This is a genomic window from Pseudomonas sp. SWRI51 (assembly GCF_014268825.1).
Taxonomy (GTDB): Bacteria; Pseudomonadota; Gammaproteobacteria; order Pseudomonadales; family Pseudomonadaceae; genus Aquipseudomonas; species Aquipseudomonas farsensis.
Window position 1 is genome coordinate 1 of the sequence record NZ_JABWRG010000016.1, and the last position, 56,014, is coordinate 56,014.

A 56,014-nucleotide genomic window follows, 5' to 3' on the forward strand; every position below is an offset into this window, starting at 1 on the left:
CCTGGGGCTGCTTCGCAGCCCTTTCGCGACACAAGGCCGCTCCTACACTGACCGCGTAGACGGCATCGATATGGGGTGGGCGAGCTCTGTGGGAGCTGGCGCCAGCCTGCGATGAGGCCGGCGCAGGTTTGTACAAAACCCTGGTTACTTGTCGAATACCTTCTTCACCCGCCCGGCAATCTCTCCCTTGTCGCCTTGCCCGGAAGCCTTGGCCTGGGGCCCGCCGCCGACGTTCAGGTCGAGCTTGCCGCCGGTGTTGATCACGCCGTTCTCGCCCGCATGGATATTGAAGTTCTTGCAGCTGATGTTGATATTGCCGTCGGCCAGCAGCTCGATCACGCTGTCGCCACACACCAGGCGGATCTTGTCGCCGGCGTCCATCACATAGCTGGCGCTGACGCTGTCGCGCTTGTTGCCGCCCACCTGCAGGGTGTCGTGCTGGCGCACTGAGCGGATGCGGTCCTGGCCAATGGTGGCAATTTCGATCATGCCGACGGTCTTGACCCGGCTGATACCCACCGCCAACGTCTGGTTCTGCTCCACCACCGTGTCCATGTTGCGCTCGGCATGCACGTACAACTGCTCGGCGCCCTTCTTGTCTTCCATGCGGATTTCGTTGAAGTTGGCCGGCGTGCCGCCCTTGCTCGAACGGCTCTTCATGCCGCTTTGCGTCGCGTTGCCGGGCAGGTCGTAGGGCACCGCCTGTTCGGCGTTGTACACCCGCCCGGTAATGATCGGCCGGTCGGGGTCGCCTTCAAGGAAGCTCACGATCACTTCCTGGCCGATACGCGGCACCTGGATCGAACCCCAGTTCTTGCCGGCGGTGGCCTGCGACACACGAATCCAGCACGAGCTGTTCTCGTTGGACTGGTCGTGCCGGTCCCAGTGGAAGTGCACCTTCACCCGCCCGTATTGGTCGGTCCAGATTTCCTCGCCAGCCGGGCCTACCACCACCGCGGTCTGCGGGCCTTTGACGAGAGGCCGCAGGGTGCTGCTGACCTGCCGGTAGCTTTGCTGCGCGTCGATGCAGCTGAGGTTGCTCTCGAACTGCGCCGCGCCGCTGCCCGCGCCGCTTTCAAGGCGCTCCTGGTGCACGTAGTAGCGCGCCGCGACGATCAGGTATTCGCGGTTCTGGTCAGGGCGGCTGAAGCCTTCGAGGCTGAACAGATGGCCACTGCCCAGGCCCCGCGCGTTACCGCGCAGTTCGACGCGCTCGTGCAGGCTTTGCAGCGATTCCAGGCGGGTGCGGGCGTAATGCTCGCCGTCCTGGGTCTGCTCGTAGGCGCCGGGGTAGTCGTACAGCGGATAGTCGCCGGCCTGGTGCGGGCGCGGCATGGCCGAGCGCACGTCGATACGCGCGCTGGGCCGCTGGAAGTCGTAGTCGTTGAGCTCAAGCGACCCCGGCTGGACTTCCTGGGCCAGGTGCCAGTCGTTGATATGGTCGCGTTCGCGGTGCTGGCCGTCGGGCGGGTAATACGGCACGGTCTCGTAGCCCGGCGCCTTCTGGTGCGCGCCGTAGGCGTCGGCCAGCACCAGCACGTGGCGCTCCTGTTCATGGCGGAAGAAGTAGTAGATGCCTTCTTCCTCCATCAGCCGGCTGACGAAATCGAAGCTGGTTTCGCGGTACTGCACGCAGTATTCGCGCTCGCGGTAGCTGTGGCTCAGGGCGTCTTCGAAGTCCGAGAAGCCCAGGTCACGGAACACCTGCTTGATGATCTGCGGCACGCTCAGGTGCTGGAAGATGCGGCAGTCGCTGGTGCGGCTGAGCAGCCACAGCCACGGCCGCAGGGTCACCCGGTAGCTGGCGAATTGGCCTTGGTCGACCGACTGGCTGCAGCGCGCGACGATACCGTGAAAGTGCCGCGAACTGCCGGCGCTTACCTGCACGCTGAGGCTCATCGGCTTGCCCAGCAACTGGTTGAGGTCGATGGACGGGTCGTCGCTGGTCAACTGCAACTCGTAGTCGAACAGGCGGCCGAGCTCTTCGCTGCCGCCCATTTCGGCGAGGATCAGTTTGTCCGGCCCCAGCGGGCTGTTGATCTGCGCAAGGCGCGTGAACTGCTTGAACAGCATCGTCGGTCTCGTCAGTCGGCAGCGCCGAAGTCATAGTGCAGGTCATTGTCGCGGCGGCTGATACTCACGCTCGCCAGTGGCTTGCCTTCGAGCAGGCGGGTCAGGAACTCGCGGCTCATGTCCGGCAGCAGGCCGTTGGTCAGGATGGTGTCGATCATGCGGCCACCGCTTTCGGTTTCGGTGCAGCGCGAGACTATCAGGTCTACCACGCCGTCATCGTAGGCAAAGCCGACCTTGTGCGTGCCCTCGACGCGCTTGCGGATACGCTCCAGCTGCAGGCGAGTGATGGCCTTGAGCATGGCGTCGCTGAGCGGGTAGTAAGGGATGGTCACCAGGCGCCCGAGCAGTGCCGGCGGGAAAATCTCCAGCAGCGGCTGGCGCAGCGAAGTGGCCACCGCCTCAGGGTCGGGCAGTGCCTGCGGGTTGTTGCAGGTGCGGGCGATCAGCTCGGTGCCGGCATTGGTGGTCAGCAGGATCAGCGTGTTGCGGAAATCGATCTGGCGGCCTTCGCCGTCTTCCATGACGCCCTTGTCGAACACCTGGAAGAAGATTTCGTGCACGTCGGGGTGGGCTTTTTCCACCTCATCCAGCAGCACCACGCTGTATGGCCGGCGGCGCACGGCCTCGGTCAGCACGCCGCCCTCGCCGTAACCGACATAGCCAGGTGGGGCGCCCTTGAGGGTCGAGACGGTGTGGGCTTCCTGGAACTCGCTCATGTTGATGGTGATCAGGTTCTGCTCACCACCGTACATGGCCTCGGCCAGGGCCAGCGCGGTCTCGGTCTTGCCCACGCCGGAGGTGCCGGCGAGCATGAACACGCCGACCGGCTTGTTCGGGTTGTCCAGGCCTGCGCGGGAGGTCTGGATGCGCTTGGCGATCATTTTCAGCGCGTGGTCCTGGCCAATGATGCGCTTGGCCAGGTGGCTGTCGAGGTTGAGCACCGTTTCGATTTCGTTGCGCGCCATGCGCCCGACCGGGATGCCGGTCCAGTCGGCGACCACCGAGGCCACCGCCTGGTAGTCCACGGTCGGCAGAATCAACGGGCTTTCGCCTTGCAGCGCGGTCAGGCGCTGTTGCAGGTCGATGAGTTTTTCGCGCAGCTCATGGCTGCCTTGCACCTCGACTTCCTGGTCGACCACACCCACCTGCTCGCGCAGTTGCGCACGGGTGGCCAGCAGTTCGTCGACCAGCGTTTTTTCCTCGGCCCAGCGGCTTTCAAGCCCCGCCAGGCGCTCACGTTCTTCAATCAGCAGGGTTTCGGCCAGGCGCTGGCGCTGTTCGGTGGCAACGCCAATGGCCGCTTCGCGGGCGATGATCGCAAGCTCCACCTCAAGCGCTTCGATGCGCCGGCGGCTGTCGTCGACCTCGGCCGGCACCGCGTGCAGGCTGATGGCCACGCGGGCGCAGGCGGTGTCGAGCAGGCTGACCGACTTGTCGGGCAACTGGCGCGCCGGAATGTACCGGTGCGACAGTTTCACCGAGGCTTCCAGGGCTTCGTCGAGGATCTGCACCTGGTGGTGTTTTTCCATGGTCGAGGCCACGCCGCGCATCATCAGCAGGGCCTTGGGCTCGCTCGGCTCGTCCACTTGCACCACCTGGAAGCGGCGGGTCAAGGCCGGGTCTTTCTCGATGTGCTTCTTGTACTCGGCCCAGGTGGTGGCGGCCACGGTGCGCAGGCTGCCGCGCGCCAGTGCCGGCTTGAGCAGGTTGGCGGCATCACCGGTACCGGCTGCGCCACCTGCACCTACCAAGGTGTGGGCTTCGTCGATGAACAGGATGATGGGTTTGGGCGAGGCCTGGACGTCTTCGATGACCTGGCGCAGGCGCTGTTCGAACTCGCCTTTCATGCTGGCACCGGCTTGCAACAGGCCGACGTCCAGGCTGCGCAGCTCGACGTCCTTGAGCGCTGGCGGCACGTCGCCGGCCACGATGCGCAGGGCAAAACCTTCCACCACGGCGGTTTTGCCGACGCCGGCCTCACCGGTAAGAATCGGGTTGTTCTGCCGGCGGCGCATGAGGATGTCGACCAGTTGGCGGATCTCTTCATCGCGGCCGACGATAGGGTCGAGCTTGCCGCTACGGGCCTGTTCGGTCAGGTCCACGGTGAAGCGCTTGAGCGCTTCCTGCTTGCCCATGGCCGCAGGGGCCACGGCGCCGCTGGCTTCGCCGGGTGCACCGGCGCTGAAGCCGTCGCTTGCGGCCAGGCCGTTTTCGGGCGAATCGCCGACGTATTCGTCGAAACGCTCGGTGAGGCTGTCGATCTTCAGCTTGGCGAACTCGCTCGACAGGCCCAGCAGCGCGTTGCGCAGGCTCGGCGTCTTGAGGATGCCCACCACCAGGTAGCCGGTGCGCACCTGGCTTTCGCCGAACAGCAGGCTGCCGTACACCCAGCCACGCTCGACCGCTTCTTCAACCTGCGAAGACAGGTCGGTGATCGAGGTCGAGCCACGCGGCAGGCGGTCCAGGGCATCGGTCAGGTCACGGGCCAGGCGCGCCGGCTCGACGTTGAACTGGCGGATGATGCGGTGCAGGTCGCTGTCTTGCAGTTGCAGCAACTGGTGCAGCCAGTGCGCCAGCTCCACATACGGGTTGCCGCGCAGTTTGCAGAAGACGGTCGCGGCCTCGATGGCCTTGTAGGCGACGCTGTTGAGCTTGCCGAACAGCGCGGCGCGGCTGATTTCACCCATGATCCTGGCTCCTTGTGTGGGGGGCGGCGACCGGCTGCTCGGCGTAGTACCGGGCAAGCTTCAGGTCGCGTGCATCGTGCGAGGGGCGGCCGACCCAGGTATCGAACCCGAGGCGCTGGCCTGCGTTGAGTTGCAACGCAGGCACGTGTGCCTGCGCAAGAATCAGATTGAGGTCCCAGTCCAGTTCCTGGCCCAGGTACTCGGACACCCACGCTGCCAGCTCGACGAACGCCTGCCCGCCGGGCAACAGCGCGTGATACTGGTCCAGGGTCAGCGGGCCAAGGCACAGGCGGAACTTGTGCTGGCGGTCCCAGACGTAGCGGCCCAGGCACAGGTCCATGCCCAGGCGGTTGGCGCGCACGCCGAGCTGGCTGCGTTCGGGCAGCTCCAGCCATTGGCCGACGTACTCTTCAAGCTTGACCGGCACGCCGAAGTATTCGCCCAGGATGCTGCACAAACCGTCCGGGTAGCGGGTCTGTGCGCCGAGGTGCCCCGACCAGTGCAGCTTGGCAGTGTCAGCCAGCGGGCCTTGGCCTTGCAGCTCCGGCTGGCCACGGCCGCTCAGCGCTGCCAGGCGCGCAGCCCAGTAGTCATCGCCTGGGCGGTCATGGCTGACGGTGGGCCGGGCTTCGGCCCAGGCGCGGTAGAACAGGCTCAGCAGGCGGTGGTGGAAGATATCCAGAAAACGCTTGCTGGTGGGGTCGGCGTGGTTGCGCTGGCGCTCGCGCATGTACTCGGTCAGGTGCAGCGGCAGCGGGCCGTTGGGGCCGCCCAGGCCGAAGAAGAACTGCTCCAGGCGCGGCGGGCCGGCTTCGCCTGCGCTGACCGAGGCCAGTGTGGCTGGGGCGAAGCTGCAATCCAGGCGCTGGCCCAGGCGCACCGGCTCATCTGCCAGGCGCAACGAATGGCCGAAGCGCGGCAGCTCCGGGTTTTCTGCCTCAAGGCGGCGCAGTGCCTGGAAGAAGTCGTACTCCCAGGGCTCGGCCTGCATGGCCTGGAGCGTATTCACAGGGTAGGCCTGCGCCCGGGCTTGGCTTTCCAGCGCATGATCTCGCCTCGTTCGCTGGTGCGCAGCACGGTTTCGGTAAAGCTGTTGATCGACACGTAGCGGGTCAGGAAACGCTCGAACACCGCCCCGAGCAGAAACACCCCGGTGCCGCGGAAGGCGTTTTCATCGAAGGTCAGGGTGATTTCCAGGCCACGGCCAAAGACGATCGGCCCCGGCATCGGCAAGCGCCGCGTGCACGGCTTGCTGCTGACCTCGCGCAGGCCGTCGATCTGCAATTGCAGGGCGCTATCGTGATGGTCGCCATACAGGCGCAGCAGTTCGCGCAGGGCGGCAGCGCCCTGGCCTTGCTCGGCCAGCGACAGGTAGTTCAGCGACAGCTGGCTGATCAGGCGCCAGGCGCGGTTGTCGTGGGCGTGGCTGGCCTTTGGCCGGCTTGGCCCGGCCAGGCAGCGCACGGCGGCCACGGGGGCACTGTCGGCCAGGCTGAAATCGCTGCGCCCGTCGCCAACGTTCATGAACAGCGGCAGGTCGCGGTTGCTGCACAGCGCGCTGATGCCCAGCTGGCGCAGGTCGTGGCGGTACGGCGCCTGTTGGCCATCGACCAGGCTGACGAAGGTCTCGCTGCCCATGTAGCTGGAGCGCGTGCCGTTGCGTCGTTGCTCGCTGGACAGCACGCGCGGCTCGCGGCGCACGATGTAGTAGGCCTGGTCGCGTCCATAGCGCGACGGGTCGCGCACGGCATAGAAGGGCAGGAACGGCTGGTCGGGGCCGGTGCCGTGGCCGGTCACCTGTTGCAGCGAGTGAATCTCGAAATCGGTGGGCCGGGTGCGGTCGGCGATCACATGGTGCTCGTTGACCCGGTCGGTCAGGTGCAGGCGGTCGACCCGGCGCGGGAACAGGTTGATCGCCGGGGTGCAGAACGGCACGAACTGCGCCGCACTCACGCTGCTTTCAAGGCTCTGGTCGAAGCGCTCGAACAGCACCAGGATTTCCAGCTCCTGGCCGTCGCAGCGTTGCACCGCCCGTTGCAGCCCGGCCACATCAATGAACAGAAAACGCTGCGGCAGGGCGAAGTATTCCTGCAACAGCCGGTAACCCTGGAACGCCTGGGGCACCACCGGCAACGCCGCTTCGGCGTCATCGAAGCCGCACGGCAGCAGGGCTTGCTCGACCGGGATGCGCTCGACCCAGTCGGCACCTGGCTGGCGCACGAACACCGCGCAGGCGCTGCCGAGCAGTTGCTCGTAGAGGCGATACGGGGTTTCGTCGGCGCCGTTGAGGTACAGCGGCAGGTGCGTCAACGGCAGGCTGGAAAACGGGATTTCCGCCCCGCTGCGCAGGGTCAGGCGCAGGCCGGCACGGGCCTTGGGTTCGCTGGTGGCCAGGCGCCCAAGCACCGCGCCGGGGTTGCCGAAATACTCGGCGCGGGCCACTTGCAGTGGCCACAAGGTGACGTCCTGGGTGCTGCGAAACTCGCACGGGGTTTGCGAGTTGCGGCCCAGGTTGGCTCGCAGCACGCTGCCGCGCGGCAGCGGGAAACCTGCCGCCAACGAGCCTTCGTCGGGGTCGGTCTGCAGCTGCACCACGGTCATCGACGGGGTCGGCGCCAGGTAGTGCGGGTAGGCGATTTCGAGCAAATTGTGGGTGAAGGTCGGGTACTCGGCGTCGAGTTTCAGCTGAACGCGCGCGGTCAGGTAGGCGAAACCTTCAAGCAGGCGCTCGACGTACGGGTCGGCGCATTCGATGCCCGACAGCGTCAGGCGCCCGGCAATCTTCGGGTATTCCTTGGCGAACTCGGCAGCGCCTTCGCGGATGTGCTGCAGTTCCTGGTTGTACAGTTCGAGCAGGCGCGGGTTCATGTGCGCCTCCTGCGGTCGGCGGGCGCTACGCGCACATGGCCCGATTCGAGGTCGACGTCGGTCTGCAGCAGCAACGGCAGCGCCGCTGGCTGCGCCCACAGGTCGCCTTCGATTTCGAAGCTCAGGGCGTTGGCGTTCATCTCGCCGGGTGCAGCCTGCGCCCGTACCTTGAGGGTGTGGGCAAGGATGCGGGGTTCGTAGGTAGCGATGGCCTGATGGATGATGCGCTCCAAGGCGGTCAGGTCGATGTTCGAGGCACTGTTGCCGGCCAACGCAGGCAGGCCGTAGTTGATCACCGAGGCACCGGCTGGGGTGTTCAGGGTGGCGGCGCTGTCGAGCAGGGAGGTGGTGTTGAGCAGCCAGGCCAGGTCACGCAGCACCGAGGCCTTGAGTTGCTGCAGGCTGAGCACGCGCTTGTCGGGGGCTTCCTGCGGGTTGCCCGGTTCATCGTCGGTGAGACGATCGAGCAGCGAGGGTTGCAGGCGGTCGCGGGTGGCGAGTTCGGCTACCACTTCAAAGACACTCTCTCAGTGAGCGTTGATACCGTGGGAGCGGGCTTGCCCCGCGATGGCGACGGCACGGACAGTACGGTCTGCCGGGCCGGCGCATCGCGGGGCAAGCCCGCTCCCACGAAGGGCTGTCAGATCTTGACGTTGGAGCGGATGTTCCAGCCGTACTTGATCGGGCCGCCTTCTTTGGAGCCGTCGGCTTTCTGCGGCTGGTAGTCAACGGTGACCTTGGCGAAGTTCAGGCTGACGTTTTCGGTCAGGCGGTCATCGCTGCCCGAGCCACCGGTGCTCAGCGAGCTGATGATGACTTCTTCGAGGTTGATGATGAAGTACTCGACTTGGCTCTCGCCGCCGGCTTTTCGCACGGTCAGCTTGACCTTGTCGATGTGCTTGCCGCTGGAGCAGTGCGCCATCAGGTTAGGGCTGGATTTGTCGACGTACTTGGTGATCGACAGGTCCTGGATGTTGACCTTGCCCGAACCGCCGCCGCTGCCCATGTGCATGTTGCCGGACTGGGACATGCCCCAGCTCCAGTTCAGCACGTCGATTTCGTCCTTGTGGCCTTTGTCATGGGACTCGCCCTTGATGTCGCCGATCTTGATGAAAATATCTACAGCCATGATGTCCTCGGAGTTTCGCGTCGATTAACAATCTGGTGTTTGGGGGCTGCTTTGCAGCCCTTTCGCGACACAAGGCCGCTCCTACATAGAGCGCCTTGGTGCCGCAAAGGGCGGCAAAACGATCAGGGGGCTATCAGGCCCCTTTGGCCGAAGGCAGCTTCGATACCAGGCGCAGCGACACGGTCAGCCCTTCGAGCTGGTAGTGCGGGCGCAGGTAGAAGCGCGAGTTGTAATAACCCGGGTTGCCTTCGACTTCCTCGACCACCACCTCGGCAGCCGCGAGCGGATGCTGGGCCTTGGTGGTCTCGGTGGAGTGCGCCGGATCGCCGTCGACGTAGTTGAGGATCCAGTCCTGCAGCCAGCGCTGCATCTCGTCCTTTTCCTTGAACGAGCCGATCTTGTCGCGAACGATGCACTTCAGGTAATGCGCAAAGCGGCAGGTGGCGAACAGGTACGGCAGGCGCGCAGCCAGGTTGGCGTTTGCGGTGGCGTCCGGGTCGTCGTATTCGGCCGGCTTTTGCAGCGACTGGGCGCCAATGAAGGCAGCAAAGTCGGTGTTCTTTTTATGCAGCAGGGGCATGAAGCCGTTTTTCGCCAGCTCCGCCTCGCGGCGGTCGGAAATGGCGATTTCGGTCGGGCACTTCATATCCACGCCACCGTCGTCGGTGGGGAAGGTGTGCGCCGGCAGGCCTTCCACTTCACCGCCCGACTCGACGCCACGGATGCGCGAGCACCAGCCGTAGTGTTTGAACGAACGGTTGATGTTCACCGCCATCGCGTAGGCGGCGTTGGCCCAGGTGTACTTGCTGCTGTCGGCGCCGTCGGTGTCTTCTTCGAAGGCGAAGGCCTCGACCGGGTCGGTCTTGGCACCGTATGGCAGGCGCGCCAGGAAGCGCGGCATGGTCAGGCCGATGTAGCGCGAGTCTTCCGATTCACGCAGCGAGCGCCAGCCGGCGTATTCCGGGGTGGTGAAGATCTTGGTCAGGTCGCGCGGGTTGGACAGCTCCTGCCACGAGCCCATGCCCATCACCGTTGGCGAGGCTGCCGAGATGAACGGGGCGTGCATCGAGGCGCAGACCTTGGACATTTCGCCCAGCAGCTCGACATCCGGTGGCGACTGGTCGAAGTAGTAGTCGCCCACCAGGCAGCCGTAAGGCTCGCCGCCGAACTGGCCGTACTCTTCCTCGTAGAGCTTCTTGAACACCGGGCTCTGGTCCCACGCGGTGCCTTTGAATTTCTTCAGGGTCTTGTGCAGGTCGTTCTTCGAGATGTTGAGCACGCGAATCTTCAGCTGCTCGTCGCTCTCGGTGTTGTTGACCAGGTAGTGCAGGCCACGCCACGCGCTTTCCAACTGCTGGAAATCGTTGTGGTGGATGATCTGGTTGACCTGCGCGGTGAGCTTCTGGTCGATGGCCGCGATGATCTGCTCGATCGAGCCGATGGCGTCGTTGGACACCAGGTTGGTCTGCGCCAGGGCCTGTTCCGCCAGGGTGCGCACCGCGCTCTCGACGGCTTCCTTGGCGCGCTCGGTCTTGGGCTTGAACTCCTGCAGCAGCAGGCTTGCGAACTCGCTTGGGTCCTGGGTGGCCGTCTGCTGGGCCTGGGTGTCGCGCAATGTGTCGGTCATGGGCTGGCTCCTCAGGCGCTCGGCTCGGAATCGGCGGGTTTCGGTGCGCTGGCCAGGGCCTGCAGCAGGGCCGGGTCCTTGATTGCCTTGAGGATGATGTCCTCGGCGCCAGTCTTGCCGTCCATGTAGGTCAGCAGGTTGGCCAGCTGGGTGCGGGCTTCGAGCAGTTGGTTCAGGGCATCGACCTTGCGCGCTACGGCCGCTGGGCTGAAGTCGTCCATGCTCTCGAAGGTGATGTCCAGGCTCAGGTTGCCTTCACCGGTCAGCTCGTTGGGCACGTTGAAGGCCACACGCGGCTTCATGGCCTTGAGGCGCGAGTCGAAGTTGTCGACATCCACCTCAAGGAACTTGCGGTCGGCAACGGCTGGCAGCGGCTCGGCAGGCTTGCCGGCGAGGTCGGAAAGCACGCCCATGACGAAGGGCAGCTGGACCTTTTTCTCGGCGCCGTAGAGTTCTACGTCGTATTCGATCTGGACCCGCGGCGCACGGTTGCGCGCGATGAATTTCTGGGAGCTGTCTTTCGCCACGTTGTTCCTCCTGCTCGCCGATGCGGCGGCTCTGTTCGTTGCGGGCGTCGTTGTTTAAGCGGGCGAGGCGTCAGTAGTCGCCTTCAGGCCCGCGCAGGTTCTCGAATTGCGACATGCCATCGGGGATCAGGTCGCGCACGATGGTCGCAAAATCGGCATTGACCAGGTTCTTGGCCCGGCGCAGCAACACCGGCAACGGGCTCGAAGGCTCGTGGCGGGCGTAGTACTGCAACAGGCGTTCAAGGCATTGCTGGACGTCTTCGCGGCTGTTGACCTCGCCCGGGCGGGCAGCAGGGCGAGGCGCTGCGGCCTGGGCCTGCGATGGCGAGTAATCGTCGTTGCTGGCCGGGGCGTCGTCCGCGGCGGCGGTAACTGGCGCTGCGCCCTCGGGGCCGTATTCGTTGAGCACCTGCTGCACCTGGCGCAGCGGCTGGCGCAGGGCCGACAGGTCGACGCCGCTGGCAGAGCCAACCTGGTCGTTGACCCGGCTTTCGATGCTGTCGAGCGCATCGCGCGCCATTTGCAGCGCCTGCTGGCACTCCAGCAACTGCTCGGGGTCGGCGTCGCGCAGGGCGGCGGCGAGTTCTTCGGGGCTCAGGTGTTCGCTGGCAAAGTGCTGTACGCCACCGGCATGCAGGGCGGCGCGCAGGGTAATCGGGCCGAAGGTGCGCGAGCGCACAAGCACCGCGTCGCGCAGCAGGCCGATGTTGGTGTCGCAGGTGAGGCCGGCCAGGGCATTGACGCGCACAGTGGGGTCATTGTCGTCGGCGGCGTCCAGCTGCGGGTGCAGGTACAGCCAGTATTCGGCGAGCAGGTCGCGGATCAGCTCAAGGCTGGCGGCCAGGCCCGGCAGGCCATGCAGGGCCAGGTTGGACTGCACCAGAAAGTGGGTGATGCGCAGGTCTTTGCTGCGCTGCAACAGGTCGGTACAGGCTTGCTCGATGGCGCGCCACTGGGGCGGCTCGGCCGGCTGCACGGCATCGCCCATTACACGCTCGGGGCGGCCCTGGGCGTCACGCTCCAGTTGCAGAAAGTCGGCGTCATATTCGAGGTCGTCGCCACAGGGGAAGTCTGCGGAAACAGCGGCGAGCAACTGCGGCGAGTTCACCTGAATTCGATCTCCATATCGGCCCGTGGCGCGGGCTGGCGTTCATGCGAGGCAACTTTTGTGAGCAAGTGCACAAACTTTTCAAAGAGCACCTGGGTGATATCACGGTGATATCATTTTGGTACTCCGAAGTTGCGCATTTATGGTTTATTTGTAAACAAGTGTCAAGGTAAGCTATGCGCCGCGAATGGCGGCTGTGAACCAGTTGGCACGGCCATTGTCCATGTGTCGGGTGCCATCAAAGTGCCTCATCTTTCGGGTTCCATCTGGCCCGGCAAATCCTGAGACAAGGCCCGCGGCCTAACGTTCCCAGGCCGGTTCGAGGTTTGTAGGCACGCTCTGTCAACCCATCCATACGGGTGGGCGCAGCGTTTCACACATATGCATGGAGGCATGATGGCGCTTTGCCTAACAATCACCAGCTACCACAAGATCACGCCCGGGCAATGCCCGGAAAAGTTGCTGGAGAACGGTGCCATCACTGTTGGCCGCTCTGCGGACAATGATTGGGTACTTCCCGACCCTGAACGCCTGGTTTCATCCCAGCATTGCGTGATCCAGTTCAAGGACGGCCGTTACTACCTGACCGATACCAGTACTAACGGTGTGGAATTGGTCAATGCCGGTATTCGTCTGCGCCGTGGCAACAGTGAGCCACTGATGAACGGCGAAGTTATCCGTATTGGTGAATATGAAATTCAGGCGCGCATCGACGCGAGCCTGGCGATTGCCGTGGACGGGCAGCCGGGCGCCAACAGCTTTGAAGCGCTGATGGCTAACCAGGTGTCGTCACCGGCCATGACCGAGGCGCCGATTTCGGGCGCGCCGGCTGCGTTTTTGCAAGGGGCGTCGAGCCACGACACCTTGCCGGACCTGTTCGATTTTCTTGGCCCTGCGAGCGTGGCCCCGGTCAGCCAGCCTGACCACGTGCCGGCCCAGCAGCACGACTTCCGCCCGCCGGCGCCGGTTGCGCCTCCGCCTGCGCCCGCACCGGCACCCGCTGCCCCAGGGGTGATCCCGGCGGACTGGAACCCGTTCGACGATGCCCCAGCGCCGGCCCCGGCCCCGGTATTCGCGGCACCCGCTCCTGCGCCATTCATTCCAGAGCCTGCGCCTGCGCCCGAGCCGCTGCGCAGCGTAGAGCCCATGCCCGCGCCTGCTCCTGCTCCCGTGCAGCCCGTAGCCGCCCCGGCGCCGGCCCCGGCAGCCAACAGCGATGCCCTGTTGCAGGCCTTCCTGCGCGGCGCCGGTATCGAGCACCTGCGCATCGACGCGGTTGATGCTGCCGCGCAGATGGAGTCCATCGGGCGCAGCTACCGGCTGATGGTCGAAGGCCTTATAGATGTACTGCGTGCGCGCAGCAGCCTAAAAGGCGAGTTCCGTATGCAGCAGACCACCATCGCCCCGGTGCAGAACAACCCGCTCAAGTTCGCTCCCAATGCCGACGAAGCGCTGTTGCTGTTGCTGCGCCACGGCAACCAGGCGTTCATGCCGCCTGACCAGGCGGTAAGCGACAGCTTCGATGACCTGCGCGCTCACCAGCTGGCGGTAATGGCCGGCGTTGAAGCGGCCATCAAGCACCTGTTGAACCGCTTCGAACCTGCCCGCCTCGAGGAGCGCCTGGCACCGGCAGCCGGCCTTGCCAAGCTGTTCGGCGGCTCGCGCCAGGCCCACTGCTGGCAGCAGTTCACCGCCCTTTACAGCCAGATATCCCAGGAAGCCGAAGACGACTTCCAGGACCTGTTCGGCCGTGAATTCAGCCGCGCCTACCAGGCCCAGAACAACCGTATGCAACGCCCCTGAGGCGCACAGGAAGACACCACACGTCATGAGGACGAGGATGAACGCAACACGACTGATCGCAGCCCTGGCCATGGCGCTGCTCAGTGCCTGCAGCAAGGATGCGCCGGTTGAGCCCGCGGCGGTTGCCGCAGCACCCGCCGTTACCCTGTATTTCAGTGCCGCCGAAGGGCTCAATCCCGGTGCAACGGGCACCCCTGCGCCGGTGCGTGTGCGCATCTTCGAGCTGAAGAACACCGCCGCCTTTGCCCGTGCCGACTATTTCTCCCTGGCCGACCGCGCCCAGGCCACCTTGGCTGCCGACCTGATCGACCAGGACGAGGTGCTGCTGCACCCCGGCGAGCAGCTACGCCTGGAGCGCCCGCTGGACCCCGCCACCCGCCATATCGGCCTGGTGGTGGGTTACCGCGAAGTCGACCAGGCGCAATGGCGCAGCGTGCTGCCAGTACCGCCGCGTGACTATCAGATCAGCCTCGATGTGCGTGCCGTGCGCAGCGCCGTGGCCACCCCACAACCTGAGCCTGCCCGCTAGGCAATCGGAGTACCCATGTCCTGGAACAATCGCGTGGTCTGGTCGGAAGGCATGTTCATCACGACCCAGCACTTCCAGCAACACGACCGCTATCTGGAAAACTTCGTCGACGCCCGCAGCCGCCCGCTCAGTGCCGCCGCCTGGGGCTTCTCGGAGCTGCTGATCGACCAGGGCCTGCTGGCCCAAGGCAAGCTGGCCATCCTCAGTGCCCGCGGCCTGCTGCCCGATGGCACCCCGTTCGATATCCCCCGCGACGACCTGCCGCCTGCGCCGCTGGACGTACCAGACGACCTGCGCGACGGCGTGATCTACTTGGGCCTGCCGCTCAAGCGTGCCGGCGCCCGCGATACCGTCGATGAAGGCGAGGCGGCCGATGGCGCGCGCTATGTCAGCCGCATCAGTGAGGTGCGCGACGACAACGCCCCGTTCGAAAACCGCGTGCCCCTGGCCCTGGGCAGCCGCGCCCTGCGCCTGCTGCGCGCCGAAGATGGCTTGAGCGACTACGCCGCCTTGGGTGTGGTGCGCATCCGCGAGAAGCGCGCCGACCGCGCGCTGGTGCTGGACGAACGCTACATCCCGCCACTGCTGGATATCACCGCCAACACCCAGCTGTCGGGTTTCCGTGGCGAGCTGCTAGGCCTGCTGCACCAGCGCGGTGAGGCCCTGGCCGGGCGCGTGGTGGCTTCGGCCAATGGCGGTGCGTCGGAAATCGCCGACTTCATGCTGCTGCAGCTGGTCAACCGTGCCCAGCCACTGGTCGAGCACCTCAACCAGTTGACCCCGCTGCACCCCGAGCGCCTGTACAGCGAACTGGTGGCCCTGGCTGGCGAGTTCGCCACCTTCACCCGCGATGGCCGCCGCCCAGACACGTACCCGGTGTACCAGCACGATGACCTGGCAGCCACCTTCACCCCGGTGATGGCGGCGCTGCGCGAGGCGCTGTCGATGCTGATCGACAGCAAGGCAGTGGCCATCCCGCTGGTCGAGAAGGCCTACGGCATTCATGTCGGCATGCTCGCCGACCGCAGCCTGCTCGACAGCGCCAGCTTTATTCTGGTGGTGCGCGCCGATGTGCCCAGCGAAACCCTGCGCGGCCGTTTTGGCCAGCAGAGCAAGATTGGCTCGGTGGAACACATTCGCGACCTGGTCAACCTGCAACTGCCGGGCATTGGCCTGCTGCCGCTGCCGGTGGCGCCACGGCAGATCCCGTTCCATGCAGGCTCGACCTATTTCGAGCTGGACCGTGGCAGCGAGCACTGGAAGCAACTGCAGCACTCGGGCGGCTTTGCGTTCTATGTGGCGGGCGAGTTCCCTGGCTTGAACCTGGCTTTCTGGGCGATCCGCGGATGATGCTCAACCCGATCAGGCGGCAGGTCGCCCAGCCCTTTGCGCTGCACCGCCGCGCAGAAAACCGGGGCGTGGGAGCGGGCTTGCCCCGCGATCCTGCCGACGTTCATACCCCCAATCCACGGACCGGAGACTAAGCCGCGATGCAATCGGATGACCGCACCCAGTTCATGCCGCGCCCCGGTGGCCGTGGCCCGCAGCCTGGCGCCCAGGCGCAGCCGGCACCGGCCGCCGCGCCGCTGAACGTACCTGCCGAGCCGCTGGCTCCAGGCCAGGCCGTCGGCCTGAACCCGCTGGAGCAAGCCGCCGGCCCGCTGCTGGCACTGCTTACGCGCCTGCGCAACACCATCGCCCACCCGGCGCCGTCCAGCTTGCGTGCGCAACTGCTGGCCTATCTGCGCCAGTTCGAAGAACGTGCCGAAGCGGGCGGCGTGCCGCGCAACGAAGTGCTGCTGGCGCGCTACGCGCTGTGCACCGCCCTCGACGAAGCGGTGCTCAGCACCCCGTGGGGCAGCGCCAGTGACTGGGGCAAGCAGAGCCTGCTGATTACCGTGCACAACGAAGCCTGGGGCGGCGAAAAGGTCTTCCAGCTGATGGAACACTGCCTGCAAAGCCCGCGCGAGCGCCTGAACCTGCTGGAGCTGCTGTACCTGTGCACCAGCCTCGGTTTCGAAGGCCGCTACCGCGTCATGAACGGCGGCCGCGCCCAGCTTGAAGCCCTGCGCGAGCGCACCGCTGCGGCTATTCGCAACGCCCGTGGCGAGAGCGAGCGTGAGCTGTCGCCGCACTGGCGCGGCGTCACGGTGGCCCGCGATCGGCTGTCGCAGTTCGTCCCGCCGTGGGTGGGGCTGGCTGTGGCCTTGGCGCTGCTGCTGCTGATTCTGTTCGGCCTGCGCATGAAGCTGGCCTCCGACGCGGAACCGGTGTTTCGCGGCATCCATGCGCTGGGCGAAATCCCGGTGCAGGCCATGGACCGCCCGGTGGTGCAGCCCAAGGCCGTGGAGCGTCCGCGCCTGGCGGGTTTCCTGGCCGAAGAGATCAAGGCCGGGCGCGTGGCGGTGGAAGATGCCGTCGACCGTTCGGTGGTGACTATCCGTGGCGACGAGCTGTTCGCCAGCGGCAGCGCCAGCATCAAGGGCGACTTCGAGCCGCTGATGCTGCGCATCGCCGAGGCGGTGGCCAAGGTCAAAGGCAACGTCAAAGTCACCGGCCACAGTGACAACCAGCGCATCGCCACGCTGCGCTTCCCATCCAACTGGGCGTTGTCGCAAGCCCGCGCCGAAGAGGTCCGCAACCTGCTTGCCGCGCGCACCGGCCAGCCGCAGCGGTTTACCGCGCAAGGGCTGAGCGACACCGAGCCGCTGGCGTCCAACGACAGCGCCCAGGGCCGGGCGAAGAATCGCCGGGTTGAAATCACCGTTCTGGCGGAGGGCGTCGAGTGAAGGCGTTTTTCAGTTTTGTCATTCGCTGGGTCATCCCGGTGCTGGGCCTGCTCGCGCTGAGCCTGATCATCTGGTTCGTCGGCCCCTTGCTCGATGCATTGGTACCGGCCACCCCGCGCGTGGTGTTGATCGTATTGCTGTTCTCGGTGTGGATTGCCTACCGCGTATGGCGCATCGTCCAGGCCCGCCAGCAGGCGGCCAAGGTGATGCAGAGCCTGGCCGCAGAGACCCCGCCAGACCCTGCCAGCGTTGCCACCGCCGAAGAACTGGCGACCCTGCGCCAGCGCATGGACGAAGCCCTGGTGCTGCTGAAAAAGGCGCGCCTGGGTGGCGATGAACGGCGCAACCTGTACGAGCTGCCGTGGTACGTGATCATCGGCCCGCCAGGCTCTGGCAAGACCACCGCGCTGGTCAACTCCGGCCTGCACTTCCCGTTGGCGGCGCAACTGGGCGAGGGCGCCATCCGTGGCGTCGGTGGCACCCGCAACTGCGACTGGTGGTTCACCGACGAAGCGGTGCTGCTGGACACCGCAGGCCGCTACACCACCCAGGACAGCCACGCGCAAGTGGACAAAGCCGCCTGGCTGGGCTTCCTTGACCTGCTCAAGAGCCAGCGCTCGCGCCGCCCCATCGACGGTGCGTTCATTGCCATCAGCCTGTCCGACCTGTTGCTGGGCAGCGACGCCGAGCGCGCCGCCCACGCGGCGGCCATTCGCACACGTATCCAGGAACTGTACAGCCAGCTGGGCGTGCGCTTCCCGATCTACCTGATGCTGACCAAGCTCGACCTGGTGCCGGGCTTCATGGAGTTCTTCGACAACCTGAGCAAGGAAGAGCGCGCCCAGGTGTGGGGCATGACCTTCGCCCTGGACGACGGCGAGCACGGCGAGAGCCCGCTGGCGCAGTTTGGCAGCGAATTCGGCCTGCTTGAGCAGCGCCTGAACCAGCGCCTGGTCGAGCGCCTGCAGCAAGAGCGCGACCCGGCGCGGCGCGACCTGGTGTATGGCTTCGTGCAGCAGTTTGCGGCCCTGCGCAGCAACCTTGCGACCTTCCTCGATGGCGTGTTCAAGCCTAACGCCTTCGAGCAACGCGCCCTGCTGCGCGGTGTGTACTTCACCAGCGGCACCCAGGAAGGCAGCCCCATCGACCGCCTGATCGGCAGCATGGCACAGAGCATGGGCCTGGACCGCGCGCACCTGGCGCGCCAGAACGGCACCGGGCGCAGCTATTTCATCGAAAAACTGTTCAGCGCCGTGGCATTTGCCGAGCGCGGGCTGGTTGGCAGCAACCCCAAGGTCGAGCAGCGGCGCAAGTGGATCGCCCGCGGCGCGCTGGCCCTGAGTGTGGCGTTGGTGCTGGTGGTCGGCACGCTATGGACGCTGAGCTACCGCGCCAACCAGCAGTACATCGCTGAAGTCGACAGCCGCTTGAAACCTGTGGGCAAGAGCGTCCAGGAACTCAGCCCGGCGCAGCGCAACGTGGTTGAAGTGCTGCCACTGCTCAATGCCGTGCGTGACCTTGCCAACAACCCGCCCGGTTGGGCCGAGGGCCTTGGCCTGTACCAGGGCGACATGCTCGAAGGCGAGTCGGACAGCGTCTACCGCAAGCTGCTGATTGCCATTTTTGCCCCGCGTCTGGTGACCCGTATCGAGGAGCAACTGTACGCAGGTGGCCCGTCGGACTACCTCTACGAAGGCCTCAAGGCGTACCTGATGCTGGCTGACGGCGAGCACTACGACGCCGACTTCATCAAGGCCTGGATCACCCTCGACTGGGAGCGCAGCCTGCCCCGCGACCTGGCCCCGGACCTGCGCCAGGCCCTGGCCGGGCACCTTGCTGCGCTGCTCGACAAGCGCCCACCGAATGCGCGCCTGGACCAGCGCCTGATCGACGATACCCGCCGCCAGTTGCAGCAGTTGCCCGTGGCCCAGCGTGTGTACGACCGGGTCAAGCGGCAGAAGCTGCCGGTTGCAGTCAACGATTTCCGCGTCAGTGATGCCGCCGGCCGTGATGCCGCGCTGGTGTTCCGCTTCAAGAGCGGCAAGCCGCTGAGCGAGCCACTGCCTGGCCTGTTCACCGTCGAGGGCTACCGCAAGGCGTTCCTCGCCGCCAGCCTTGCGCAAAGCGCAACACTTGCCGAAGAACGTTGGGTGTTGGGCCGCGAGCCTGGCGAGGCGGGCGATGCCAAGCGCCTGGCCGACGACGTGCTGCAACTGTATTACCAGGACTACATCCGCAACTGGGATGCGCTGCTGGCCGACCTCGACTTCGTGCCGATCACCAGCGTCGGCCAGGCTGCCGACATTCTGCGGGTGCTCTCCGGGCCGACTTCGCCCATGAAAAAGATGCTGCAGGCGGTCGCCCACGAAACCAACCTGTCGCAGCCAACCGCGCTGGACAAGGTGCAGGACAAGGCCGAACAGGCCGGCGTCGATCAACTGCGCCAGCGCCTCGGCGGTTTGCTTGGCGATACCCCGCTGCCTGGCGACAACCCGGCTGCGCGCCAGGTAGACCCGGTTACCGCGCACTTTGCCGAAGTCGCCGCCCTGGTTGAAACCGGTGACGGCCAACCGGCGGCCATCGATGCCCTGTTGACCGACATGAACGCGCTGTACGTGCAGGTCAGCGCCATGGTTGGCGCCAGTGGCGATGCGCTGCTGGGCGAGGCGAAAAACCAGGCCCAGGCCGCCGCGCAGCGCGTGGCACTGGGTGCGGCACGCCAGCCCAAGGTGGTGCAAAACCTGGTCAGCTCGGTGCTCGGTTCGACCCATGGCGTGGTCATGGGCGGGGTGCGCAACCAGCTCAACGCCGCCTGGACCAGCGAAGTGGTCAATATCTACCGCCAGTCGCTGAGCGGCCGTTACCCGCTGGTAGCCGGCAGCAGCCGTGACGCCACCCTGGAAGACTTCGGCCAGTTCTTCGGCGTTGGCGGGGTGATGGACAACTACTTCCGCAAGTACCTGCAGCCTTACGTCAACACCTCCACCACGCCGTGGAGCTGGCAGCCGGGTGCTGCGCAGAAGCTTGGGATCAACAGCAACGTGCTGTACACCTTCCAGCGCGCGGCGAGCATTCGGGATGCGTACTTCCGCTCAAGCGGCATGCAGCCGGGTGTGCGTTTCGAGCTCAAGCCGGTGGCGATGGACGCCAGCATTACCCAGTTCCTGCTCGACCTCGACGGCCAGCAAGTCAGCTACGACCATGGCCCGAGCCGCCCGGTGGCCTTGCAGTGGCCCAACCCCAACAGCATTGGCGTGGTGCGCCTGTCGGTGTCGCCACCGCTGGCCAGCGGCCGCTCCGGGCTGACCCTGGAAGGGCCGTGGGCCTGGTTCCGCCTGCTCGACCAGTCGGACCTGGTGGCCGGTGGCTCGCCTGAACGCTTCAACCTGCGCCTGCGCGTAGACGGCGTCAGCGTCTCCTACGAGCTGCGCGCCAGCAGTGCCTTCAACCCGTTCCGCAGCCGAGTGGTCAGCGGTTTCAGCCTGCCGGAGCGCCTGTGAACGACGTCGGCTTCTACGGCAAGCTGGCAAGCCGCGGCGATTTCGTCAGCCGCGGCCTGCCCAATACCTTCATCCAACCCTGGGACCAGTGGCTGGCGGCGGGTATCCAGGCCAGCCAGCAAAGCTTGGGCGAGCGCTGGCTCGAGGCTTATCTGGTGAGCCCGCTATGGCGCTTTGCCTTGGCGCCGGGCGTGTGTGGGCCGGATGCGGTGGTGGGCGTGATGATGCCGAGCATCGACCGCGTCGGGCGGTATTTTCCGCTGACCGTGGCGCAGGTGCTGGGGGCTTGCGAGTCGCTGGCCAGTGCTGTGGTTGGGGCGGATGAGTGGTTCGAGGGGGTTGAGGAGGCGTTGTTGGCCACCCTTGAGCCTGATGCTGCTTTTGAGCGCTTTGAGGCTGCCTTGCAGCCGTATCGCGGGGCAAGCCCGCTCCCACGGGGTGCTTGCGGGCACCTGTTGCCGGCGACCACGCCTTCGGAGCGTGCGCAGGCGTTGGCCGAGTGCGCCTGCGCGGGCATGAGCCTGTGGTGGGGCAGGGGGTCGGAGCGTATCGCCCCAGGGTTGCTGCGCTGCGCAGGGTTACCGCGCAGTGACGACTTTGGCGGGTTTCTTTTGGGTAGCGAGGCACAGTTCGGATGACCGCATTGCAATACCAGGCGGCCAGTTACAGCCATGTCGGCATGGTCCGCAAGATCAACGAAGACGCCTGCCTGGAGCACACCTGGGAAGGCCTGTGGGCGGTGGCCGACGGGATGGGCGGGCATGCGGCTGGCGATTACGTCAGCAGCCTGGTGATGGACAGCCTGCGCAACCTGCCATTGTTCGAAACCCTCGATACCTTCGCGCAAGCGGTGTGCAACAGCCTGGAGCAGGTCAACGTCAAAGTGCGTGAAGAAACCGCACGGCGCGGCGTGGCGATGATGGGCAGCACCGTGGTGGTGCTGGTTGCCCATGGTAACCGCGGCATCGGCCTGTGGGCCGGTGACAGCCGCCTGTACCGCCTGCGTGAGGGGCGCATCGAGCGCCTGTCGCATGACCACAGTTACGTCCAGGAGCTACAGGACAGCGGCCTGCTCAACGAGGCCGAAGCCCGCGTGCACCCACGCGGCAACATCGTCACCCGCGCCATTGGCGTCGAGGACCATTTGCAACTGCAACAGGTGCACCTTGAAGTGCAGGCCGGCGACAGTTACCTGTTGTGCAGCGACGGCCTTAACAAAACGGCCGAAGACCATGAAATAGCCGACGTGCTCGGCCACGCCGACCCCTATCAGGTGGTGCGCAGCCTGGTCCATCTGGGCCTGACCCGTGGCGCCCCCGACAACATTACCGCCGTGGTCGTGAAGGCGAATTGAAGACAATGAACATGCACATCCCCGGATTCGACATCGACAGCGAGATTGGCCAAGGCGCCATGGCCAGCGTGTACCTGGCCACCCAGCGCTCGCTGGAGCGCAAGGTCGCGCTGAAGGTGATGGCGGCAAGCCTTGCCGCCGACCCGACCTTCTGCGAGCGGTTTTTGCGCGAGGGGCGCACCCTGGCGAGGCTGGCGCACCCGAACATCGCCACTATCCATGACATCGGCAACGTCGATGAGCTGTACTACATGGCCATGGAGTTCTTGCCCAACGGCACGCTCAAAGAGCGTATCGCTAGCGGGCTGACGCCGCAGCAGGGGCTGGTGTATGTGCGCCAGATCGCCCAGGCCCTGGGCTATGCCCACGCCCAGGGCCTGGTGCACCGCGACGTGAAACCGGCCAACATCCTGTTCCGCGCCGATGGCACGGCGGTGCTCTCGGACTTCGGCATCGCCAAGTCGCTGGACGACCGCACGCAGTTCACCCAGGCCGGTTTCGCCGTGGGCACGCCGAGCTACATGAGCCCCGAACAGGCCCGTGGCCTGGACATCGACGGCCGCGCCGACCTGTATGCACTGGGCGTTGTGCTGTACGAGATTCTGGTCGGCAAGCTGCCTTACAACGGCAACGACGCGCTGTCGACGGCGCTGGCGCACCTCACCGAGCCATTGCCGGAACTGCCAATCGAGCATGGCCGCTACCAGGACATCCTGCGCGGGCTGCTGGCCAAGGACCCCAACGAGCGCTTCGCCGACGCCGCGGCCTTGCTGGCCGCGCTCGACCGTCTGCCGGCGCAGGACACCGAGACCACGGTGATCCAGCCGCTGCCGCTCCCCGCAGTTGCCAGCCCCACGCTTGGCGGGCTGACCCCGGTGTCCATCGATATCCCCAAGGCGGCGCCCACGCCTGCGCCAAACCTGGCCAAGCAGCCGCCACCTGCCGCCGCCAAGCCCGCCGCAAGCAAGCCGCAGCCTTCCAAGTCGGGCTCCAGCAAGCCGGCCAAGGCCGTGCTGGCGGTAGCCATCGCTGCCGCACTGGGCCTGGGTGCGACGTTCTTCTGGCTGCTGGGCGGCGACGACGAGCCCGCCGCGCAACCCCCGGTGACGCAAGCCCAAGCCCCGCTCGAGCCTGCCGCAACCCCGCCAATGGCCGCCAGCGAAGACGGCCGCCCGCTGTTGATGCCAGGCAAGAAAACCCTGTTCCAGCGCGTGCTGAGCAAGCCCGACGCGCAACTGGTCGCCCAGCCCGGCGATGCCACGGGCGAGAAGCTGCCGGCGTTCTCGGTGCTCTACGTTTACCAGCGCAAAGAGGTCGACGGCCAGCCGTGGGTGCAGGTCGGTGCCTCCAGCGATGGTCAGCGCGATGGCTGGCTGCAAGCGGCGCAAACCAGCGACTGGAAGCAGAGCCTGGTGCTCAAGCTCACCGAACGCTCTGGGCGTTCGCCGGTGATGTTCCTGCGCCAGCCCGATGACGTGCAGCGCCTGTTGGACAACACCAGCCAGGCCCGCGACAGCCTGCTCAAGGCGCAGAACAGCCCCGACAAGGTGCCCCAGGTGCTGGCCCTGGAGCCTGCTGCCAGCGCCGTGCCGCAGAACCAGTTCTACCTGATGCCGATTTTCGACTACCGCGAAAGCTTCGACGCCGACGGCCAGCCGGTGCAGTTGCTCAACATCGCCTCCATCGACCCCGGCGCCAATGCCCGCGCAGCAGCCCCCAAAACGGTTGCGGCGGCTGACAATGGTTTCCGCACCGGCATCGTGCTGGTGGTCGATACCTCGGTGTCGATGCAGCCCTACATCGACCGCGTGCGCCAGGTGGTCAGCGAACTGCAGCAGCAACTCGCCGCCCGTGGCGAGCTGGACAGCGTCAGCTTTGGCCTGGTGGGCTTTCGCAACAGCGTCAAGCGCACCCCTGGCCTTGAATACCTGAGCAAGACTTTGGTCAGCCTGGAACAGGGCCGCGACCCGGCGCGCTTCCTCAAGGCAGCGGCGCAGGTCAAGGCCACCAACGTGTCCAGCCACTCATTCAACGAAGATGCCTTTGCCGGCGTGATGCAGGCCGTGCAAGGCATGGACTGGAGCGGCTACGGCGGGCGCCTGATCCTGCTGGTCAGCGATGCCGGCGCGTTGCGCAAGAACGACCCGTTCAGCAGCACGCAAATGAACGAGGCCGAAGTGCGCCAGGCGGCGCTGAGCAAGCAGATCAAGATCTACGCCCTGCACCTGCGCACCCCGGCCGGGGTGAAGAACCACGGCGCTGCCGAAAGCCAGTACCGCGTACTCACCGCCGACAGCAACCCGCAGATCGGCGACCTGTACGTGGGCGTGCCGGGCGGCGAAGTGGGCGTGTTTGGCGACCGCGTGCGCGAAATCGGCTCGACCTTCGCCGAGCTGGTGCACCAGGTGCGTAGCCAGCAGGCCCAGGCGGCGCCGGTGCTCACTTCGGGGGCGAACCTGGCGGCCAAGTCCCAGGCCATCGGTTATGCCATGCACATGGACTTCCTCGGCCGCAACGGCGCCAGCCAGGCCCCGCAACTGGTCAGCGCCTGGACCGCTGACCGCGACCTGACCAACCCGGCGCTGCCGACCTTGCAGGTGTGCGTGATGCTGACCAAGCTGCAGCTCAACGACCTGCAGCAGTCGCTGAAGCTGATCGTCGATGCCGCGCGCAAGACGCGCAGTTCGCCGGGCGACTTCTTCAATGAAATTGCCAGCGCCAGTGCCTACATGAGCCGCGACCCGGCGGCCTTGAGCAAGGGCGCCAACCTGGCACAGGGCGGCGTGCTGGGCGAATACCTCGAAGGCCTGCCGTACCGCAGCAAGTCGCTGAGCATGACCCAGGACTTGTGGCTGTCGCTGTCGGTGGCCGAGCAGGAGGACTTCATCGACGAGCTGGATTCGAAGATCCGCCTGTACGAGACCTTCCACAACGACATGGCCAACTGGGTGCGCTTCGGCAAGGCCGAGCCTGGCGACGCCCTGTACCGTGTGCCGCTGTCGACGCTGCCGTGATGATCAGCCTGAGCGGCGTGCACAAGACGCGCGGGCAGGGCGCCCAGCGTTACAGCCTGCGCATCGGCCAGTTGCAGTTGCAGCCCGGCGCGCGCGTGGCGCTGGTCGGGCCAAGCGGCTGTGGCAAGAGCACGCTGCTCGACCTGCTGGCGCTGGTGCTGGCACCCGATGGCGCCGAGGGCTTTGCCTTGGGCGGTGAAGACATCGCCGCACTGTGGCGCCGCCGTGCGCTGGACCGCCTGGCAGCGCTGCGCAGCCGCCATCTGGGCTATGTGCTGCAGGCCGGTGGGCTGCTCGGGTTTCTGGATGTGCGCGGCAATATTCGCCTGCCGCGCCAGTTGCTCGGGCTTGCCGATGACGGCAGCGTCGAGCGCCTGGCCGAGGCGCTGGATGTGCTCGACCAACTGGCCAAGAAACCCGCCGCGTTGTCCCTGGGCCAACGCCAGCGGGTCAGCTGTGCCCGCGCCCTGGCCCACGCCCCGGCGCTGCTGCTGGCCGACGAGCCCACCGCAGCGCTGGACCCGGTGAATGCCGAGCGCGTCATGCAGCTGTTGCTGCGAGAGGCCGAACAGCGCCAAGTCACCTGTGTGGTGGCCACCCATGACGAAACGCTTGCGCGCAATGCCGGGCTCAAGGTGCTGCGCATCGCCTGCCGGCGTGATGCCGACGGCGGCGTCACCGCCACCTTGGAGCAGGCCGCCTGATGCGCCCGCTGCTGATCGCCAGCCTGGCCTGGCAGGACTACCGCGCCGAGGCACGCCTGTCGGCCTGTGGCGTGCTGGCGCTGGTGGCGGTAATCGCCCCGTTGCTGGTGCTGTTCGGCCTGAAGTTCGGGCTGGTCGGCAGCCTTACCGAGCGGCTGCAACGTGACCCTGGCGTGCGCGAGATCATTCCCTTGGGCGGCGGGCGCTTCAACGCCGAGTTTATCCACAGCCTGGCGCAGCGTGCGGACGTCGCCTTTGCCATCCCACGCACCCGGCAGATCGCGGCCACTGCCGAGCTGCTGATGCCGCTGCAAGGGCGCGGGGTCACGGTGGAGATGTTGCCGACTGCCGGCGGCGACCCGCTGCTGGGCCGCGTTGCGCCGCCGCAGGGCTTGCAGGATGTGGTGCTGAGCTTCACCGCCGCTGAAAAACTCGGGGCCCGCGCCGGCGATCAGTTGCAAGCCAGCTTCAGCCGCCAGCAGGCCGGCCAGGTGCAATGGCGCCAGACCCGATTGCAGGTCACGGCCGTGTTGCCGCTGGCGGCGTTCGAGCGCGATGCACTGTTTGCCCCGTTAGCGCTGCTTGAAGCGGTGGAAGACTATCGCGATGGCCGTGGCGTGGCGGCGCTGGGCTGGGCCGGCGACGAGCCGGGCAACGCGGCGCAGCGGGTGTACCCGGCGTTTCGTCTGTACGCCCGTGGCCTGGACGATGTCGAGCCGCTGCGTGAGCTGTTTGCCGAGCGTAAGCTGCTGGTGTCGACCCAGGCTGCACAGATTGCCCAGGTGCAATCGCTGAGCCGTAACCTCGACCTGGTGTTCTGGATCATCGCAAGCCTTGCGGTGGCGGGCGCCGTGGCGGCGATTGGCGCAGGCGCGGTGGCGGCGGTGGAACGCAAGCAGCGTGAGCTTGCGGTGCTGCGCCTGCTGGGCTTTGGCAGCGCCGCGTTGCTGCTGTTCGTGATGCTCCAGGCCCTGTACAGCGGCGTGATCGCTGCGGCAGTGGCCGGGCTGCTGTACCTGTTGGCCGAACACGGCCTGAACCGGCTTTTCATGCAGGTGCCCGGCGAGTACGCCAGCCGCCTGTTACCCCTGCACTACCTCGTTGCGCTGGCTGCCGTGCTGCTGGCCAGCAGCGCCGCCGCTGCCCTCGGTGGCTGGCGGGTTTCGCGCATCGATGCTGCCCAAGGAATTCGTGATGTCTGACTACCGTCTCAAGGCTGCGGCCTTGATCTTCACAGCGCTGGGCCTTGCGGCCTGTTCACCGGCCGATGGCGACGACCAGGGCAAGGCCACGGGCGCGCAAGCCGCCGGGCAGCCGGTCGATGCGGCCAAGCTGGATAACCCCAAGCCGTTGCCGGGCGACGTCAGCCTGCCGCTGCCGTGCGGCGGCGAGCTGGTGCTGCGCAGCGTCTATGTGCTGGCCCAGGGCAGCCTGGATGACCGCGAGGTGCACCTGGGCTACCCGTTCAGCGAAGGCGAGGCGGGCTACAAACAGTCGTTCATTTCCGGCTACCGGCGCGACTTCATCAACGGCCAGTTCAGCCTGCAGGACCTGGCGCCGCAGTGGCAGAAAGCCGTAGCGCCGACCTTGCCGAAGATCGATAAGGGCGGGCCGCTCAAGCCAATGATGTACTTCATCGGCAAGTATGAGGTGACTGCGCGCCAGTACGCCCAAGTGATGGCCCAGGCGCAGTCGCTGGCCAGTGGCGAGGCACCGCCTGAGTGCAAGGCCGACACCACCGCTGCCGGGCGCCTGCCCAAGGTCAAGCTGTCGCGCTTCGAGGCCGAGCGTTTTGCGGCGGTGTACAGCGCCTGGCTGCTCAAGCACCACCGCGATGTGCTGCCGGTCAGCGGCCGTGGCAGCAAGGCCGAGGATGGCGGTATCGGCTTTGTGCGCCTGCCCACCGAGGTGGAATGGGAATTCGCGGCCCGTGGCGGCTCGCAGGTCAGCCGCCTGGAGCTGGAAGGGCGGCTGTTCCCGCGCAAGGTCGAAGGTGCCGACAGCGAAGGCCCGCTGGCCGACTGGGCGGTGTTCAACCAGGTGGCAGGCGGCACCGGCCAGGCTGCGCGGCTTATGCCCATCGGCACCAAGCTGCCCAACCCGCTGGGCCTGTTCGATGTGATCGGCAACGCCGCCGAGATGGTCCAGGAATCGTTCCAGCTGGTTAATGCCGGGCGTTTGCAGGGCGCTTACGGCGGCTTCGTGGTCAAGGGCGGTAACTACCTGGAAGGCGAGGGCACCTTGTTCACCGGCATGCGCCGCGAATACCCGCTGTTTGGCGCCGATGGCACCGAGCAACGTAACGAAACCACCGGGTTCCGCGTGGCCATTGGCGCGCTGTCGGCGCCGCGCTCGCGTTATGACGAGCTGTTCACCCAGTGGCAGAAAGAAGGCCGCCTGGCTGGGCTGACCGATGATATCGACGCAGCCCAGGACCCGACCAAGCGCCTGGACAGCATCATTGCCGCCACGACCGACCCGCGCCAGCAGGCCGAGCTGGGTGTGGTCAACGAAGAGCTCAAGCGCAATGTGTCGCTGATCGCCCGCCAGCGTGAAGAGGCCGCTGGCAACTTGATCCAGTCCGCCGCACTGATGGGCGAGACCATCAACAACTACAACATTCGCCTGACCAACCTGCGCGCCACCCAGGCCAAGGCCGAGGCCGCTGGCGACCAGGCCAGCGCGCGCATGTATGGTGCTGCAATTGCCAACGGCCGTGCGGCACTAGACGGCGCCGTGGCGATCTACATCGACAACCTTGCCAGCGGCACGCGCTACACCGATGCGGTGATTCAGGCGCAGTTCCAGCGGGTCAAGGAAGAGCTGAACCGCAAGCCGGTGTTGGGCAACAGCCTGGTCACCCGCGCGACCCTGTTCGTTCGCCACGTCGGGGAGTACCGCCAGAACCGGCGGGCCGATCCGGCGACGATCCTCAAGGAGCTGCTGGCATCGGCCGCTCCGCGACCTTAAGGACTGCTTCAGTTGAAAGGAATCCCGGGCGGCATGACGCCCCCGGACACCGACAAAACCCAAGAGAGAACCTGACCATGTCCACCCGTAAACCTTTGATCAACGCCACCCACGCCCGCACCGCGCTGCTGCTGGCTGCAGGTTTCAGCACCGTGCTGCTGGGCGGTTGCGCCAGTTCCCCGGCCTCCAAAGTAGGCGCGACCACCAAGGTCGAGTACTACCCAACCTGCTACGAGCCGGTGAAGCACCTGCGTGCAACCGATGGTGACATGACCCGTTCGGTCGCCACTGGCGCGGTGATGGGCGCGCTGGGCGGAGCCCTGGCCGGTGCCTTGGTCGATGACGAGAAGCGTGGCCGCAACGCTGCCATCGGCGCTGCCGGTGGTGCCCTGGTTGGCGGCGCTGCCGGTTACTACACCGAGCGTCAGAAGCAGATCAGCGATGACAAGCAGCGTATCGCCTCGTACGCCACCGACATCGACAAGAGCGCCGCCGACATGGACCGCACCACGGCTTACGCCAAGTCGTCGCAGTCCTGCTACCAGCGTGAATTCACCAGCCTGATCGATGGCCGCAAGGCTGGGCGCATCAACGATGGCGAAGGCCGCAAGCGCCTGGCCGAGATCGTCTCGGGCCTGCAGGAATCGAACAAGCTGCTGGCGGCGGTCAACGGCCGTGTCGGTGAAGATCTCAACAACTACACCCAGGCCTACGAGCAGGACCTCAAGCAGGTTGGCGTGCAGCGTACCGAAGTGGTTGCCGTAGCCGAGCCGCCGAAAGTGGCGACCACCGGCAAGAAGAAAAAGGGCAACCAGAAAGTGCAGCCGGCCAAGGTCAACAAGAACGTGCCGCAAGAAGCAGTCGCCACCGAGAAGACCCTGCAAAAAGCCACCACCAAGCAGGCTGAAGCGCAGCAAGTAGCCAAGGCCGGTACCGACCAGGTCAATGGCATGTGCCGCAACCCGGACATGGGTGACTGGGCTCCGGTGCCTTGCCCTAACGTTTGATGTAAATGGGGGCGTTCTGCGCCCCGTTCGCGACAAAAGGCCGCCCCGCAACGGGCGGCCTTGCATTGGCGTAGCAACCTGCAGAAGGACCTCATCGCGTGACAGATCTTCTGGTCAACTCCCTGGCCAACAGTTCGCAATTCCTCGCCCGCCAGCGTATCCAGGCGCGGATCAACCTGCCGCAGCTGTTCGCCGCCATCGATGCCGACCCGCGTATCGTCGGTGCCGGCGTGGTGTATATCGATGCTGAGTTCAACGTCATTACCCTGCGTGAATTCCAGCCCATCTGCAGCATCCGCCCCAAGCGGGTGATCCTGCGCGAAATCAAGAAGTACCAGACCCCCGACCAGTACACCCAGCAATTGCAGACCAACCCTCGCGAGTCGAAGGTGGTGAAGGAGGCGGTGAATACCACCTTGTCCTGTGCAGGCGCGGTCATTGGTTGGTTCGTGGTTTTCAGCGGCACCATCGCCGCCCCATTTTCGGCCGGTACCAGCCTGGTACTGACCTACGTCGGTGGCGCAGCAGCCACCGCCAGCAGCATCCAGTGCGGCATCGGCCTGATGCGCACGGTACGTGAAGTGACCAACCCGGCCGCCAACGACGCGCTGGACAGCAACCAGTGGTACCAGAATGCCTCGCTGGTGCTCGATGGTGTGTCGCTGTTAGGTGTCGGCGCTTCGGGCCTGACCACCCTGAAGTACCTGCAGGTGCACAAGGCATCGACCGGCCGCAGTTGGCTGGAGCTGACCAAAAGCCTCAGCCGGCAGCAGCGCAAGTCGCTCACCGATGAGTTGCTGTCGATCAAGCACCCGACCCTGACTGCCAAGCAGCTCAAGTTGGAGCAGGCAGCCGGTAACTTGACCAAGCGCTATACCCCGACCGAGATCAGCCACGCCACTAAAACCCTGATGCGCGACTCGCTCGGCGCTACGTTCGGTTTTGCTGGCAGCGGTACGGTGCAGAGTATTGCCGTGGGGCTGTACGAGGAGTTCGAATGATGGGGGGCGGGGAATTCCAGGCGTTCATGCGGGTTTACTTCCCAACGTTCCTGCTGGGTTTTTTCACCTGTTTGATGTCGGTGGCGTTGTCGCTGGTGGTGTGGATCGATGAGCACTGGCTGCACCACCCCGATAACGCCACCTATACCCTGCTGTTCAGCACTGCTCTCACGATTCCGCTATGCCTTGGGCATTTCGCCATGGTCCGTGGCTGGAGGTGGGCCATGTGGGCTGTTTTACCTGTACCGGCCGTGACCTTGCTGATTGCCCTGAGCCTGTTCGGCAGTGGCCTGCCGGCGCTGCTGCTGGCGATCATGCTGGCACTGCCGTTGCTGGCGCTGCTGATCTTCAACAGCCAGCGGCACCGCGAAATGCGCCGCCGGCTGGTGGAACTGCGCCAGCAACGCTGAAGGCCGGGAAGGCCCCCTTGAACCTGTAAAGAAACACCCCTGTGACTGCATTCATGCCCAACTCTTTGGGCAATACCGCAATACCTGGCCCGCCAACTTCAGGATGCCACGGGCGGTGTACTGGGCCTGGCCGGTAGACGCCTGGTGCGTGGGCGGGCGTGGGGGGCGTGGATCGTGGCGGCGATGTGCGTGGCTTGCCTGGTGCTGGTGATTGGCACCTACGGGCAGCGGCCGCACCTGTTTCTGTTCAGCGCGAGCGTGGCCTTTGCGTTGGGGGCGCTGTTGTTGCTGAACAGCCGGCGCTACCGCGAAATGCGCGAGGTGCTGGCGCAGCAGCGCCAGCTCCGGCGTGCGCAAAAGCTAAAGCGACGCGACCTCGTGTAGGAGCGGCCTTGTGTCGCGAAAGGGGTGCGAAGCGCCCCCAGGGAATGTGCATCAAGCGGATATCGCCTGGGCCGCAAGGCGGCCCTTTCGCGACACAAGGCCGCTCCTACACTGACCGCGTGACCGCACAGCCACACCCGCAAGATCCAGCATCACTTCCACTCGGCCCATTCCCACAGGCTGGCCATAATTCTTTCCAGGCAGCCCATCCGTCGTCCAGGTGGGTATAGTGTTGATAGTTTGTGCTTGGTGGTTATACTAACCACCGCGACGCACGACCCAGGGAAAGGGTTCATGAACAGCCGCGAAATGATTTCGGTGATCGAGGCCGATGGTTGGTACCTGGTGCGTTCGAAGTGCAGCCATCATCACTTCAGACACCCCAACAAGCCCGGGCTGGTGACCATCCCGCACCCGAAAAAGGACCTGCTCGCTGCTACCGCAGCCAGCATCCTTCGCCAGGCGCGCATCGGTTACGCCAGTTAAGCAGGAGAACCCTCGTCATGTTGTTTCCCATCGCCATTCTTGCCGGTGACGCCCAGCACGCCTGGGGCGTCGAGGTGCCGGATATTCCAGGCTGCTTTTCGGCAGGCGAAGACCTGGACCACGTCATGGCCATGGCCCGCGAAGCCATCGAGGGCCACTTGGAATTGCTTGCCGAGAGCCAGCAGGAGATCCCCAAGGCCAGCACGGTAACTGCCCATGCAGCCAACCCCGCCTATAGCGGCTGCACGTGGGCGGTCATCGAAATCGACATCACCCGCTACCTGGGCAAGGCTGAAAAACTCAATATCACCCTGCCGGCCTACTTGCTCACCCGCATCGACAGTTATGTGCAGAACCATCCACAGCACAAAAGCCGCTCGGGCTTTTTGGCCGAGGCGGCGCTGAAGGTTCTGCAGGGCGGCTGCAAGTAAGGTTGCGGCGTGGAGCCTGGTCAGGCCTTGCCGGTGATCTTGCGGTACTTGGCCATCAGCTCGTCCTGGGTTTCCGGGTGCGCTTCATCCAGCGGGATGCAGTCGACCGGGCAGACTTGCTGGCACTGAGGCTCGTCGTAGTGCCCCACGCACTGGGTGCACAGGTTGGGGTCGATCACGTAGATCTCTTCGCCCTGGGAGATGGCGGCGTTCGGGCACTCGGGTTCGCAGACGTCGCAGTTGATGCAATCGTCGGTGATGATCAGGGACATGGAGACTCCGGCCGGGGCGTCGGGCCCGGGCATGTTTCAAGGCAATGTGCGCAATTGTGCCGTATTCGCGCGCGCAGTGCACGCAGGCGCGGCTGTGACGCCGCGCCGCGCCTGGCAATGGTTACTTGCGAAAGCGCTCGGTCAGCGCATCGGCCACTGCCGGGTGCACGAACTTGGTGATGTCGCCGCCCAGCGCTGCAATTTCTCGTACCAAGGTGGACGAAATGAACGAATAGCGCTCGGACGGGGTGAGGAACAGGCTCTCGACGTCCGGGGCCAACTGGCGATTCATGTTGGCCAGCTGGAATTCGTATTCGAAGTCGGACACCGCGCGCAGGCCGCGCAGGAACACATTGGCGTTCTTTTCCTTGGCAAAATGCGCCAGCAGCGAGGAAAAGCCGATGACTTCGACGTTGGGCAGGTGCTTGGTGACCTCGCGTGCCAGCTCGACCCGTTGTTCCAGTGGGAACAGCGGGTTCTTCTTGGGGCTGGCCGCCACGGCGATGATCACGTGATCAAACAGCCGCGAGGCGCGCTCTACCAGGTCGCCATGACCTTTGGTAATAGGGTCGAAAGTACCCGGGTACAACACTCGGTTCATCGCGTCTTCCTGGCTGGAGTGCGTTGGGGACTCGGATGGTAGCGCAGCGATTGCGCTCGGCCAAGTCGTGCGGCCGGCTGATGGCACTATAGACAGCACGGCCATTGGCTGTCATGTGCCGTGTGTCATGCCTGCCGAGACTGCACCAGTCAGCGGATGAACAGCCTGTAAACCAGGCGCAGCAGGGCTTTGCCATACGGCGGATAAATCAGCCGGGCGACGTTCAGGCGTTGTTTGCTCAGCACTGCCTTGGCCTTGCTGAAGGTGTGGAAACCTTCCCTGCCATGGTAATGGCCCATGCCCGACGGCCCGACACCGCCGAATGGCAGGTCGTCCTGGGCCACGTGCAGCAAGGTGTCGTTGATGCACACCCCGCCCGAATGGGTATCGCGCAGCACCCGCGCCTGCGCCGCGCGGTCGTAGCCGAAGTAGTAGAGCGCCAGTGGGCGAGGGCGTTGGTTGATATAGGCCAGCGCATCATCCAGGTGGTCATAGGGCACCAACGGCAACAGCGGCCCGAAGATTTCTTCCTGCATGACCCGCATCTGCTCGTTTACCCCGCGCAGCACGTGCGGCGGCAGGCGCCGGCCCTGGCGCACTTCGTCGGGGTACAGGTCAATGACCTCGGCGCCTTGGGCGCGGGCGTCGTCCAGCAGTTGCTCCAGCCGCTGCAACTGGCGCGGGTTGATGATCGCGCTGTAATCGGTGTTGCCGGCAATGCGTGGGTACAGGCGGTGCACGGCGGCGCGGTAGGCCTCGGCGAAGGGGCCCAGGCGCTCGCGCGGGACCAGCACGTAGTCTGGTGCTACGCAGGTTTGCCCGGCGTTGAGCGTCTTGCCGAAGGCGATGCGCTCGGCGGCGGTGTCCAGCGGCACGTCCGCCGAGACGATGGCAGGCGACTTGCCGCCCAGCTCCAGCGTGACCGGGGTGAGGTTGTGAGCAGCGGCCAGCATGACCTGGCGGCCAACCCCGGTGGCGCCGGTGAACAGCACATGATCGAACGGCAGGCGGGCGAAGGCTTGGCCCACTTCGACCTCACCGAGCACCACGCACACCAGCTCTTGCGGGAACACCCGGCCAAGCAAGGCCTTGAGCGCCTGGCCGGTGGCGGGGGTGGCTTCGCTGAGCTTGAGCATCACCCGGTTGCCCGCCGCCAGCGCGCAGGTCAGCGGGCCAATGGCCAGAAACAGCGGGTAGTTCCACGGCACGATGATGCCGACCACGCCCAATGGCTGGTAGACCACCTGGGCGCTGGCCGGCTGAAACGCCAGGCCCACGCGCCGGCGCGACGGCCGCATCCAGCGTTGCAGGTGGCGTTCGGCGTGGCGCAGGCCCTGCACCGAGGGCAGCAGTTCGGCCAGCAGGGTTTCGTCTGCGCTGCGCCCTTCGAAGTCGGCGTCGATGGCGTCGATCAGCGCCTGTTGCTCGTGCACCAGGGCGCTACGCAGGCTTTTCAGCCACTGCTTGCGCTGGGCAGCAGGCGGCATCGGGTGTTCGGCAAATGCCTGGCGCTGGCGTGCGAACGCCGCCTGCAGGTCAAGGTCGGGGGATATAGAGGCGGTGGCGGTGGTCGAACTCATGACGCGGGCAGCCAGGCAGAAGGTCGCTAGAGCCTATACTCTAATGCGCTGCTGCAAGAGTGCTTTTTCTGCCACAACTGCAGCCATTTGCGCGCCGCTCACCTGGCCCACCGCGGCATCAGCCATTAATTTATCGGAGATTGTCATGCCCCTCGCGCAACTGATCACCCCACAGCAGCTAGCTGAGCGTCTGGAAGCCCCGGGTATGGTGATCCTCGATTGTCGCTTTGCCTTGGAAGACATCGACTACGGCCAGCGTAGCTATGCGCTGGGCCATATTGCCGGTGCGCATTTCGCCGACCTTGAGCGTGACCTGAGCGGGCCGGTGATCAAGGGCCAGAGCGGCCGCCACCCGTTGCCCGACCCCCAGCACGTGGCCCAGCGCCTGCGCGAATGGGGGGTGGATAACGACAGCCAAGTGGTGCTGTATGACGACGGCCCCGGCGCATTCGCGGCCCGCGCCTGGTGGTTGCTGGCCTGGCTTGGCAAGCGCGATGCGGTGTTCATCCTCGATGGCGGGCTCAAGGCCTGGCATGCGGCGGGGCTGCCGTTGAGCCTGGACCCGCCGCCGCGCCGTGAAGGTATGTTCAGCGGCGAGCCGGACATGGGCCTGCTGATCGATGCCGCAGATCTTGCCAGGCGCCTGAACGACCCTGAGATGACCTTGCTGGATGCCCGCGCGCTGCCGCGTTTTCGTGGCGAAGTGGAGCCGATCGACCCGGTGGCTGGGCATATTCCGGGCGCGCAGTGTGCGGCATTTACCGAAAACCTTGGGCCGGATGGGCGCTTCCTCTCGCCTGAGCTACTGCGCCAGCGTTTCGCCGAGAAGCTTCAAGGCCGGGCCCCCGAACGGTTGGTGGCCTATTGCGGTTCGGGGGTAACGGCCTGCCACAACCTGTTTGCGCTGGCGCTGGCCGGGTATCCGTTGGCTCGGCTGTATGCCGGGTCCTGGAGTGAGTGGATCAACGACCCCCGGCATCCGGTGGCCAAGGGCGACTGACGGGCACGCGGCGCATCGCGGGGGCAAGCCCGCTCCCACAGGGTCTGGGTCAACCCACAATATCGAGGCTGGACACATTCACTGTGGGAGATTCTATGGTTTTGTACAAGCCTGTTCCCGCCAGACATACCCTGGTGGCGAGCGGGCTTGCCCCGCGTTGGGCTGCGCCGCAGCCCCTTGGGTTTTCAGGGCTGCTGCGCAGCCCAACGCGGGACAAGCCCGCTCGCCACAACTCTCTATCATTTCCCACAGGATTGGGTTCGACCAGCAAGGTTGCGGTTGAACATGGCCTCTGTGGGAGCTGGCGACAGCCTGCGATGAGGCCGGAACAGGCCTGCACCTAACTGCGCTCCCCCAAAACGCCAACCCCGCGATGGGCAGCAGGTGGTGCGCTATTGCCCCTCGATCAACCACTGCGGAATGCGCCGCTCAAGGTAATAGCCCGGCTGGCGCAGGCTGCCTTCGACAAAGCCCACATGACCCCCGCGCGGGTGAAGCTCAAGTTGCGTCAGTGCGGCCAGTTCGCCAGGCTCGGGCAGGCTGTGGTTGAACACGAACGGGTCATCGCTGGACTGGATGATCAGCGTCGGGGTGCGATTCTCGCCCAGATAATAGCGGCTTGAGGCATGCCGATAGTATTCGTCGGCGTCCTTGAACCCGTTGAGCGGCGCGGTCACCTTGCCGTCAAAGTCCCAGAAGGTGCGCAGGTTGCGCAGCGAGCCCAGGCGCTCGATTTCGGCCAGCCGCTCGTGGTGGCCGTTATCACGAAAATGCTGCTGCTTGCCCTGCACATAGGCCAGCATCTCGCGCATGAAATGCGCCTGGTACACCTTGGAGAAGCCCAGCCCAATGCGGTCTGCACACTGGTCGAGGCGAAACGGCACGGAAACCGCCACCGCGGCCTGCAACTGGCTGTCCGCGCCACTTTCGCCCAGATATTTGAGCAGCACATTGCCCCCTAGCGAGTACCCCACCGCATAAAGCGGCGCCAGAGGGCGCTGGGCACGCAGGTGGCGGATGGTTTCGGCCAAATCTCCGCTGGCGCCTGAGTGGTAGCTGCGCGCCAGCAGGTTGGGCTCACCCGAGCAGCCGCGCCAGTTCACTGCCACGCTGGCCCAGCCGCGTGCCTGCAATGCCAGCTGCAAGCCTTTTACATAGTGCGATGAGGACGACCCGGTCAGCCCGTGCAGCACCAGCACCAAGGGCGCGTCGGCCTGGTGCGGGCCGTAGCTGTCGAGGTCGAGAAAATCGCCATCGGCCAGCCACAGGCGCTCGCGGCTGCGCTCAAGCGCGGGCAGCTTGCGCCAGAGCGGGCCCCACAGGGTCTGCAGGTGCGGGTTGGACAGGCCGATGGCCGGGTGGAAGGTGGCGCTGTGACTGGGCATTCTTTGCGGCTCATGATGTGCCTGCCTAGAGTGCCATGAAACAGCGCCGGGTTGCCTGTGTCACTGCTCGTCGGCAGGTACTGGCGGCAGCGGTTTCTGGTCGGCAGCAGGGCCGACACTCACCTCGATGCTCATGTTGATATCGAGGTTGGCCTGCAAGGCTTCGCGCACCTGTTCAGGCGTGAGTGCGGCGAGGCGCGGCAGGTAGGTCGACAGATAGTCGTCGGGCAGCTGCTTGTAACCCATTTCGCCCAGCAGCGCGGCCAATCGCCGGTTCTGCGCGACGTTGCGCAGCATCGGGCCGGTCAGTTGCCGGTGAGCCGCCAGCAGCTCAGCGGCGGTAGGGCCTTGCTCGATGAAATCCTGCACGGTTTGCCGAACCAGTTGCAGCGAGGCATCGACGAATTCGGCAGCCACTTCCCAGCGCACCATGAACAGCCCGCCTACCCGCAACGGGTTCAGCGCCGAGCTGATGTCGTAGGTCAAACCGCGTTGCTGTCGCAGCGCCTGCATCAGCCTGGAGTTGAGGCCGCTGCCGAGTACCTCGTTGGCCAGAATCAGGTTCAGTTGCGCGGGGGCATCTGCGGGCACAGCCATGGGCAGGGCCAAGGCCATTACATTGCTGGCGCCGGGCTGCTCGATGTGGATGCGGCCAGGCGACGGGGTCGGCAACGGTGGCAGTTCGGCGGCTGCCCAGCCTTGGGGCAAGGCCTGGCTGAGCTGCTGGGTAATCCGCTCGGCATCCTCGCGGGACAGATCGCCCACCAGCGAGATCTCAAGGTTGTTTGCCGAGTAGGCTTTGCCATGGAAAGCCTTGAGGTCGTCGGTGGTAATGGCCGCAATGCCTTGCTCCGAACTGCCCTCGGGGGTGCCGTAGGGATGGCCCGCGAACAGGTGCCGATAGACTTCGGCGGTGGCCCTGATCGGTGGGAATTTTTCTAGCCCGGCCCGTTGCCCGAGCAATTGGGCTTTGACCTTCTCCAGGCCCGTGGCCGGGAAGTCGGGGCGCGCCACCAGGTCGGTGAACAGCGCGAGAGCGGGGTCGAGCACTTCCTTGGCGCTCAGCGTGCGCAGGGTCAAGGTGCTGTATTCCAGGCGTGAGCTTTTCTCGAATAGCGCCCCCAGCGATTCCAGGCGCTCGGCAAATTCGCTGGCGCTCTTGCCTGCACTGCCTTCATCGAGGTTGTACAGGGTCAAGGCGGCGAGCCCGGGGTAATCGGTGTCCTGGGTGGTGCCGGCCTTGAACACCAACTGCACATCCACCATGGGCAACCCGTGCGACTCTATGAACCGAACCCGTGCTCCGCTTTCGTCGGTCCAGGATTGAATTTCGGTATTGATGAGCGTTGGTTCATCAAGTACCAGGCCTTGCGCGCTGAGCAGCCGGGTGGTGGTTTGGTTGGGCAACAGGGTATCAGTCATCGCGGCGTTCCTCGGTTTGCAGGAAGGTGATGGTTTGCAGGTCTTCGCGCAAGAACTGCGCCGCGGCCTCCTTGACATGCTCAAGCGTGACGGCCTTCAGCGCTTGTGCATCGTTATCCATAAGCAGCGGGTCAAGCCCGCCAACGGCGAACTCGCCGATAGCTGCAGCCTGATTGGCGATGTTGTCGCGGCCGAATACCTGGCGGGCAAGCAACCGCGCCCGGGCGCGCTCCAGCTCAGCTTGCGTCGGGCCTGCCCGGCCAGTTTGCCCAACTCGGCAAAAATGCGTTCTGCAGCCTCTTGCTGAGAGCCTTTACTGGGGTTGTTGTAGGCAAAAATACTGAACAGCGTGTCGCCGCGGCTGAGGGAGGCGTATTTGCAGCTCATGTTCAGCAGGATGGTTTCATCATTGATCAGCAAGCGCCGCAGGCGCGCACCGTAGCCGTCGCAGAGCAGGTCAGGCAGAAGGCTTAATGCCAGCGCCTGTTCCGTGCTGCTTGCAGTTGCCCGGCTTGGGACATTGAAACTCATCAGCACGCCGTCGCGCAGGCCTGGCTTGGAGACGGTTTGAGTACGCTTGGCGAGCACTGCGTCCTGTCGGGGCTGCGCAGCGGCGGGCAGCTCGGCTTGCGCAATGTCTGCAAAATGTCGCTCGACCATGGCCTGCAGTTGCTCCAGGCCAATGCTCCCGGCAACTGCCAGCGTTGCGTTGTTTGGGTGGTACCAGGTCTGCTTCCAATCGCGTGTGGTCGCGGACGTCAACTGTTCCAGGTCTGCCCGATGGCCGATTACAGGGCTGGCGTACGGGCTGCTGCCGTGGGCGAGTGCTTCATGGGCCTCGATCGCGCTCGCCAGTGGGTTATTGTCGACGTTCTTGCGCCGTTCGCTCAGGACGATATCGCGCTCACGGGTAAAGGGCGCCTCCTCGAAACTGGCGCTGGCCATGGCATCGGCCATGGCTTCCAGAGGAATTTCCACGCGGTGGCTGGGCACCGTCAGTGGGTAGACGGTGGCATCTACGGTAGTGAAAGCGTTTGGCTCGCCGCCAATGAGGATCATCAGCGAGGTGTACTCGCCCGGCGCCAGTTTGCTGCTGCCCTCGAACATCAAGTGTTCCAGGGCGTGGGACAGGCCCGATTGGCCAGCTGGTTCGTAGCTTGCGCCGACGTGGTACCACAGCTGGATACTGACCAACGGGGCGCGGCGGTCCTCGCGCAGGTACACACGCAGGCCGTTCGCCAACGTGAAGTGCTGCAAGGTGGAAGGAGGGTTAGGCATGACAAAAGTGGCTCCTTTGGGGGAGCGCGGAGTGTCTGTCATGCCTCAGGGGAGGTTGCGGTAACTATCTATGAGCCGCTAGCTGCAAGGGTGACGCTCAGCCGCGCTGCCAAAGCGAATAGTGCACCTGGCCGGTCTTTTTCTCGCGGTGCAGGCGCCAGTTGCCGGGCAGCGCCAGGCTGGACGGGGCCGCTTCGCTTTCGGTGTAGACCCAAGCCTGTTCGCGCAACCACTGGCCCTGTTCCAGCAGGTTGCAGGTGTTGGCCAGCAGGTCCTGGTGGAATGGTGGGTCAAGGAACACCACATCGAACTGCTGTTTGGCCGGCCCTTGCAGATAGCGCAGGGCGTCGGTCTGCAGGATTTGCCCACGCGGGCAGCGCAGCAGTTCGAGGTTGTGCTTGAGGTTGGCAATGGCGGCCGGGTTGCTGTCCAGCGCCACCGCGTTCTCGGCCCCGCGCGACAGGGCCTCCAGCACCAGAGCACCGCTGCCGGTAAAGGCATCGAGCACATGGGCGCCCTCGATATAGGGCGCCAGCCAGTTGAAGACGGTTTCACGCACGCGGTCCGGGGTTGGGCGCAGGCCATCGCCTTCGGGCACCGCCAGGCGACGGCTGCGCCATTCGCCGGCGATGATGCGCAGGTGGCCTGCGCCCCTGCTTTGCGGTTGGGTGGGTGTACGTGCCATCAGTGCTCCGGTACGCCGAGCGGTTGCGCGGTGTTTTTGTCAGTAGGGGCCGGCAGGGGTTGCTGCGCGACTTTCGGGCCAACGGTGACGATCACCAGTTTGTCGGCTGCCAGGTGTTTGTTCATCGCCGCCTTGACCTGCTCTACCGTCAGCGCCTGGGACTGCTGCATGAAGTCCTCGATCCAGGTCAGCGGCAGGTTGTAGAAGCCGATGGCGCCCAATTGCCCGACGATGCTCGAATTGCTGGCGTTGGACAGCGGGAAGCTGCCGGCCAATTCGCGCTTGGCGTCGTCCAGCTCTTGCTGCGACGGGCCGGTTTTCAGGTAGTCGGTAAGGATGTCCTGAACCAGCTTGAGCGTGGCTTCGCTGAGCTCGGCGCGGGTTTGCAGGTTGATCATGAACGGGCCACGAACCTGCATCGGGCTGAATGCCGAGTAAACGCCGTAGGTAAGGCCGCGTTTTTCGCGCACCTCGCTCATCAGGCGAGTCCCGAAGGCACCGCCGCCGAGGATCTGGTTGCCCAGCGACAGCGCCGGCCAATCCGGGTCGGTGCGGTCGATACCCAGCTCGGCCAGCATCAGGTGGGTCTGCTTGGTCGGGAAATCGATGTGGGTGATGCCAGGCTTGGGTTCTGCGGGCTGCGCGGGCTTGGCCAGGGCCGGGCCCTTGGGCAGGCCGGCGGATACTTGCGCGGCGATGGCTTCGGCTTCGCTGCGGCTGAGGTCGCCGACCAGCGCGATCACCGCGTTGCCAGCGGTATAGGCTTTGCCGTGGAAGTCACGCAATTGCTGCAAGGTGATGCCGGGGATGCTCTGCGCGGTGCCGTCGCTTGGATGAGCATACGGGTGATTGCCATACAGGTTGGCGAACAGCGCCTTGCCGCCGATCTTGCCCGGGTTCTGCTTCTCGTATTCGAAACCGGCCAGCAGCTGGTTCTTGATGCGCTTGAGGGCGTCTTCGGGGAAGGTCGGCTGGCCGACCACCTCGGTGAACAGCTTCAGGGCCGGCTCGCGTTTGTCGGTGGCGCTGAGGCTGCGCAGCGAGGCAACGGCCATGTCGCGATAGGCGCCATTGCCGAAGTCGGCGCCCAGGCCTTCGAAGCCTTCGGCGATGGCAGTGACGTCCTTGCCGGCTACGCCTTCGTTGAGCATGGCGTTGGTCAGTGTGGCCAGGCCTTGGGTGGCACCGTCCTGGCTGCTGCCAGCGGCGAAGGTCAGGCGCAGGTCGAACATCGGCAGTTCACGGGCTTCGACGAACAGCACGCGGGCGCCTTCGGCAGTGTTCCAGTGCTGGATGTTCAACTGGCGGCGGCTGGGGGCTTTACCGTCCAGCTCGGCCAGCGATTGCAGCGAATTGGCCGGGCGAGCCGCGGGGGCGGGTTTGCTGGCGTTGTCTGACTGCGCCGGGCGTGCCAGCAACAGGGCCGCACCCACCACTGCGGCGATGAGGGCCAGGCCGAACAGGGTGTAGCGGGGTGCGCTGCGATCACTCATGAGCGGACTCCTCAGGCAGTACGTGGGCAACGCTCAGGCGTTCGCGGGTGAAGTAGGTGCGTGCGGCGTTCTGGATGTCTTGCGGGGTGACGCGCTTGAGGTCGTCCAGTTCGCTGTCAATCAGCTTCCAGGACAAACCCACGGTTTCGAGCTGGCCAATGGTGGTGGCCTGGCTGCTGATGGAGTCACGGTCGTAGACCAGCCCGGCGATCACCTGAGCACGTACGCGCTCGAGTTCTTCAGCGCTCGGCGGGGTGTTCTTTAGCTCATCGAGCAATTGCCACACGCCTTTTTCGACGTCGGCCAGGGTTTTCTGCTTTTGCACGTTGGGCGTTGCGGAAATCAGGAACAGGCTGTCGCCACGGGTGAAGGCGTTGTAGCTGGACGAGGCGCCTGCCACCAGCTCTTGGCCGCGCTCCAGGCGCGCCGGCATGCGTGCACTGTAGCCGCCGTCGAGCAGCGCCGAAATGAGCCGCAGGGCATTGACCGTGCGCGGGTCCTTGGCGGTGGCCATGGCGGGTACGTTGAAACCGTAGATCAGGCTAGGCAGCTGGGTGCGCACATGCAGGGTGAGCTGGCGCAGCCCAGGTTCAGCAAGTTCAAGTGGCAGCTTGCTTGGCGGGACGGCGCGGCGCGGGATGGCGCCGAAGTATTTCTGCGCGAGGGTTTTAACCTCGTCAGCGGTGACATCACCGACCACCACCAAGGTGGCGTTGTTGGGTGCGTACCAGGACTCGTACCAATGGCGCAGCTCTTCGACCTTCATGCGTTCGAGGTCGGCCATCCAGCCGATGGTCGGGGTGTGGTAGCCGCTGGCCGGGTAGGCCATGGCGCGGAACAGTTCGAACGCCTTGGAACCGGGCTGGTCATCGGTGCGCAGGCGGCGCTCCTCTTTGATGACCTCGATTTCGCGGCTGAACTCGTCGGCCGGCAGGCGCAGACTGGCCAGGCGGTCGGCTTCGAGCTCCAGCGCTACCGGCAGGCGGTCGCGGGCCAGCACTTGGTAGTAGGCGGTGTAGTCGTCGCTGGTGAAGGCGTTTTCTTCGGCGCCCAGGTCGCGCAGAATCCGTGACCCTTCGCCCGGGCCAACCTTGGCGCTGCCTTTGAACATCATGTGTTCGAGGGCATGGGACAGACCGGTCTGGCCCGGCGTTTCGTAGCTGGAGCCGACCTTGTACCAGATCTGCGAAACCACCACCGGGGCACGGTGGTCCTCGCGCACGACCACTTTAAGGCCGTTATCGAGGATGAATTCGTGGGTGGGCTGCACATCGGCAGCCAAAGCCGCAAGCGGCAGGCACAGCGTGCCGAGCAACAGGCCAGCGGCGCGGCGGGCTAGAGCATTCATACGGTGTTTAACCTGTTCGGCGGCCCGCTTGGGTTTAGCGTCGGCGGGCCAGGAGGTGCTAGGATACTGATCCGGTTGCCTGGCGACCATGCCTGTCGCCGTTCTGGCCCACAGGTCCTTACGACAAAACGTTGCGCGTGAACCAGCCGGATACAAAATAGTCTGTTCTGCGTGAGTCGAGAATTCCCGATACGCCACTGCTGGCGCATCGCTACCCTGAGATAGCCGTCTTCCATGTTTGGTTCCAACGACGACAAAAAAGCGCCGGCCCCGGCTGGCGAAAAGAAAGGCCTGTTCAGCTGGTTCCGCAAGAAGCCGGAACACCCTGTCGCCGAACAGCCACAAACCGACACCGCGCCGGCTGTAGAGCCTGTTGCGCCTGTTGAACAGCCCGCTGTGGTTGAGCCGCCAACGCCCGTGGCCGAGGCGCCTGCGCCGCAGGCTGAGCCGCTGCCTGAGGTGCTGCCGCTGGCCGAACCGCAGCCGCTGCCTGAGCCTGAGCCGGCTGCGGTGGTCGAGCCGGTGGTGCCTGCTGCACCCGTCCACGCGCCTGAGGCGCCGGTCAGCAACCTGGTACTGCCAGTTGCCGAAGAGCCGGTTGCCCTGGTGCCGGACCTCGAACCCACGCCGCCACCCGCTATCCCGGAGCGTCCCGCCCCTGAGGTAGTGACAGCGCCCGAGGTCGAGCCTGCTCCTGAGCCGGCGCCGCGGGTAGCCGAGGTGCCGGCCGAGGTTGCAGCCCCTGCTGCCGAGCCAACTGCTGCTGAACCGGCCAAGCCGGGCTTCTTCGCACGCCTCAAGCAAGGCCTGTCGAAGACCAGCGCGAGCATCGGCGAGGGTATGGCCAGCCTGTTCCTGGGCAAAAAAGTCATCGACGATGACCTGCTCGATGAAATCGAGACCCGCCTGCTGACCGCCGACGTGGGCGTCGAGGCCACCTCGCTGATCGTGCAGAACCTCACCCAGAAAGTCGCCCGCAAGCAGTTGGCCGATGCCGACGCGCTGTACCAGTCGCTGCAGGACGAACTGGCCGCGCTGCTGCGCCCGGTCGAGCAGCCGCTGAAAATCGAATCGCAAAGCAAGCCCTACGTGATTCTCGTGGTGGGCGTGAACGGCGCCGGCAAGACCACCACCATCGGCAAGATGGCCAAGAAGCTGCAGCTTGAAGGCAAGAAAGTCATGCTGGCGGCTGGCGACACCTTCCGCGCCGCTGCCGTGGAGCAGTTGCAGGTGTGGGGCGAGCGTAACCAGATCCCGGTCATTGCCCAGCACACAGGCGCCGATTCCGCCTCGGTGATCTTCGACGCCGTGCAGGCTGCCAAGGCGCGTAACGTCGATGTGCTGATCGCCGATACCGCCGGGCGCCTGCACACCAAAGACAACCTGATGGAAGAGCTCAAGAAAGTGCGCCGGGTCATCGGCAAGCTCGACGCCGACGCACCCCACGAAGTGCTGCTGGTGCTCGATGCCGGCACCGGGCAGAACGCCATCAGCCAGGCCAAGTACTTCAACCAGAGCGTTGAACTGACAGGCCTGGCCTTGACCAAGCTCGACGGCACCGCCAAAGGCGGGGTGATCTTCGCCCTGGCCAAGCAGTTCAACATCCCGATTCGCTTCATCGGTGTGGGCGAGGGTATCGACGACCTGCGCACCTTCGAGGCCGAACCCTTCGTCAAGGCGCTGTTCGCCGAGCGAGACCCTGCATGATCCGATTCGAACAGGTCGCCAAGCGCTACCCCAACGGCCATGTCGGCCTGCACGAGCTGAGCTTCCGCGCTCGCCGTGGCGAGTTCCTGTTCGTCACTGGCCACTCCGGCGCCGGCAAGAGCACCTTGCTGCGCCTGTTGCTGGCCATGGAACGCCCGACCAGCGGCAAACTGCTGTTGGCGGGGCAGGACCTCGGCCAGATCAGCAACGCGCAGATACCTTTTTTGCGTCGGCAGATCGGCGTGGTGTTCCAGAACCACCAGTTGCTGTTCGACCGCACGGTGTTCAACAACATTGCCCTGCCGCTGCAGATTCTCGGCCTGTCCAAGGCCGAGATCGCCAAGCGTGTGGACTCGGCGCTGGAGCGGGTGTCGCTGAGCGACAAGGGCGAGCTGTTCCCAGCCGACCTGTCCACCGGCCAGCAACAGCGCGTGGGTATTGCCCGCGCCATCGTCCACCAGCCGGCCTTGCTGCTGGCCGACGAACCTACCGGTAACCTTGACCCGCGTCTGGCGGCAGAGATCATGGGTGTGTTCGAAGACATCAACCGGCTGGGCACCACGGTATTGATCGCCAGCCACGACCTGGCGCTGATCGCGCGCATGCGCCACCGCATGCTGACGCTGCAACGCGGCCGCTTGATCGGCGATGGGGAGGCCGGGCAATGAGTACACGTTCATCCAAGGTAGCCGAGCGCGTAGCGCCCAAGGCCGCCGACCCGCAGCCTGCAAAAAAGAAGCGCGGCGACCATGACGACGACGGCCCGGACTTGCGCACGCTGCTGCACGCGTGGCTGGAAAGCCACCGGGCCAGCCTGGTTGACAGCCTGCGGCGCCTGGGCAAACAGCCGATTGGCAGTTTCTTCACCTGCCTGGTGATGGCCGTTGCCTTGAGCATGCCTATGGGCCTGTCGCTGCTGCTCAAGAACGTCGAGAAACTCGGCGGCTCGTGGCAGCGCGCGGCGCAGATTTCGTTGTATCTCAAGCTCGATGCCAGCAGTGCCGATGGCGAGGCCTTGCGCGACGAGATCAAGGACATGCCTGGGGTTGCCGAGGCGCAGTTCATCAGCCGCGAGCAGGCGCTGCAGGAGTTCCAGCAGCAGTCGGGGCTGGGCGAGGCGCTGCGCGAGCTGCCGGACAACCCGCTGCCAGGCGTTGTGGTGGTGACCCCGACCGAAGTCGACAAGCCCGCCCTGGAGGCCTTGCGCCAGCGCCTGGCGGAACTGCCACGGGTCGAGGCGGCGCAGCTGGACCTGGTCTGGGTCGAGCGGCTGGCGGCCATCCTCAAGCTGGGGGACCGCTTTGTCTTCGGCCTCGCGGTGATGCTGGTTTCTGCCTTGCTGTTAGTAATTGGTAACACGATTCGTCTACATATCGAGAACCGCCGCGTCGAGATCGAGGTGATCAAGCTGGTGGGTGGCACCGACGCCTATGTGCGCCGGCCGTTCCTCTATATGGGCGCGTTCTACGGCCTTGGCGCTGGCGTGTTGGCCTGGGGCATCCTGGCGTTCGGCCTGAACTGGCTCAACGGCGCGGTCGTCGAGCTGTCCGGGCTGTACGGCAGCGACTTCGCCCTGGGCGGCGTGCCGCCGTCCGATGGTCTGTCGCTCTTGATCAGTGCGGTACTGTTAGGGTATATCGGTGCATGGATCGCGGTGGCCCGCCACCTGAACGAGCTGGCCCCGCGATAATGTTTTTTAGCCAGTATTGACTTTTTTTCATCGGAACTTGTCCAGTGGTTCCGGGTCTATGCTGGCAGTGCCCACAAGGCACGAGTCCAGTGAGTCGGAGGTACTTGAATGACCACTTCGTTGCAACCTGCCTATGCCTTGGTGCCCGGTGCAAACCTGGAAGCCTATGTGCACACGGTCAACAGCATTCCGCTGCTGACGGTCGAGCAGGAGCGTGAACTGGGCGAGCGTCTCTATTACGAGCAGGATGTTGAAGCCGCTCGGCAAATGGTGATGGCTCACCTGCGGTTCGTCGTCCATATCGCGCGTAGCTACGCAGGCTACGGGCTGGCCCAGGCCGACCTGATCCAGGAAGGCAACGTGGGGCTGATGAAGGCCGTCAAACGCTTCAACCCGGAAATGGGTGTGCGTCTGGTGTCGTTTGCCGTGCACTGGATCAAAGCTGAAATTCACGAGTTCATCCTGCGCAACTGGCGCATCGTCAAGGTCGCTACTACCAAGGCCCAGCGCAAGCTGTTCTTCAACCTGCGCAGCCAGAAAAAACGCCTGGCCTGGCTGAACAACGATGAAGTGCATCGTGTCGCCGAGAGCCTGGGTGTCGAGCCGCGCGAAGTGCGCGAGATGGAAAGCCGCCTCAGCGGCCATGACATGGCCTTCGACCCGGCAGCAGAAGCCGACGACGACAGCGCGTTCCAGTCGCCTGCGCATTACCTTGAAGACCACCGCTACGACCCGGCCATGCAGCTTGAGGACGCCGATTGGAGCGACAACTCCACCAGCAACCTGCACGAAGCCCTGCAAGGCCTGGATGATCGCAGCCGCGATATCCTCTACCAGCGCTGGTTGGCCGAAGAAAAAGCCACGCTGCACGAGCTGGCTGAGAAGTACAGCGTGTCGGCTGAGCGTATTCGCCAGTTGGAAAAGAACGCGATGAACAAGGTCAAGGCACTGATCACTGTGTGATCTGCCAGGGCTGTACGAAAAAGCCGCTGCTCTTGCAAGAGACAGCGGCTTTTTCAATGGGGCCTGCGTTGCAGGCCATCGCAGGCTGTCGCCAGCTCCCACAGAGGCCATGCGCAACCGCAACATTGCTGGTTGGACCCAATCCTATGGGAAACGATAGACAGTTGTGGTGAGCGGGCTTGTCCCGCGTTGGGCTGCGCAGCAGCCCTGAAAACTCAAGGGGCAAGCCCGCTCGCCACAAGTATCAATCATTTCCACAGGATTGGGTCCAACCAGCAATGTTGCGGTTGAGCACGATCTTTGTGGGAGCTGGCGCAAGCCTGCGATGAGGTCGGTACAGGCCTGCGCATAACTGTGCTCCCCCATGGCTGTGAGCGGGCTTGGCCCGAACAGGGCCCTAGCGCGAATGGTCCAGCTGCATCAGGTAGCTCGGCCCGCCAAGCTGGCTCATCTGCCGGCGAATCCACCCGGCGCGGCTTGCCACGTAGGCGCTGGGGCGGCTGGCGCTCCACTTGATCGGGCTTGGCAGCACCGCCGCCAGTTGCGCGGCCTGCTGGCGGTTCAGGCGGCTGGCATCGACACCAAAGTGATAGCGCGCCGCAGCCTGCGCGCCGAACAGGCCTTTGCCCCACTCGGCGCTGTTCAAGTACACCTCAAGAATCCGCTCCTTGGGCCAGAGCAGCTCGATCAGCGCCGTGAACCAGGCTTCCAGGCCCTTGCGCAGCCAACTGCGCCCAGACCACAGGAACAGGTTCTTGGCCACCTGTTGGGTCAGGGTGCTGGCGCCACGCACCTTGCCGCCACGCTCGTTGTAGGCCAGCGCCGCCTGTATGGCCGGAACATCGAACCCCCAGTGGCTGGCGAACTTCTGGTCTTCGCCGGCAATCACCGCCACCTTGAGTTCATCGGAAATCTGCGCCCAGGGCGTCCAGTCGCGCTGCAGGTCGATCGGCTCGCCGCTGACCCACGACTGCACCTTGCGCTCGACCATCAGCGCGGTGCCCGGCGGCGGCACCCAGCGCAGCACCAGGACCAAGGCGATGCTGCCGGCAGCGAACCACAGCAGGGCGCGGGTGAGGCGACGCAGAATAGATGACAACATGGTGATGGCTTGGCCCGACCGATGGAACGGGCCATTATACAGACCCGTTTCGAGGAGTCGTCCCATGCTTCGCAGCTTCCTGATGCTTGCCGCGTTCTTCGGCTTCACTGGCGTGGCCCTTGGCGCGTTCGCCGCCCATGGCCTGAAAAACCGCCTGAGCGCCGACTACCTGGCGATTTTCCATACTGGTGTGACCTACCAACTGGTGCATGCCCTGGCGATCTTCGGCGTCGCGGTGCTGGCCGCGCACTTGCCGGGCCGCCTGGTGGGCTGGGCGGGGGTGATGTTTGCGGTCGGCATCGTGCTGTTCTCCGGCAGCCTGTACCTGCTCACCCTGACCGGCGTGAGCAAGCTCGGCATCATCACCCCGCTCGGCGGCCTGTGCTTCCTGGGTGGCTGGCTGTGCCTGGGGCTGGCCGCCTGGCGCCTGGGCTGACCAGGCAGTCCACAATCGCGACTAATGGCGCCGCCCGCCCTTGGGTTGCAGGGCGGATCGGGGCTAGAATGCGTGCCCCAAAGCACAATGGTGGCCGTGCGCATGCGCATTCAATTGAACGGTGAGCCCTACGAACTGCCCGCAGGCGAAAGCGTTGCAGCCCTGCTGGGCCGGCTTGAGCTGGCTGGCCGTCGGGTGGCGGTAGAACTGAACCTGGACATCGTGCCGCGCAGCCAGCACGAAAGCACGCTGTTGAGCGAAGGCGACCAGGTCGAAGTGGTTCACGCCATCGGCGGCGGTTAAGCCCAGCGCCGCAATTCACCTGCAAGCCCCGTAACCTTTACCGAGGAACAACGATGAGCAACGTTCGCAGCGACAAGCCTTTCATCCTGGCCGGGCGTACTTTCCAGTCGCGCCTGCTGGTCGGCACCGGCAAGTACCGTGATATGGAAGAAACCCGCCTGGCCACCGAAGCCTCGGGTTCGCAGATCGTCACCGTTGCCGTGCGCCGCACCAACCTGGGCCAGAATGCCGGCGAGCCGAACCTGCTCGATGTGTTGTCGCCTGACAAATACACCATCCTGCCCAACACCGCTGGCTGCTTCGATGCGGTCGAGGCGGTACGCACCTGCCGTCTGGCCCGTGAACTGCTCGATGGGCGCAAGTCCCACGAGACGCGCACGCTGGTCAAACTGGAAGTGCTGGCCGACCAGAAAACCCTGTTCCCCAACGTGATCGAGACCCTCAAGGCTGCCGAAGTGCTGGTCAAGGAAGGTTTCGATGTGATGGTCTACACCAGCGATGACCCGATCATCGCTCGCCAGTTGGCCGAAATCGGCTGCATCGCGGTCATGCCCCTGGCCGGCCTGATCGGTACCGGCCTTGGCATCTGCAACCCGTACAACCTGCAGATCATCCTGGAGGAATCCAAGGTCCCGGTGCTGGTCGATGCAGGCGTCGGTACTGCCTCCGATGCGACCATCGCCATGGAAATGGGCTGTGAGGCGGTGCTGATGAACTCGGCAATCGCCCACGCCCAGCAGCCGGTGATGATGGCCGAGGCGATGAAACACGCCATTCTGGCAGGGCGCATGGCATACCTGGCCGGGCGCATGCCGAAGAAACTCTATGCCAGCGCGTCCTCGCCGCTGGAAGGTCTGATCAAGTAAGAGCCCCCGATGACTGACTCGCAAGAAACGCCGATTACCGCTGACGGCGAAGAACGCCCGCACCGCCGCATCAAGAGCTTCGTGATGCGCGCCGGGCGCATGACCGAAGGCCAGCAACGCGGCCTCGACCAAGGCGGCCCGCAGTTCATCCTGCCGCTGGCCGACAGCCCCGTGGACTTCGACCAGGTGTTCGGCCGCTCGGCGCCGCGCACCCTGGAGATTGGCTTCGGCATGGGCCATTCGCTGCTGGAAATGGCAGCGGCTTCGCCGGAGTTGGATTTCATTGGCGTCGAAGTGCACCGCCCAGGTGTCGGCGCGCTGCTTAACGGGGTGCTCACCGAAGGCCTGAAAAACCTGCGCGTGTACGACTGCGATGCCATCGAGGTGCTCAACCGCTGCGTGGCTGACAACAGCCTTGACCGGCTGATGCTGTTCTTCCCAGACCCATGGCACAAGGCGCGCCATCACAAGCGCCGCATCGTGCAGGCGGGTTTTGCCGAGCTGGTGCGTAGCAAGCTCAAGGTCGGTGGTGTGTTCCACATGGCGACCGACTGGGAGCCGTATGCCGAATACATGCTCGAAGTGATGAGCGCAGCGCCCGGTTACCGCAACCAGGCCGCCGATGGCACCTACGTGCCGCGCCCTGAAGAGCGCCCGGTCACCAAGTTCGAGCGCCGCGGTGAGCGCCTTGGGCATGGGGTGTGGGATCTGAAGTTCGAGAAAGTGGACTGAGCAAGCTGTAGGAGCGGCCTTGTGTCGCGAATGGGCTGCGTAGCGGCCCCATGCAAGATCGCCGGGGCTGCGCAGCAGCCCTTTCGCGGCACGAGGCCGCTCCTACACTGACCGGGTGAAGTCCGAATTGCCAGTCAAGGCCAAGCCTACCCGCGCCGGTCAGCCACTACGCCGATCAACACAAGCACCACCAGCAGCACCGGTGCCAGCGCATAGTTGTTGAACTGGCTCAGCCCGCGCACCACCCACGGCGTCGCATAGATGAGCGCCGCGCCGCTGCCGATCATCACCAGCAAAGCCATGAACGGCACGCGCAAGGCGCCGGCCAGGCCGCCCAGGCGGCCTTCGACCCAGGCTTTGATATCGGTGCCGAACAGCACCAGCAGGCAGCCTACCAAGGCCAGCGAAATTTCCGACAGGTTGCTGCGGCTCCAGCGGGAAACGGTCGAGAGCAGGTCAAGCACCAGGTCCATGGGTCATCCTTAATTCAAGAAGTACTGCAGCAGGTCGTTGAGGAACAGCTGCCCGCGCGGGGTGGCCGCCAGACGATCCGGTTCGACCTGTAAAAGGCCCTTTTGTTCGGCGTCACGGCGGGCTTGGGCCAGTTGCGCCAGCGGCAGCCCGGTGCGCGCGGTAAACAGCTCGGCAGGCACGCCATCGCTCAGGCGCAGCGCGTTCATCAGGAACTCGAACGGCAGCTCCTCGGCGGGCAGCAGCTTTTCACCGGCCTTGAAGGGTTTGCCCGGGTTCAGGTAATCCTTGGGCAGGCGTGTCTTCCAGGTGCGCAGAATGCGCCCGTCGGGGAACGACAGCTTGCCGTGGGCGCCGGCACCAATGCCGATAAAGTCGCCAAACTGCCAGTAATTGAGGTTATGCCGGGCGGCGCGCCCGGCCAGCGCGTAGGCCGACACTTCGTACTGGCGGTAGCCGTGCTCGGCCATCAGCGTTTGCCCGGCTTCCTGAATGTCCCACAGGATGTCGTCTTCAGGCAGCTCCGGGGGCTGGCTCCAGAACACCGTGTTCGGCTCCAGGGTCAGCTGGTACCACGACAGGTGCGTCGGGCCAAGCTCGATGGCCTGGCGCAGGTCGCCCAGGGCATCGTCCAGCGACTGGTCGGGCAGGCCGTGCATCAGGTCGAGGTTGAAGTTGTCGAACCCCGCCGCACGGGCCATGCCAGCGGCGCGAATGGCCTCGTCACCGTTGTGGATGCGCCCGAGCTTTTCCAGCTTGGCCGGCTGAAAGCTCTGGATGCCGATGGACAGGCGGTTGATACCCGTCTGCCGGTAGGCCTTGAACTTGTCCTGCTCGAAGGTGCCGGGGTTGGCCTCAAGGGTAATTTCGATATCGGCAGCGAACGGTATGCGCTGCTCGACCCCGCGCAGCAGCCGGCCCAGGGCATCGGCGCTGAACAGGCTCGGGGTGCCGCCGCCAAAGAAGATCGTGCTGATGCTGCGGCCCTGAACCGCGGCCTGTTCCTGGTCGAGGTCGGCGAGCAGGGCATCGATGTAGGCGTCTTCGGGCAGCGTCGGGCCGGCCTGGTGCGAGTTGAAGTCGCAGTACGGGCACTTGCGCACGCACCAGGGAATATGGATATACAGCGACAGCGGCGGCAGCTCGGCAAGGACCAGCCCGGCCGGCTGCGTGGACGGCGTGACGGTCATGCCAGGCCCAGGCGTTGACGCAGCAGGGCCATGGCGCGGGCGCGGTGGCTGAGCTGGTTCTTGTCGACAGGGGCCAGGTCCGCGCTTGAACAGTTGCGCTCCGGCACCCAGAACAGCGGGTCGTAGCCAAAGCCATGCTCGCCGCTGGCGGCGAACAGGATGCTGCCATGCCACAGGCCTTCGCACAGAATCGGCAGCGGGTCATCGGCATGGCGCACCAGCGCCAGCACGCAGACGAACTGCGCGCCACGTTGCTCCTGCGGCACGTCCTTGAGCGCCTCGAGCAGCTTGGCGTTGTTGGCCGCATCGCCCTTGCCGTCGGCATAGCGCGCGGAGTAGATGCCGGGGGCGCCGCCCAGGTAATCCACGGCCAGGCCCGAATCGTCGGCCAGTGCCGGCAGGCCGGAAATGCGCGCGGCGTTGCGCGCCTTCAGGATGGCGTTCTCGACAAACGAAAGGCCGGTTTCTTCAGGCTCGACCTGGCTGAACTCGCCAATCGAGCGCAGTTGCACGGCCTCGCCGAGCATGGCCTGCAGTTCCTTGAGCTTGCCGGCGTTGTGGCTGGCCAGCACGAGTTGGGTAAGGTTCATCATTGCCCTGGGAAGACTTCCTGACTGAAGCTGAGTTTATGGCTGACCCCGCCGGTTTCGACATTCAGGTCGAAGACCAGCGTTTCGGGCTGTTCGATCTTGAACTGGGCGATATAGCCCACCGCGCCACCGTCGCTGACCTGCCTGAACGACAGCGGGCTGCTGCGCCCGGTGAGGTCCTTGACGGTGCCACTGACGACCGCCATGGCCGGTTTGCCGGCCTTGAGCACGGCAATGTTGAGCACGCCCTGGTTCTTGCTGCGTTGGACGCCCACGTTGGTGGCGATTTGCGGCTGCAACATGCTTGAGCTGAAGGCGTTGTAATGCACCGTCACATCGCCAAACACTTCCTTGCGCTCGGGCCTGGCGGCATCGGCTGCCATGGCCGGCAAGGCCAGGCACAGACTGAACAGGGCTACTGCTAGGCGACGCATCATGCCATTTCTCCGTTGGATGACGGTCAGACTGCGAGCTGATGCTCCTGCAAGCCCGGACTGCTGACCCGATAGATACCGATTTCCCCTAGAAGATTAGGCCAAAGCCGGCCGCCCAGCCCATTACGGTGCAGGTGGTCTACGGCCAGCCGGTCGAGCACCTTGGCGTTGCGTGCGCGGCACAGGTTCTCGAAGTCTTCGAAGGTGCAGAAGTGAATGTTCGGCGTGTTGTACCAGGTGTACGGCATGAAGTCCGACACCGGCATGCGCCCTTTGGTCGCCAGGTACCAGCGGCAGCGCCAGTGGCCAAAGTTGGGGAAGGTGATGATGCACTGTCGGCCCACGCGCAGCATTTCGTCGAGGATGCGGTCGGGGTATTCCACGGCCTGCAGCGCCTGGGTCATGACCACCACATCGAAGCTGTTGCTGGCGAAGTTGCCCAGGCCTTTGTCGAGGTCCTGCTCGATGACGTTGACGCCACGGGCTACGCAGTCGGCGATGTTGTCGGCGTCGATTTCCAGGCCGTAGCCGGTGACGTTCTTGCGATCACGCAGCGAGGCCAGCAGTTCGCCGTTGCCGCAGCCAAGGTCGAGTACCCGGCTGCCGGCGGGGATCCAGTCGTGGATGATTTCCAGGTCGGCTCTCATGCGGTCCTCAGAGGGCGATGCGGTTCATGTAGTTGGAGAAACCCTGCATGTAGCGAGGCGTCGGGATCAGGAAGGCGTCGTGGCCATACGGCGAGTCGATGTCCAGGTAGCAGACATTCTTGCGCGCGGCCATCAGCGCATCGACGATCTCCCGCGAACGGGCCGGCGAGAAGCGCCAGTCGGTGGTGAACGACATGATGCAGAAGTTTGCCGTGACCCCGGCCAGGGTGGCCGCCAGGTCGCCGCCGTGGGCTGCGGCCGGGTCGAAGTAGTCCAGCGCCTTGGTCATCAGCAGGTAGGTGTTGGCGTCGAAACGCCCGGAAAACTCCTCGCCCTGATAACGCAGGTAGCTCTCGACCTGGAACTCCACGCTGTGGAAGTCGTAGTTCAGCTTGTCGCTCTTGAGCTCGCGGCCGAATTTCTCGCCCATCGAGTCATCCGACAGGTAGGTGATATGCCCGACCATGCGCGCCAGCATCAGGCCGCGCTTGGGGATCACGCCTTGGTCCTGGAACGAGCCGCCATGGAATTCAGGGTCGGTGAGGATGGCCTGGCGCGCCACTTCGTTGAAGGCGATGTTCTGCGCCGACAGCTTGGGCGCCGAGGCGATGTCAACGCAGTGGCGCACGCGGTCCGGGTAGGTGATGGCCCATTGCAGCGCCTGCATGCCGCCCAGGCTGCCGCCAACGATGGCGGCCCAAGTATGGATACCCAGGCGGTCGGCCAGGCGCGCCTGGCTGTGCACCCAGTCTTCCACGGTCAGTACCGGGAAGTCCGCCCCGTAGGGCTTGCCGGTTGCCGGGTTGATGCTGCTGGGGCCGGTGCTGCCGTTGCAGCCGCCGAGGTTGTTCAGGCTGACCACGAAGAAGCGATTGGTGTCGATCGGCTTGCCTGGCCCGATGCAGCTGTCCCACCAGCCCGGCTTGCGGTCGGTGGCTGCGTGGTAGCCGGCAGCGTGATGGTGGCCAGACAGTGCGTGGCAGATGAGCACGGCGTTGCTGGCGCTGGCATTGAGCTGGCCGTAGGTTTCGTAGATGAGTTCGTACGAGGCCAGCGAGCGGCCACAGGCCAGGGCCAACGGTTCATCGAACCGGGCGATCTGGGGGGTTACCAGACCGACGGAATCTTCGGGAAAGACTGTGGACATCGACCCTGCTCACGCTTGACGGAGGCGTAAGTCTAAAGAGCGCTACCCCCTGCGGCAAGCAATGGCTTGCCACAGGGGCCGTGCGGCTTAGATCATCCGCCACAGCTCTTGCGGCATGCCGGCATAGGCGGCCAGGGCAGGCATGATGAACGACTGGATCACCTGGATGGCGATAAAGGCGAAGATCGGCGAAATATCCATGCCGCCCAGGTTCGGCACCAGGCGGCGGAACGGCGCCAGTACCGGCTCTGCAATCTGGTTGGCCAGCTCG

General features: G+C 65.1%; 53 protein-coding genes (1 of these 53 cut by a window edge). 26 read left to right on the plus strand and 27 right to left on the minus strand.

What is annotated here, in order from left to right:
* Positions 1 to 144 precede the first annotated feature (144 nt).
* From HU720_RS07795 to tssA, 9 genes are all read right to left on the minus strand, one after another.
* A complete protein-coding gene (locus HU720_RS07795; RefSeq protein ID WP_186518826.1) occupies positions 145 to 2,073 on the minus strand; it encodes a type VI secretion system tip protein VgrG in 1,929 nt (642 codons plus the stop codon).
* A gap of 11 nt (positions 2,074 to 2,084) precedes the next feature.
* Complete coding sequence (tssH, locus tag HU720_RS07800) at positions 2,085 to 4,760, minus strand: type VI secretion system ATPase TssH (protein WP_186518828.1); 2,676 nt, start codon at positions 4,758 to 4,760, stop codon at positions 2,085 to 2,087.
* A complete protein-coding gene (tssG, locus tag HU720_RS07805; RefSeq protein ID WP_186518939.1) occupies positions 4,753 to 5,802 on the minus strand; it encodes a type VI secretion system baseplate subunit TssG in 1,050 nt (349 codons plus the stop codon). Before tssG ends, tssH begins: the two co-directional genes overlap by 8 nt.
* Positions 5,766 to 7,628, minus strand: coding sequence for a type VI secretion system baseplate subunit TssF (gene tssF / locus HU720_RS07810; RefSeq protein ID WP_186518830.1), 1,863 nt, complete (start codon positions 7,626 to 7,628; stop codon positions 5,766 to 5,768). The genes tssG and tssF overlap by 37 nt, the downstream gene beginning before the upstream one ends.
* Positions 7,625 to 8,140, minus strand: a complete 516-nt coding sequence (gene tssE / locus HU720_RS07815; protein ID WP_186518832.1) for a type VI secretion system baseplate subunit TssE — start codon at positions 8,138 to 8,140, stop codon at positions 7,625 to 7,627. Before tssE ends, tssF begins: the two co-directional genes overlap by 4 nt.
* Positions 8,141 to 8,268: 128 nt before the next feature.
* Positions 8,269 to 8,757, minus strand: coding sequence for a type VI secretion system tube protein Hcp (locus HU720_RS07820; RefSeq protein WP_186518834.1), 489 nt, complete (start codon positions 8,755 to 8,757; stop codon positions 8,269 to 8,271).
* A 133-nt stretch (positions 8,758 to 8,890) separates the two neighbouring features.
* On the minus strand, positions 8,891 to 10,384 hold the full coding sequence (gene tssC / locus HU720_RS07825; protein WP_186518836.1) for a type VI secretion system contractile sheath large subunit: 1,494 nt from the start codon (positions 10,382 to 10,384) through the stop codon (positions 8,891 to 8,893).
* An 11-nt stretch (positions 10,385 to 10,395) separates the two neighbouring features.
* Positions 10,396 to 10,911: a type VI secretion system contractile sheath small subunit gene (gene tssB, locus HU720_RS07830; RefSeq protein ID WP_186518838.1), complete on the minus strand. Its 516-nt coding sequence runs from the start codon at positions 10,909 to 10,911 to the stop codon at positions 10,396 to 10,398.
* A gap of 70 nt (positions 10,912 to 10,981) precedes the next feature.
* On the minus strand, positions 10,982 to 12,019 hold the full coding sequence (gene tssA / locus HU720_RS07835) for a type VI secretion system protein TssA (RefSeq protein WP_186518841.1): 1,038 nt from the start codon (positions 12,017 to 12,019) through the stop codon (positions 10,982 to 10,984).
* A gap of 396 nt (positions 12,020 to 12,415) precedes the next feature.
* Between tssA and tagH the strand changes: the two genes are divergently transcribed.
* The 17 genes from tagH (at position 12,416) to HU720_RS07920 (ending at position 32,401) form a co-directional block, all read left to right on the plus strand.
* The gene (gene tagH / locus HU720_RS07840) at positions 12,416 to 13,822 is read left to right on the plus strand and encodes a type VI secretion system-associated FHA domain protein TagH (RefSeq protein ID WP_186518843.1); all 1,407 of its coding nucleotides are present in this window, start codon (positions 12,416 to 12,418) and stop codon (positions 13,820 to 13,822) included.
* A 37-nt stretch (positions 13,823 to 13,859) separates the two neighbouring features.
* On the plus strand, positions 13,860 to 14,351 hold the full coding sequence (gene tssJ / locus HU720_RS07845) for a type VI secretion system lipoprotein TssJ (protein ID WP_186518845.1): 492 nt from the start codon (positions 13,860 to 13,862) through the stop codon (positions 14,349 to 14,351).
* 15 nt (positions 14,352 to 14,366) lie between these two features.
* Positions 14,367 to 15,701, plus strand: coding sequence for a type VI secretion system baseplate subunit TssK (tssK, locus tag HU720_RS07850; protein ID WP_186518847.1), 1,335 nt, complete (start codon positions 14,367 to 14,369; stop codon positions 15,699 to 15,701).
* 140 nt (positions 15,702 to 15,841) lie between these two features.
* Positions 15,842 to 17,140 (plus strand): DotU family type VI secretion system protein, encoded by a 1,299-nt coding sequence (locus HU720_RS07855; RefSeq protein WP_186518849.1) that lies wholly within the window; start codon positions 15,842 to 15,844, stop codon positions 17,138 to 17,140.
* A complete protein-coding gene (gene tssM / locus HU720_RS07860; protein WP_186518851.1) occupies positions 17,137 to 20,640 on the plus strand; it encodes a type VI secretion system membrane subunit TssM in 3,504 nt (1,167 codons plus the stop codon). Before HU720_RS07855 ends, tssM begins: the two co-directional genes overlap by 4 nt.
* Positions 20,637 to 21,278, plus strand: a complete 642-nt coding sequence (gene tagF, locus HU720_RS07865; protein ID WP_186518853.1) for a type VI secretion system-associated protein TagF — start codon at positions 20,637 to 20,639, stop codon at positions 21,276 to 21,278. Before tssM ends, tagF begins: the two co-directional genes overlap by 4 nt.
* On the plus strand, positions 21,275 to 21,994 hold the full coding sequence (locus tag HU720_RS07870) for a protein phosphatase 2C domain-containing protein (RefSeq protein ID WP_186518855.1): 720 nt from the start codon (positions 21,275 to 21,277) through the stop codon (positions 21,992 to 21,994). The genes tagF and HU720_RS07870 overlap by 4 nt, the downstream gene beginning before the upstream one ends.
* A 5-nt stretch (positions 21,995 to 21,999) precedes the next feature.
* Positions 22,000 to 25,008, plus strand: a complete 3,009-nt coding sequence (locus HU720_RS07875; protein WP_186518857.1) for a serine/threonine-protein kinase — start codon at positions 22,000 to 22,002, stop codon at positions 25,006 to 25,008.
* Positions 25,008 to 25,712, plus strand: coding sequence for an ATP-binding cassette domain-containing protein (locus tag HU720_RS07880; RefSeq protein WP_186518940.1), 705 nt, complete (start codon positions 25,008 to 25,010; stop codon positions 25,710 to 25,712). The genes HU720_RS07875 and HU720_RS07880 overlap by 1 nt, the downstream gene beginning before the upstream one ends.
* Positions 25,712 to 26,914, plus strand: coding sequence for an FtsX-like permease family protein (locus tag HU720_RS07885; RefSeq protein WP_186518859.1), 1,203 nt, complete (start codon positions 25,712 to 25,714; stop codon positions 26,912 to 26,914). The genes HU720_RS07880 and HU720_RS07885 overlap by 1 nt, the downstream gene beginning before the upstream one ends.
* Complete coding sequence (locus tag HU720_RS07890) at positions 26,907 to 28,682, plus strand: SUMF1/EgtB/PvdO family nonheme iron enzyme (RefSeq protein WP_186518861.1); 1,776 nt, start codon at positions 26,907 to 26,909, stop codon at positions 28,680 to 28,682. The genes HU720_RS07885 and HU720_RS07890 overlap by 8 nt, the downstream gene beginning before the upstream one ends.
* Before the next feature lie 77 nt (positions 28,683 to 28,759).
* A complete protein-coding gene (tagQ, locus tag HU720_RS07895) occupies positions 28,760 to 29,689 on the plus strand; it encodes a type VI secretion system-associated lipoprotein TagQ (RefSeq protein ID WP_186518863.1) in 930 nt (309 codons plus the stop codon).
* A gap of 98 nt (positions 29,690 to 29,787) precedes the next feature.
* Complete coding sequence (locus HU720_RS07900; protein WP_186518865.1) at positions 29,788 to 30,690, plus strand: NAD synthetase; 903 nt, start codon at positions 29,788 to 29,790, stop codon at positions 30,688 to 30,690.
* Positions 30,687 to 31,100, plus strand: coding sequence for a hypothetical protein (locus HU720_RS07905; protein ID WP_186518867.1), 414 nt, complete (start codon positions 30,687 to 30,689; stop codon positions 31,098 to 31,100). The genes HU720_RS07900 and HU720_RS07905 overlap by 4 nt, the downstream gene beginning before the upstream one ends.
* Before the next feature lie 174 nt (positions 31,101 to 31,274).
* On the plus strand, positions 31,275 to 31,484 hold the full coding sequence (locus HU720_RS07910; protein ID WP_186518869.1) for a hypothetical protein: 210 nt from the start codon (positions 31,275 to 31,277) through the stop codon (positions 31,482 to 31,484).
* Between the two features lie 294 nt (positions 31,485 to 31,778).
* A complete protein-coding gene (locus HU720_RS07915) occupies positions 31,779 to 31,970 on the plus strand; it encodes a type II toxin-antitoxin system HicA family toxin (protein ID WP_186518870.1) in 192 nt (63 codons plus the stop codon).
* 17 nt (positions 31,971 to 31,987) lie between these two features.
* The gene (locus tag HU720_RS07920) at positions 31,988 to 32,401 is read left to right on the plus strand and encodes a type II toxin-antitoxin system HicB family antitoxin (RefSeq protein ID WP_186518872.1); all 414 of its coding nucleotides are present in this window, start codon (positions 31,988 to 31,990) and stop codon (positions 32,399 to 32,401) included.
* A 20-nt stretch (positions 32,402 to 32,421) separates the two neighbouring features.
* Here HU720_RS07920 and HU720_RS07925 read toward each other — a convergent pair whose 3' ends face one another.
* From HU720_RS07925 to HU720_RS07935, 3 genes are all read right to left on the minus strand, one after another.
* A complete protein-coding gene (locus HU720_RS07925; protein WP_186518874.1) occupies positions 32,422 to 32,673 on the minus strand; it encodes a YfhL family 4Fe-4S dicluster ferredoxin in 252 nt (83 codons plus the stop codon).
* Between the two features lie 121 nt (positions 32,674 to 32,794).
* A complete protein-coding gene (coaD, locus tag HU720_RS07930) occupies positions 32,795 to 33,274 on the minus strand; it encodes a pantetheine-phosphate adenylyltransferase (RefSeq protein ID WP_186518876.1) in 480 nt (159 codons plus the stop codon).
* Between the two features lie 149 nt (positions 33,275 to 33,423).
* Positions 33,424 to 34,854: a coniferyl aldehyde dehydrogenase gene (locus HU720_RS07935; protein WP_186518878.1), complete on the minus strand. Its 1,431-nt coding sequence runs from the start codon at positions 34,852 to 34,854 to the stop codon at positions 33,424 to 33,426.
* Between the two features lie 145 nt (positions 34,855 to 34,999).
* Between HU720_RS07935 and HU720_RS07940 the strand changes: the two genes are divergently transcribed.
* Positions 35,000 to 35,854, plus strand: coding sequence for a sulfurtransferase (locus HU720_RS07940; protein WP_186518880.1), 855 nt, complete (start codon positions 35,000 to 35,002; stop codon positions 35,852 to 35,854).
* Between the two features lie 392 nt (positions 35,855 to 36,246).
* Here HU720_RS07940 and HU720_RS07945 read toward each other — a convergent pair whose 3' ends face one another.
* From HU720_RS07945 to HU720_RS07970, 7 genes are all read right to left on the minus strand, one after another.
* Positions 36,247 to 37,239, minus strand: a complete 993-nt coding sequence (locus tag HU720_RS07945) for a hydrolase (RefSeq protein WP_186518882.1) — start codon at positions 37,237 to 37,239, stop codon at positions 36,247 to 36,249.
* Positions 37,240 to 37,299: 60 nt separating this feature from the next.
* Positions 37,300 to 38,661, minus strand: coding sequence for a pitrilysin family protein (locus HU720_RS07950; RefSeq protein WP_186518884.1), 1,362 nt, complete (start codon positions 38,659 to 38,661; stop codon positions 37,300 to 37,302).
* Positions 38,654 to 38,782 (minus strand): hypothetical protein, encoded by a 129-nt coding sequence (locus HU720_RS24600; RefSeq protein WP_346656564.1) that lies wholly within the window; start codon positions 38,780 to 38,782, stop codon positions 38,654 to 38,656. The genes HU720_RS07950 and HU720_RS24600 overlap by 8 nt, the downstream gene beginning before the upstream one ends.
* Positions 38,758 to 39,939 (minus strand): insulinase family protein, encoded by a 1,182-nt coding sequence (locus tag HU720_RS07955; protein ID WP_346656565.1) that lies wholly within the window; start codon positions 39,937 to 39,939, stop codon positions 38,758 to 38,760. The genes HU720_RS24600 and HU720_RS07955 overlap by 25 nt, the downstream gene beginning before the upstream one ends.
* Positions 39,940 to 40,036: 97 nt before the next feature.
* On the minus strand, positions 40,037 to 40,624 hold the full coding sequence (rsmD, locus tag HU720_RS07960; protein ID WP_186518886.1) for a 16S rRNA (guanine(966)-N(2))-methyltransferase RsmD: 588 nt from the start codon (positions 40,622 to 40,624) through the stop codon (positions 40,037 to 40,039).
* Complete coding sequence (locus tag HU720_RS07965; protein ID WP_186518888.1) at positions 40,624 to 42,117, minus strand: pitrilysin family protein; 1,494 nt, start codon at positions 42,115 to 42,117, stop codon at positions 40,624 to 40,626. Before HU720_RS07965 ends, rsmD begins: the two co-directional genes overlap by 1 nt.
* The gene (locus tag HU720_RS07970) at positions 42,110 to 43,465 is read right to left on the minus strand and encodes a pitrilysin family protein (protein WP_186518890.1); all 1,356 of its coding nucleotides are present in this window, start codon (positions 43,463 to 43,465) and stop codon (positions 42,110 to 42,112) included. The genes HU720_RS07965 and HU720_RS07970 overlap by 8 nt, the downstream gene beginning before the upstream one ends.
* Before the next feature lie 234 nt (positions 43,466 to 43,699).
* Here HU720_RS07970 and ftsY point away from each other — a divergent pair, with 234 nt between their 5' ends.
* The 4 genes from ftsY to rpoH all read left to right on the plus strand — a co-directional run bounded on the left by ftsY (position 43,700) and on the right by rpoH (position 47,825).
* Entirely contained in the window at positions 43,700 to 45,172 is a 1,473-nt protein-coding gene (gene ftsY / locus HU720_RS07975) for a signal recognition particle-docking protein FtsY (RefSeq protein ID WP_186518892.1), read from the plus strand.
* Positions 45,169 to 45,840, plus strand: coding sequence for a cell division ATP-binding protein FtsE (ftsE, locus tag HU720_RS07980; protein ID WP_011531723.1), 672 nt, complete (start codon positions 45,169 to 45,171; stop codon positions 45,838 to 45,840). Before ftsY ends, ftsE begins: the two co-directional genes overlap by 4 nt.
* Entirely contained in the window at positions 45,837 to 46,862 is a 1,026-nt protein-coding gene (ftsX, locus tag HU720_RS07985; protein ID WP_186518894.1) for a permease-like cell division protein FtsX, read from the plus strand. The genes ftsE and ftsX overlap by 4 nt, the downstream gene beginning before the upstream one ends.
* A gap of 108 nt (positions 46,863 to 46,970) precedes the next feature.
* Entirely contained in the window at positions 46,971 to 47,825 is an 855-nt protein-coding gene (rpoH, locus tag HU720_RS07990; protein WP_186518896.1) for an RNA polymerase sigma factor RpoH, read from the plus strand.
* 397 nt (positions 47,826 to 48,222) lie between these two features.
* Here rpoH and mtgA read toward each other — a convergent pair whose 3' ends face one another.
* On the minus strand, positions 48,223 to 48,927 hold the full coding sequence (gene mtgA / locus HU720_RS07995) for a monofunctional biosynthetic peptidoglycan transglycosylase (protein ID WP_186518898.1): 705 nt from the start codon (positions 48,925 to 48,927) through the stop codon (positions 48,223 to 48,225).
* Positions 48,928 to 48,991: 64 nt separating this feature from the next.
* Here mtgA and HU720_RS08000 point away from each other — a divergent pair, with 64 nt between their 5' ends.
* From HU720_RS08000 to trmB, 4 genes are all read left to right on the plus strand, one after another.
* The gene (locus tag HU720_RS08000) at positions 48,992 to 49,363 is read left to right on the plus strand and encodes a DUF423 domain-containing protein (RefSeq protein ID WP_186518900.1); all 372 of its coding nucleotides are present in this window, start codon (positions 48,992 to 48,994) and stop codon (positions 49,361 to 49,363) included.
* Positions 49,364 to 49,465: 102 nt separating this feature from the next.
* Positions 49,466 to 49,666 carry a sulfur carrier protein ThiS gene (gene thiS, locus HU720_RS08005; protein ID WP_166885687.1) on the plus strand — a complete coding sequence of 67 codons (201 nt, stop codon included), beginning with the start codon at positions 49,466 to 49,468 and terminating at the stop codon, positions 49,664 to 49,666.
* A gap of 53 nt (positions 49,667 to 49,719) precedes the next feature.
* Positions 49,720 to 50,532, plus strand: coding sequence for a thiazole synthase (locus HU720_RS08010; RefSeq protein WP_186518902.1), 813 nt, complete (start codon positions 49,720 to 49,722; stop codon positions 50,530 to 50,532).
* A 9-nt stretch (positions 50,533 to 50,541) separates the two neighbouring features.
* The gene (trmB, locus tag HU720_RS08015) at positions 50,542 to 51,264 is read left to right on the plus strand and encodes a tRNA (guanosine(46)-N7)-methyltransferase TrmB (RefSeq protein WP_186518904.1); all 723 of its coding nucleotides are present in this window, start codon (positions 50,542 to 50,544) and stop codon (positions 51,262 to 51,264) included.
* A 146-nt stretch (positions 51,265 to 51,410) separates the two neighbouring features.
* On the opposite strand, the gene HU720_RS08020 is transcribed toward trmB, so the two are convergent.
* The 7 genes from HU720_RS08020 to HU720_RS08050 form a co-directional block, all read right to left on the minus strand.
* Positions 51,411 to 51,737, minus strand: a complete 327-nt coding sequence (locus HU720_RS08020; protein ID WP_186518906.1) for a DUF3392 family protein — start codon at positions 51,735 to 51,737, stop codon at positions 51,411 to 51,413.
* 9 nt (positions 51,738 to 51,746) lie between these two features.
* Positions 51,747 to 52,925 carry a radical SAM family heme chaperone HemW gene (gene hemW, locus HU720_RS08025; RefSeq protein ID WP_186518908.1) on the minus strand — a complete coding sequence of 393 codons (1,179 nt, stop codon included), beginning with the start codon at positions 52,923 to 52,925 and terminating at the stop codon, positions 51,747 to 51,749.
* Positions 52,922 to 53,518 carry an RdgB/HAM1 family non-canonical purine NTP pyrophosphatase gene (rdgB, locus tag HU720_RS08030; RefSeq protein ID WP_186518910.1) on the minus strand — a complete coding sequence of 199 codons (597 nt, stop codon included), beginning with the start codon at positions 53,516 to 53,518 and terminating at the stop codon, positions 52,922 to 52,924. Before rdgB ends, hemW begins: the two co-directional genes overlap by 4 nt.
* On the minus strand, positions 53,515 to 53,949 hold the full coding sequence (locus tag HU720_RS08035) for a DUF4426 domain-containing protein (RefSeq protein ID WP_186518942.1): 435 nt from the start codon (positions 53,947 to 53,949) through the stop codon (positions 53,515 to 53,517). The genes rdgB and HU720_RS08035 overlap by 4 nt, the downstream gene beginning before the upstream one ends.
* Before the next feature lie 26 nt (positions 53,950 to 53,975).
* The gene (metW, locus tag HU720_RS08040; RefSeq protein WP_186518912.1) at positions 53,976 to 54,596 is read right to left on the minus strand and encodes a methionine biosynthesis protein MetW; all 621 of its coding nucleotides are present in this window, start codon (positions 54,594 to 54,596) and stop codon (positions 53,976 to 53,978) included.
* 7 nt (positions 54,597 to 54,603) lie between these two features.
* Complete coding sequence (locus HU720_RS08045; protein WP_186518914.1) at positions 54,604 to 55,743, minus strand: homoserine O-acetyltransferase; 1,140 nt, start codon at positions 55,741 to 55,743, stop codon at positions 54,604 to 54,606.
* An 87-nt stretch (positions 55,744 to 55,830) separates the two neighbouring features.
* Positions 55,831 to 56,014, minus strand: partial view of a YggT family protein gene (locus tag HU720_RS08050; protein ID WP_186518916.1) — the 3' end only. The gene runs 407 nt beyond the window's last position; the window shows 184 of its 591 coding nt (coding positions 408-591); the start codon falls outside the window, past its right edge; it ends in the stop codon at positions 55,831 to 55,833.

Bases quoted from the DNA above. Each gene is read 5' to 3' on its own strand.
- HU720_RS07795 (WP_186518826.1), bottom strand. From the start codon at position 2,073: ATGCTGTTCAAGCAGTTCACGCGCCTTGCGCAGATCAACAGCCCGCTG.
- tssH (WP_186518828.1), bottom strand. From the start codon at position 4,760: ATGGGTGAAATCAGCCGCGCCGCGCTGTTCGGCAAGCTCAACAGCGTC.
- tssF (WP_186518830.1), bottom strand. From the start codon at position 7,628: ATGAACCCGCGCCTGCTCGAACTGTACAACCAGGAACTGCAGCACATC.
- HU720_RS07820 (WP_186518834.1), bottom strand. From the start codon at position 8,757: ATGGCTGTAGATATTTTCATCAAGATCGGCGACATCAAGGGCGAGTCC.
- tssC (WP_186518836.1), bottom strand. From the start codon at position 10,384: ATGACCGACACATTGCGCGACACCCAGGCCCAGCAGACGGCCACCCAG.
- tagH (WP_186518843.1), top strand. From the start codon at position 12,416: ATGGCGCTTTGCCTAACAATCACCAGCTACCACAAGATCACGCCCGGG.
- tssJ (WP_186518845.1), top strand. From the start codon at position 13,860: ATGAACGCAACACGACTGATCGCAGCCCTGGCCATGGCGCTGCTCAGT.
- tssK (WP_186518847.1), top strand. From the start codon at position 14,367: ATGTCCTGGAACAATCGCGTGGTCTGGTCGGAAGGCATGTTCATCACG.
- HU720_RS07855 (WP_186518849.1), top strand. From the start codon at position 15,842: ATGCAATCGGATGACCGCACCCAGTTCATGCCGCGCCCCGGTGGCCGT.
- HU720_RS07870 (WP_186518855.1), top strand. From the start codon at position 21,275: ATGACCGCATTGCAATACCAGGCGGCCAGTTACAGCCATGTCGGCATG.
- HU720_RS07875 (WP_186518857.1), top strand. From the start codon at position 22,000: ATGAACATGCACATCCCCGGATTCGACATCGACAGCGAGATTGGCCAA.
- HU720_RS07880 (WP_186518940.1), top strand. From the start codon at position 25,008: ATGATCAGCCTGAGCGGCGTGCACAAGACGCGCGGGCAGGGCGCCCAG.
- HU720_RS07885 (WP_186518859.1), top strand. From the start codon at position 25,712: ATGCGCCCGCTGCTGATCGCCAGCCTGGCCTGGCAGGACTACCGCGCC.
- HU720_RS07890 (WP_186518861.1), top strand. From the start codon at position 26,907: ATGTCTGACTACCGTCTCAAGGCTGCGGCCTTGATCTTCACAGCGCTG.
- tagQ (WP_186518863.1), top strand. From the start codon at position 28,760: ATGTCCACCCGTAAACCTTTGATCAACGCCACCCACGCCCGCACCGCG.
- HU720_RS07905 (WP_186518867.1), top strand. From the start codon at position 30,687: ATGATGGGGGGCGGGGAATTCCAGGCGTTCATGCGGGTTTACTTCCCA.
- HU720_RS07915 (WP_186518870.1), top strand. From the start codon at position 31,779: ATGAACAGCCGCGAAATGATTTCGGTGATCGAGGCCGATGGTTGGTAC.
- HU720_RS07920 (WP_186518872.1), top strand. From the start codon at position 31,988: ATGTTGTTTCCCATCGCCATTCTTGCCGGTGACGCCCAGCACGCCTGG.
- HU720_RS07925 (WP_186518874.1), bottom strand. From the start codon at position 32,673: ATGTCCCTGATCATCACCGACGATTGCATCAACTGCGACGTCTGCGAA.
- coaD (WP_186518876.1), bottom strand. From the start codon at position 33,274: ATGAACCGAGTGTTGTACCCGGGTACTTTCGACCCTATTACCAAAGGT.
- HU720_RS07935 (WP_186518878.1), bottom strand. From the start codon at position 34,854: ATGAGTTCGACCACCGCCACCGCCTCTATATCCCCCGACCTTGACCTG.
- HU720_RS07940 (WP_186518880.1), top strand. From the start codon at position 35,000: ATGCCCCTCGCGCAACTGATCACCCCACAGCAGCTAGCTGAGCGTCTG.
- HU720_RS07945 (WP_186518882.1), bottom strand. From the start codon at position 37,239: ATGCCCAGTCACAGCGCCACCTTCCACCCGGCCATCGGCCTGTCCAAC.
- HU720_RS07950 (WP_186518884.1), bottom strand. From the start codon at position 38,661: ATGACTGATACCCTGTTGCCCAACCAAACCACCACCCGGCTGCTCAGC.
- HU720_RS24600 (WP_346656564.1), bottom strand. From the start codon at position 38,782: ATGGATAACGATGCACAAGCGCTGAAGGCCGTCACGCTTGAGCATGTC.
- HU720_RS07955 (WP_346656565.1), bottom strand. From the start codon at position 39,939: ATGCCTAACCCTCCTTCCACCTTGCAGCACTTCACGTTGGCGAACGGC.
- rsmD (WP_186518886.1), bottom strand. From the start codon at position 40,624: ATGGCACGTACACCCACCCAACCGCAAAGCAGGGGCGCAGGCCACCTG.
- HU720_RS07965 (WP_186518888.1), bottom strand. From the start codon at position 42,117: ATGAGTGATCGCAGCGCACCCCGCTACACCCTGTTCGGCCTGGCCCTC.
- HU720_RS07970 (WP_186518890.1), bottom strand. From the start codon at position 43,465: ATGAATGCTCTAGCCCGCCGCGCCGCTGGCCTGTTGCTCGGCACGCTG.
- ftsY (WP_186518892.1), top strand. From the start codon at position 43,700: ATGTTTGGTTCCAACGACGACAAAAAAGCGCCGGCCCCGGCTGGCGAA.
- ftsE (WP_011531723.1), top strand. From the start codon at position 45,169: ATGATCCGATTCGAACAGGTCGCCAAGCGCTACCCCAACGGCCATGTC.
- ftsX (WP_186518894.1), top strand. From the start codon at position 45,837: ATGAGTACACGTTCATCCAAGGTAGCCGAGCGCGTAGCGCCCAAGGCC.
- rpoH (WP_186518896.1), top strand. From the start codon at position 46,971: ATGACCACTTCGTTGCAACCTGCCTATGCCTTGGTGCCCGGTGCAAAC.
- mtgA (WP_186518898.1), bottom strand. From the start codon at position 48,927: ATGTTGTCATCTATTCTGCGTCGCCTCACCCGCGCCCTGCTGTGGTTC.
- HU720_RS08000 (WP_186518900.1), top strand. From the start codon at position 48,992: ATGCTTCGCAGCTTCCTGATGCTTGCCGCGTTCTTCGGCTTCACTGGC.
- thiS (WP_166885687.1), top strand. From the start codon at position 49,466: ATGCGCATTCAATTGAACGGTGAGCCCTACGAACTGCCCGCAGGCGAA.
- HU720_RS08010 (WP_186518902.1), top strand. From the start codon at position 49,720: ATGAGCAACGTTCGCAGCGACAAGCCTTTCATCCTGGCCGGGCGTACT.
- trmB (WP_186518904.1), top strand. From the start codon at position 50,542: ATGACTGACTCGCAAGAAACGCCGATTACCGCTGACGGCGAAGAACGC.
- HU720_RS08020 (WP_186518906.1), bottom strand. From the start codon at position 51,737: ATGGACCTGGTGCTTGACCTGCTCTCGACCGTTTCCCGCTGGAGCCGC.
- hemW (WP_186518908.1), bottom strand. From the start codon at position 52,925: ATGACCGTCACGCCGTCCACGCAGCCGGCCGGGCTGGTCCTTGCCGAG.
- rdgB (WP_186518910.1), bottom strand. From the start codon at position 53,518: ATGATGAACCTTACCCAACTCGTGCTGGCCAGCCACAACGCCGGCAAG.
- HU720_RS08035 (WP_186518942.1), bottom strand. From the start codon at position 53,949: ATGCGTCGCCTAGCAGTAGCCCTGTTCAGTCTGTGCCTGGCCTTGCCG.
- metW (WP_186518912.1), bottom strand. From the start codon at position 54,596: ATGAGAGCCGACCTGGAAATCATCCACGACTGGATCCCCGCCGGCAGC.
- HU720_RS08045 (WP_186518914.1), bottom strand. From the start codon at position 55,743: ATGTCCACAGTCTTTCCCGAAGATTCCGTCGGTCTGGTAACCCCCCAG.